This is a genomic window from Parapedobacter defluvii (assembly GCF_014642075.1).
GTDB classification, from domain to species: Bacteria; Bacteroidota; Bacteroidia; order Sphingobacteriales; family Sphingobacteriaceae; genus Parapedobacter; species Parapedobacter defluvii.
On sequence record NZ_BMIK01000024.1, the window covers coordinates 1 to 57671 of the forward strand.

The following is a 57671-nucleotide window of genomic DNA, read 5'->3' on the forward strand; positions in this document are numbered from 1 at the left end:
TTCCCACATTCCAACAGGATAGCAATAGCAAATCTGATTGGAATTCTTTAGTTTTGAATGTAGCTAGCTAAGGGAAGATTACAATTATAATTCATCACAATATTTCTGATTTTCCAAACAACAAAATAATACTTAACACATTATAATAAATGAAAACACATCTCGAAAAATTGAACGAAGTATATGACAGATTCTTTGATGAGTTGTCAATCGATAAATCAACAGGTATTCTAGCTGACCAGAATAAAAGATTTGCGACCAAAATTGCAGTTGGAGATAACTATCTGAGTTGTAAAAGGAAAATTCTATTTGTTAGTTTGGATATAGGTAAAGACGAAAAATTTGTCGACTCTGGCTTCAAAATTAATTCTTATCAAGATTTTGAAGAAAGAAAAAACAGTGTCTGCTACCAAACTCCCATGGAGATGAATGCACATATCGCAGGAACTTATGGGACGACTTTATATTTTTTGAAGGATGATTATAATTGGGAACAAGAATGGAAAATTCTAGAAGAGTCCAGCCAGTTCTTCCGGGGAGCAATAAAGAAAAACTGGACCATTTTGCCGAACACCCTCTTGTCAAACATCGCATTGGTAAACTTTTACAATTTTGTGGAAATAGGGAGAGAGTCAAGAACTGGGGCGAGTGACCGTGAACTAATACATCGTAATAGAGAAATATCGCTGCTAATTGAAATAATAAATATTATTAAGCCAAATGTAATTATTTTACAAGGCAAAAGTCTTAGAGGCTATTTCACGAACGAAATCAAATCTAAAATAAATACCGCAACCGAAATATTTGGCGGATATCATCCATCCATATTCGGAAGAAGGATTAAATACCAAAATCCAAAACTGTATATCGAAAATCTCTTACTTAACAGGATATAACCATTTATCGTACTACTCGTATCTACAAGGCTTTTGAATCGCTAATAAATGATCTTCCTCGACGACATCCACCATCCGAAAGACGTATTACTGTACACTACCTCAACTGAAAACAGTGTATACGCCAGCGACGGATGGCGGGTGGTGAGGGATTTTAACCAATTCGTTAACTACATCACCGAAAATGGCCTGCCCGATTTGATTTCATTCGATCATGATTTGGGCGTGGATGAAAACGGTGAAACAAAACTTTCCGGCTACGACTGCGCCAAATGGTTAGTTGATTACGTCATGGATCATCAGGTGCCGCTACCCCGCGTCCTGTGCCATTCGCAAAACCCAGTGGGAAAGGAAAACATCCTAAAGCTGTTTGAAAATTATAAAAACAGTTGCTTAGTTGATTATACCCTATAAAACTGTTATTTTTGTTAAAAATAACACCATGGGAGCCAAGACACTTTCGGATTCATCGTTGGCAACTACCCAAGATAAACTTAATATCGTAGCGCAAAAGCTTCATCAAAAGCAGTTTGAAGCTGGTGTACTTAAGGTATATAGGGATGAGCGATGTGAGGGCACAAATGAATTCATACATCAATATCCGGATGGCCACGAAGAACTTGTTGCCGTAGATGCTAACCTGAAGTTTATAAAGCTTAGAGACCTATATTGACAACACCCAGCTTCTATTTCATCGTTGGACCAAACGGCGCAGGAAAAAGTACGTTCAGCGAAGCGATGGTGCCACCCCATACTGTAGTAATAAACGGAGATGAAATAAAGGAACTGTTTCCCCATCTTGCCCAAGCTGCTAAATATTACGATGAGTTGATTTCATAAGCACAAGACAAGCAAGCATAAAAAATAAATTTTCCAACGACCTCCCTTGTCGCCATCAGCCATCATCTTTGTCCGCATAATGATAAACAATCCATATCGGACATATAAATGATGGAACAATGAAAAACACTTACCTTTTCTTATTAGCTGTACTTTTAAACGCAGGCTGCGGCAAGCAAATTCCCGGCCCCGAAGGACCGAAGGGACCCCAGGGGCCGAAAGGAATAACCGGCAAGGATGGTGCAACCATCCTAAGCGGGGCGACTACACCCTCATCCAACATCGGAAAGACCGGAGATTTTTATCTTGACCTATCTTCGGGAGTACTCTATGGCCCCAAAACAGAAGAAGGTTGGGGTAAGCCGATCAGCCTAAAAGGGGAGCAGGGTTCTCCCGGCAATGACGGAGCATCATTCATCGGTGGAGACGGCGTACCCTCAGAAAGCACCGGTAAATTAGGAGACTATTATTTTGACAAAACGAATCTCGCCATATTCGGACCGAAGACACAAAACGGCTGGGGTAGCCCCATCAGTTTGAAAACACCCGAGCAAAACGGCGTGAAGGTTTTTTTTAAGGACAATGTTCAATTTGAAAACCTCGTCAAAGAACCCAATTTTATTGATTATAACGGAGATGTCGTGCCTTCAAATACATTCAATTCCGAAATCACTTTTAAAATCGACGGGTTAGCGGACTATGTAGAAAAAGGGCTGGTTTTTGTATATATCAAAAGACAAGATACTTATTATTGGAGTGATCGCGGGGACAGTGTTAATCCCGAATGGTGGTGGAGCCACTCCTTATTTGACGACTATGCAGAATTTGGCATTTCCATTGAGAAACCGGAAATTAAACCATCGGGAATTACACTACGTTGCTCCATTTCCGAATGGAACCGCACGAATCCGGATTCATATCGGGATATCAATACAGCGGCAGATAGGAAATTACTTAGCGAATCGTTCGTGTTTGATATCAAGATTGTTTTGATACCCGCTTCGTCGGTAGAATACCTCTCGTCGGTTAAGCCAAGCATACCCTATTCACAACAAATTGCTACATTTCTTGGATTATAGCGACATATTTTGTCGCCATCTAACTTTACCTTTGCAGAAACAACAAAAGTCATGTCATTACGAGAGACCTTAATCCGACACCAATTAGTTATCAATAAGCTCCGTGTCCGACCTTACACCTGGAAAGAAATCGATCAGTTCCTTCGGCAAGAATCCGAAATACAGCAATACAGATTGTATGTAGGCCAACGGCAATTTCAACGGGATAAGGATGACATCTTTTCCCTCTACGGAATCGAAATCGAAAACAATCGGTCTACAAAAAAATACTGGATAGGCACATCGGAAGAAACGGACGCGCGTCATCTCGAAGCTTTTGATGTCTTCAATCTGTTAAAAGTGGGTGGCAACAAAACCGGAGAGGTTAGCTTTGAACGACGCAGACCTCAAGGCACTGAAAATATGTATGGATTGCTACATGCGATACAGAACAAGTTAACCATCACTTTCCAATACCATAAGTTCTATGAATCCAGCGGCGAAACCCGCAAGGTAGAGCCTTATGCGCTCAAAGAAGCCAAACATCGATGGTATCTCCTATGCCGCGATATAGATAAACAGGAACTGCGGCTGTTTGGGCTTGATCGCATATCTGGAATAGAGTTTACTAAAAAGAAATTCACAAAGTCCAACGAAATAAACATAGAAAATATATTCCGTTCATCCTTTGGTATTATCCTACCAGAAGAGGGACAGCAAGTAGAAGAGGTAGAACTTTCATTTACACCTTTCCAAGGGAAATATATCAAATCATTACCACTACATGAAAGTCAGGAAATCATCCATGACAACGAACAGGAGCTACGTGTTAAGCTACGCATTTACATCACACATGACTTTATCATGGAGCTACTTTCGTATGGCAAAGAGGTAAAAGTGCTGCATCCGGCGACATTGGCAGATGACTTAAAACAACAGCATTACCAAGCAGCGAGGCAATATTGAGTGATCTTACACACTTTTCAGATTTTTTCTTACGTTTGCCTTATGTCAGTAAACAAAGAAATCAAGCGTATCACCACCCACACCATCCGCACGATGAAGGATAGCGGCGAAAAGATCGCTGTATTGACCGGCTATGATTATTCGATGGCTAAAGTGCTGGACGACGCGGGGATCGACATCATATTGGTCGGTGATTCGGCAGCGAACGTAATGGCAGGTTATGAAACGACAGTGCCTATTACCTTAGAAGAGATGATGATCCATGCTTCTGCGGTAGTCCGCGCCGCCAAACGCGCATTGGTTATCGTAGATCTGCCCTTTGGCACCTATCAGGGAGACAGCAGTGATGCATTAAAGGCCGCCGTACGTGTCATGAAAGAAACCGGTGCACACGGCCTTAAAGTGGAAGGAGGCATCGAAATCGAGGAAACGGTAAGACACATTGTCAATGCCGGCATTCCGGTGATGGGACACCTCGGCCTCACCCCTCAATCGATATACAAATTCGGCACCTATACGGTCCGGGCTAAAGAAGAAGCCGAAGCCAATAAATTAAAAACGGATGCGAAATGCCTGGAAGAAGCCGGATGTTTTGCCGTGGTGCTGGAGAAAATCCCTGCTGAACTGGCGGCAGAAGTAACCGGGAGCCTTCACATCCCCACAATCGGCATTGGTGCAGGGGCCAAATGCGATGGACAAGTGTTGGTGGTACACGATATGCTCGGGCTAAATAAAGGGTTTAAACCTAAATTCCTACGGCAGTATCTCAATTTATATGAGGAAATTAATGAGGCTGTCGGTCAATATATACGCGACGTAAAGGCATCCGAATTCCCGAACGAAAATGAGCAGTATTGAACCGGAAATCCTGCCATCAACCGTTGATTGCCTGCCAGATCTTATCTTTTAACTGTTGGATGTTTTTGTTTGAAACGGATGAGATGAAAAGATAAGGAATTCCATCCGGCACTTCCGTCGCCATTTCCTGCTGGAGTTCATCGTCCAGTAAATCCGATTTCGTAATCGCCAAAATACGCGGTTTATCTTTCAGTTCCGGATTAAACGCGATCAATTCATTCAAGAGTATCCGGTATTCCTCGGCGATCGTTCGGGTTGTGTCGGCGGGGATCATAAACAATAACACCGAGTTGCGTTCGATGTGGCGCAGAAAACGATGCCCCAACCCTTTTCCTTCCGAAGCGCCCTCAATGATTCCGGGGATATCAGCCATGACAAACGACCGATTGTCGCGATATGAAACAATACCCAAATTAGGCACCAGCGTTGTAAAGGGGTAATCGGCAATTTCGGGTTTTGCTGCCGACAGGACAGACAATAACGTCGACTTTCCGGCATTCGGAAACCCTACCAGCCCTACATCCGCTAACACCTTCAGTTCAAGCACAATCCACTCTTCCTTTCCGGGTTCACCCGGTTGTGCAAATCGGGGTGTTTGCTGGGTTGGGCTTTTAAAATGCCAGTTACCAAGACCTCCCCGCCCGCCGGCGGTCAGCACCTTGGTTTCCCCGTCTTCGGTAATATCAAAAAGCACGTCGTTGGTATCCGCATGGCGTGCTACGGTACCTAAAGGCACTTCCAGCACCTCATCCTTTCCATTGGCTCCATGCTTCAATGCACTGCCGCCCGGTTGGCCGTCTTCTGCAATAATGTGCTTCCGGTATTTCAGGTGCAGTAAGGTCCAGAGTTGTGCATTCCCTTTTAGTAAAATATGTCCGCCTCTGCCGCCATCGCCGCCATCGGGACCTCCCTTTGCCGTGAATTTATCGCGATGTAGATGTGCAGAGCCTGCCCCGCCCCGCCCGGAGCGGCAGCAAACCTTTACATAATCGACAAAATTTGATCCTTGGGCCACTTTTTATAGTTAATAGCTGACAATGGATAATTGACAGTTGATCGTTACCAAATCAACGAACCATCAAATCAACAGGCCATCTACCACACCCTTGATTTCCTCGAAAATGGCATCAATATCACCAATACCGTTGACCTTGGTGAGCTTGCCCTGTTGCTCGTAATATGGGAGTACGTGAATGGTTTTATTGAAATATTCTTCAATCCGCTTTTTAAGCTTCTCGCTGTCGTCATCCGCACGGTTGCTTATTGCCTTCCGTTTGGCAATCCGGGCCGTAAGTTCTTCCTCGGTTACGTCCAGTGCGACCACGCCGGTAATGGCCGTTCCCTTGGATTCCAGAAAACGATCCAGGGCTTCAGCTTGGGCGACGGTGCGCGGAAATCCATCAAAAATAAATCCCTTTGCTTCGGGATTCTTAACGATTTCTTCTTCCAGCATCGCAATGGTGATGGAATCAGGCACCAATTCACCGTCGGCAATCAGCTTGCTTACCTGCTGCCCCAGTGCTGTCTGGTTGCTGATATGTGCCCGAAAAAGATCGCCTGTTGAAATGTGCACCAACTGATAGCGGTCGATTAGCTTCTGCGATTGGGTACCCTTCCCTGCTCCCGGAGGGCCAAATAAAACAAGGTTTAGCATAATATACGCGTGAAAAATAATAGCCTAACCAACATCATGATTAGGCTATGTAAGTGAAACATGTGCGCTTGAAGGGAGTCGAACCCCTAACCTCCTGATCCGTAGTCAGGTGCTCTATCCAGTTAAGCTACAAGCGCATTCCCGAATCGGTTTGCAAAGATAGAAATCTCAACGATACCAACGAAATATTTTTAGAAAAAATGAGCCTAACAAGAACTGTCTTGGATTAGTTCCCTGATTTTATTACTTTTAAAAGCGAAACATATCGTTGTTTTTAATTGTTAAGCCCAAATATGGAATATAAAAAAAGCCTGATTAAACGAAAACGAATCCGACTTGGCGACATCAGCATAAGCTATTTATTAAAGGAGTCTCCCGCTCCAGAACATACCTTGGTATTCATCCATGGATTTCCATTCAATAAAAATATGTGGCTTCCGCAGTTGGAGTCGCTGCCACCCGGTGTGACCGGTATTGCGCTGGATGTGCGGGGTCACGGCAACAGCACCATAGGACATGGCTTCTTCAGCGTAGATGTTTTTGCCAAAGATCTGCTGGCATTCCTCAAAAAACTATCCATTGAAAAGTCCATTCTCTGCGGGGTATCGATGGGTGGTTACATTGCGCTACGGGCCTACCAGATTCAGCCGGGGGCTTTTTCGGGCATGATACTCAGTGACACGCATTCACTGGCAGATGACAATGCGGCCAAATTGAAACGTTTTGACAGCATTCAGTCCGTACTCAAAAACGGACGCAGGCCTTTTTCCATCGGTTTTGTCAACAACGTATTCTCCCAAAAAAGTTTGTTGGAAAACCGTGATGCGGTCGATCTGATCAAGAGCAGTATCCGAAGGAACACCGAAAGCAGCATTTGCGCCACTTTACTCGCATTGGCTTCCCGTACAGATACCACCGATAGCCTGAAAGACATCGCCGTTCCCGTACTCGTTGTCCGCGGTGCGGAAGATAAGATCACCACCCGGGAACAAGCGGGGATTCTCGTGTCTGGGATCTCGAATGCAGTTTACGTGGAAATTGCCGAATGCGGCCACCTGCCTAATCTTGAAAATCCAGAAACATTCAATCACGAGATTGACACCTTTTTATCCCGCATTTAGTTGGGTAAACGATCTCCATGCCGTCAGCCGATTGTAAAAAATCACCTGACGGATTGGATTATTGAGCCGGGCACAATTAATTTGCCGAGATTTCCAGGCCAAAAGCATGAAGAAAATCTTCAAACGAATGTTTCTATACTTCCTTCTTATCTGTGCGGTTTTGGTGCTCGCAGTCATTATTTTCCTTCAACAGCCCCAATTTGGCAAAGCGCCGACCGGTGCAAGATTGGAACGGATCAAAAGTTCTCCCAACTACAAAAACGGGAGTTTCCAAAACCTGGAGAATACGCCTGATTTAGCCGAAGGTGTTAACATGCTTTCGGTTATCTGGGGTTTCCTGTTCAACAAGACGCCGAGACAGGTTCCCGTTGATAGCATCCCGCATGTCCGAACGAATATCCATGCGTTGGACTCCCAAGCAGACGCTTTGATCTGGTTTGGTCACTCTTCCTATTATATTCAGACAGGAGGCAAACGTCTGCTGGTAGATCCCGTATTCAACGGCCACGCATCTCCGGTCTCTTTTACTACCAAGAGCTTTCCCGGCACAACAGACTACCACGTCGAGGATATTCCGCCCATCGATTTTTTGATCATCACCCACGATCATTGGGATCACCTCGACTACCCTACCGTTAAGAAAATAGCGCCACAGGTGAAACAGGTCATTTGTCCATTAGGTGTGGGCGCCCATCTCGAATATTGGGGCTATGCGCCGTCAAAAATTACGGAGCTTGACTGGCATGAAATAGCCGATTTGGAAGATGGCTTTACCATACGGGCCGCGCCTGCCCGGCATTTTTCGGGTCGCGGTTTTAAGCGAAACGGCACGCTGTGGACATCGTTCGTTCTGAATACGCCTTCACAACGAATCTTCATCGGCGGGGATAGCGGGTACGGCAAGCATTTTGCGGACATCGGTAAGCAATACGGGCCGTTTGACCTGGCGATCCTCGAAGACGGGCAATACAACACTGCATGGATATACATCCACATGTTGCCCGAACAAGTCCTGCAAGCAGCACAGGACTTACATGCGCAATCGGTTTTTCCCGTACATAATTCGAAATTTTCATTGGCCATGCACACCTGGGATGATCCGCTGATCCAAATCACGGAAGCCAATAAAAAGGTGCAGCTACCGCTTTTGACACCCAAAATCGGCGAAACAGTATTTCTTAACGATTCTGCGCACGTATTCACACATTGGTGGAAAAGCGTACGTTAACCGCCGCCCGATCAAACAGTTGGATGATATCCCTAAAAACAGCTATTTTTCTTTTCATCAACTGCGAATGAGGAAATTAGCCTAAAAAATGGTTACTTTCGCTTCCACAAACTCCTATAAAGATGAACAACGCCAATTCGATGCCACGCATGTCCTTTTCCTGGATTGTCTTAGCAATTGTCGTAGCGCTGACCTGGCAATGCCGCGGTCCTGCGGAAACCAACGCTGGCAACACTGCTTTCGCTAAATATGTGGAAGGTTATACTACGGGCGTGATATCGCGCGAAAGTACCATACGCCTCCGCCTGGCATCGCAGGTGAACACTTTTCAGGAGACCAATGTGGAGGAAACACGGAAGCTTTTTACCATCCATCCGGCAGTAAAAGGAAAAACACGTTGGATAGATGCCCGCACAGTGGAGTTTATTCCCGAAAAGCAGTTTGATCCTTCCAAAGAATACCAGGTAACGTTTGATCTCGGGAAAGTCATTGAAGTACCGGATGACCTCAAAAACTTCATCTTCGACTTCAAAATCATCGATCCCTCCTTTAGCATCGAATTAGATGGTCTGAAATCCCAAACCAGTTCCGCTCCCGATCTGATGAAATTAACCGGAACCCTATCGTTTGCGGATATTGAAACACCGGAAAACATTGAAAAAATCCTGGAAGCGACCGCCGGAAGTAACCGGTTGACCATCAAATGGCAACACAACGCGCAGACACGTACTTCCTCCTTTACCATCGATTCGCTCGAAAAGCGCAAAGAAGCGTATGGAATATCCTTAAAATGGGATGGCTCGCCCATAAAATCTAAAAGAAGCGATCAAAAAAACATTGAAGTGCCAGCTAAGGGTGTGTTTAAAGTACTGGACATCCGTGCCGTGCATGAACCCGAGCAATTTGTGCTGGTTCAGTTTTCAGACCCCATCCTGGTGGCCCAACAGCTCGATGGTCTCATCGGAATCAGCGGTGTGAGCGATGCCCGGTACACCATCGACGGCAGTGAGGTAAAGGTATATGCACCCGATCGGCTTGAAGGTGATTATGCAATTGCGGTAAACGAGGGTATCGAAAATATCAGCGGCAAAAAAATCACCGCTGCCTATTCCGCCAATGTCAATTTCGAAAACCGCCTACCGTCGGTGAGTATTCCGGGAAAAGGCACCATCCTGCCCGGATCCGGCAGGTTGACCATGCCTTTTGAAGCAGTGAACCTAAGGGCCGTAGACGTAACCATCGTAAAAATCTATGAAAATAACGTCCCTCAGTATTTTCAAAACACGTATGACAGCAAATACGAACTGCGCCGTGTCGCCAAGCCGGTAGTCCAGAAAACCATCGCACTGGATGCAGATAAAAGTGTGAACTTACGCAAGAAAAACCGCTTTTCGCTGGATATTGACAATTTATTGAAAACCGAACCCGGTGCGATTTACCGTGTTTTGATCGGTTTCCGCCACAGCTATTCAGTTTATCCCTGTGGGGATGCAGATTCAGCGGAAATCGAAGATGCCGAAAACGAACAAAGCAGCTACTATTATTCGGATGATATCGACGAAGACGATGAGTTCTGGTCGCGCTACAATAGCTACTATCCGTATGATTACGACTGGAACGAACGCGACAATCCGTGCCATAGCGCTTATTACACAACCGAACGCTGGGCTAGCCGTGATATGCTGGCGTCTAATATCGGCCTCATCGCCAAGCGGGGCAATGACAACAGTGTAACCGTCGTCGCCACCGATATCCTCACTACGCAGCCCCTGCAGGGTGTAGAAGTGAAGTTGCTGGATTACCAGCAACAGGTTATCCAGACTGCCACTACCGATAACGAAGGGTTTGCCCGTATTGAAGCCACCCGGAAGCCGTTTATGCTCATTGCATCAAAAAACGATGAACGGGGTTACCTTAAATTGGACGACGGCTCTACCCTACCCTTAAGCCGGTTTGACGTGGGAGGGGACGTAGTACAAAAAGGTATTAAAGGGTTTATTTATGGTGAACGCGGCGTCTGGCGCCCCGGCGACTCGCTTTACCTCAGCTTCATCATGGAAAACCAGTCGGCCAACCTCCCGGCGGAGCATCCGGTCACTTTCGAGTTGTATAACCCGAAGGGCCAACTGACCAAGCGGATGGTCGAATCCAAGCAAACCAATGGCTTTTATACCTTCAAAACCAAAACGGAAACCACAGCGCCTACGGGCAATTGGTTGGCGAAGGTAAGCGTGGGCGGCGCAACCTTTCAGAAAACGTTGAAAATAGAAACCGTAATGCCCAACCGCCTGCGCATTACGTTGGATTTTGGCAATCGCAAGGTTTTGAACAAGAACAGCAACACACCTGTAGCGCTTTCGGCAAAGTGGCTCTTCGGTGCGGATGTGCAAAACCTCAAGGCGCGCGTAGAAGCCGTGGTAACACCGGTCAAAACAACATTTCCCGATTACAAACCCTATACCTTTGACGATCCGACACGTACGTTTACTTCGGAAAGCCAGGTGCTATTTGACGGCACCCTGAACCAACAGGGCAATGCCGCTTTTCCCGCCGACATTACGGCCACCAACGGGGCTCCGGGGATGCTGCGTGCCAGTTTCACCACCCGTGTGTTTGAACCCGGCGGCAACTTCAGTATCGATAACATCAGCATGCCTTACAGCCCTTACGCCAGTTATGTAGGGCTGCGTACTCCTGAAGGCGATCGCCTTTCGGGCATGCTGCTCACGGATCAGGACCACTCCGTGGATATCGTAGATGTAGACGCAACTGGAAAAAAAATATCCGGAACCCGCCGTGTACAGGTAGAATTCTATAAAATTCGTTGGCAATGGTGGTGGAACCAGGAGGAAGAATACCTTGGCAACTTTACGCAGGACCAATACAATCAATTGCTCAAAAAAGAAACCATCACCCTCAACAACGGCAGTGGAAAATGGAACATCCGCGTAAACTATCCCGACTGGGGCCGCTATTTGGTGCGGGTGGTCGATCTGGAAAGTGGCCACGCCACTGGAAAAACGTTGTACATAGACTGGCCGGGTTGGGCCCAACGCGAGCAGCAAAGCAATCCGACGGAAGCATCCATGCTGTCGTTTACGTCTGATAAAGAAACCTATCAGGCGGGTGAGGAAGTGACCTTAACCATTCCCTCTTCGGAAGGTGGCCGCGGCCTTATCAGCATTGAAAACGGTAGCCGGGTACTGCAAAGCTGGTGGATCAAAACCCAACAGGGACAGACGGTTTATAAATTCAAGGTGACCGAAGAGATGGCACCCAATGTATTTGTAAACGTTACCCTGCTACAACCCCACGAGCAGACCGCCAATGACCTCCCCATCCGGATGTACGGCGTAATTCCGCTGCTGGTCGAAAATCCCAAGACCGTCTTAAATCCCCAGATCAGCATGGCAGACGTACTGCGTCCGGAAACCAAATCGAGCATCACCGTATCCGAATCCAATGGGAAAGCGATGGCGTATACCATTGCCCTGGTAGACGAAGGGCTGCTCGACCTCACGCGGTTTAAAACACCGGATCCGCATGCCAGTTTCTACGCACGTGAAGCACTTGGCGTCAAATCATGGGATCTATTTGATCAGGTGCTGGGCGCATGGGGAGGTGATCTGGAACGCATTTTAAGCATTGGTGGCGACGGGGAAATCGACCGGAATGTAAACCCGGCGAAAGCCAACCGCTTCCAGCCCGTGGTCAAATTCCTGGGGCCTTTCACCCTCCGCAAGGGCGGAAAAAACAAACATGACTTCACCCTGCCCCAATACATTGGTTCGGTACGTGCCATGGTAGTGGCCGGACAGGATGGTGCTTATGGCTTTGCGGAAAAAGCGGTTGCCGTGAAGAAGCCGCTTATGCTGCTGGCTACCCTACCCCGTGTAATCGGCCCCGACGAAACATTCAGGCTGCCGCTCACTGTGTTTGCCATGGAAAACAACATCAAACAGGTAAGTCTCGAAGTGACTGCCACCGATGGACTAATCGTGCAAAACGGCAAGCAGACCCTGACCTTCACGCAGCAGGGCGAACAAATGGCCTATGCCTCCATAAAAACCGGCAACAATACGGGTGTTGGCAAATTGCGCGCGGTTGCAAAAAGCGGAAATGAGACGGCGGTGTACGAAGTTGAAATCGACATCCGTAACCCGAATCCGTTCATTACCTCGGTTGAAAAGGCCGAAATCAATGGTAACTCAGCGTGGCAGCGGGACATCGCACCACTGGGTCCCGGCAACGGCAATACCGCCATGGTGGAAATCTCGTCATTGCCGCCGATTAACCTCAGCAAACGGCTCAATTTCCTGATCCGATATCCGTATGGCTGCGTGGAGCAGGTGACATCCAGTGTATTTCCGCAGCTCATGCTCGATCGGTTGGTCGAACTGAAAGAGCAGGAAAAAGCGGCCGTAGACAGAAACATCAAGGCCGGTATCAACCGACTGCGGAATTACCAATTGGCTAACGGAGGTCTTGGTTATTGGCCGGGTGCAAACGAAGCCAATGAATGGGGCACCAACTATGCCGGGCACTTCCTACTGGAAGCGCAGGCCAAGGGATATACGTTACCGGCTGGATTCCTGGAAGCATGGCTGCGCTATCAGCGGAATACGGCTCAAAATTGGGCGCCCGACCAATATAACTGGCGAGGCGGGGATCTGGTACAAGCCTACCGGCTTTACCTGCTTGCGCTCGCAAAGGCACCCGAACTGGGGGCAATGAACCGACTCAAGGAATTCCCTTATCTATCGGATGAGGCAGCCTGGCGACTCGCCGCAGCCTATCAGCTTGCCGGACAGGGCATTGTAGCCAACCAACTGGTTAAAAACCGTCCCACCGAAGGCAAACCCTATGAAAATGCCGGATATACTTTTGGATCGGCACTGCGTGACCGTGCCATGATCCTGGAGACCCTGGATTTAATCGGGCGTCGGCAAGAGGCCGAAAAAGTATTGTTTGCCGTAGCCGCCGGATTGGATAATGACAGTTGGTATAGCACGCAGACTACGGCGTATGCCTTGTTAGCCATCGGCAAATTCGGTGGCCAGAGCGCAGGCAAGAATAACTTCACCTATACGCTTAATGGTAAGTCAAACACCATTTCAGCAACTACGTATGTATATCGCATTCCGATTGACTTCAGCAATAAAAGCAATCAGATACAGGTGCAGAACTCAGGTAACAACAAGCTGTACGTGCGCGTTGTGCGCGAAGGCCAGCTTCCTGCCGGGGAAAATCCACCCCTAAACAACAACCCCGAATTGCTAACCATGAACGTACGGTATACCGACCGGGAAGGAGAAGAAATCAACCCCGGGGCGTTGACACAGGGTACCGATTTCATTGCGGAGGTTACATTGAAGAATACCGGAAGTATGGGGATGTATGAACACATGGCACTTGCCCAGATATTCCCTTCCGGTTGGGAAATTATCAACACCCGGCTCAATGACAATGAATCGGCTCTTCGCTCGTCGCCGGCTACCTATCAGGATATCCGTGACGATCGTGTACTTACCCATTTCAATATCCGGCAGCAGGAGACGCTTACCTACCGCGTATTGCTCAATGCATCGTATGTAGGACGTTATTTCCTGCCCGCAGTAAGTGTAGAAGCGATGTACGATAACCGGATTCAGGCCCTCACGCCAGGGCAATGGGTGGAAGTGGTGGAATAGTGGTCAGTGGTGGAATAGTGGTCAGTGGTCGGTGGTCGGTGGTCGGTGGTGAGGGGTCACCGACCACCGATCAACGCCTGTTCAATCAGCTCGCCGTAAAATGCGGTCTCGGTCATGCCCGCGGCCCGCACTTGCTGGGGAATGAAACTTTGGGCAGTCTGTCCGGGCACGGTATTTATTTCGATGAAATAGAAGTGGTCCGTCTCCCGCTCCAGGAAATAATCGATGCGTACCATACCCTTACAGTTCAAGCGGACGTAAATCGCTTTTACCAATCGTTCCACACGCTCCCGTTGTTCGGATGTCAGGTCTGCAGGTGTTATTTCTTGGGTCAGACCGGGCACATACTTGGCTTCAAAATCGAAAAATTCGCGTTCGGTAATGACTTCTGTTGCCGGTAATACGACAATTTCGCCCGATCGGCGATATACCCCTACTGAAAATTCACGCCCTTTTACAAATTCTTCAACGATCACCTGTTTGCCGGTATTTTCTGCGTTGAATGCCTTCTCAATGGCATCGGCCAATCCATCTTCGGCATTAACCTTGGTCATCCCGATGCTGCTTCCACCGGCGTTGGGTTTGACAAAGTAAGGAAGTGATAGTTCACGGCGTACCAGATCTATGGCATCTGCACGTTCAGCATCAAACAACTGGACGGATTTTGCCAAATACAGTTCGGGAATGCCCGCCAACACCGCCTTGGTATATGCCTTGTTCATGGTCAATGCTGAGGTAAGCGCATCGCAGGAGGTATACGGTAGTCTTACCATATCAAAATAGCCCTGGAGACGTCCGTCCTCTCCGGGCGAACCGTGCACCATAATGAACGCCAGATCAAAACGGATAACCTGGCCATCCATGGGCAATGTAAAATGATCCCGATTGATTACATATTTGACGCCATTATCGCCCACGTGGAACCAGCTATCTGTCGTGATGGTGATTTTATAAATATCGTATTTGGATTGATCCAATTGCCCGTACACAAATTCCGCACTCTTAAAAGAAACTTCGGATTCTCCGGTATATCCGCCGGTTATCAAGGCTATTTTTGTCTTCATGATTCCGCAAACATAGACAACCCACTGTATAAATACAATACCCGCTAGCATTGCTTGTCGCTATTCTTTCGCTACCCTTAATTTACTCCTTATTTACCTTTTATTTACCCCTTTGGTAAAGAACTGGTAAGGGATTGGTAAAGAATTGGTAAGGAAATGGTATAGCGGAGGTAAGGAATTGGTAAAGAAATGGTAAGATCAAGGTAGTGGATTGGTAGCCGAATAGTAAGCAAGAATTAAGGCAGTACTAAGCAAAAGGTAAGCAACAGGTAACAAACAGGTAACCGAAAGGTAAGCCATCGTACACGACACGCAAACTTGCATATCAAAGCAAGTTTATCTAAGTTTGTCGCCTTATCTCCTGTTAATTTGGGGAGGTATAAAACTATGGCGCTAATATTGCTAAACAACAGCTGAATTGCATGTATCCGCCAATTTGATAAGATGAATATGGTAAAATTCTTCCAGTATCTACGAACAGAAACTTTCCGAAGAAATCTCATTGGAGCGTTGATTGGGCTGACCGTTCTTTTTCTAATCATTGTATTCGGCCTTCGTCAATACACCCGACATAGTGAATCTGTCCCCGTACCTGAACTCAAGGGGCTTCTGATTGAGGAAGCCTTAAAAAAACTGGAAGCCCTGGGGTTTGAGTATGATTTAGATTCCATCTATCAGGTGGATGCGAAACCCGGTCTGGTAATCGAGCAGGATCCGGATCCGAATACCAAAGTTAAAAAAAACCGAACCCTGTACCTTACGATCATTACACGTACAGCCCCCGAGGTTGCATTCCCCGAATTATTAGAAAAAACATTTGTAGAGGCCCGTGCGATATTAAACAGCTATGGCCTTAAATTGGGCGATACCACCTACATTCCAGATATTGCGAGGGATGTGGTGCTCGATGTAAAATTCGGTGGGGAACGACTTAATGCCGGACGTCCAATCCCAAAAGGATCAACTGTAGACCTGGTGCTAGGCAATGGGAAAGGAGCCAGTGAAGTTCAGGTACCTGATTTAATCGGACTTACCCTGGAACAGGCCCGTTTTGCGCTGCAAGGCAATTCACTGACCTTGGGTACCGTCAATTACATGGGGTTGATTGCCGACAGCTTGAGCGCAACGGTTATCTCCCAAACTCCAACCCCCGAAGATCCGGCAGTTAGCATCGGTACTCCGATTAATATTGCGCTTGCAAATCAGTGATTGGTGGTGAGTGGTCGGTGGTGAGTGGTCAGCGAACAATTGTGAGAAAAACATGAACAAGAAGAAATTACGATTAACGTTGCTCGCGATCGCCTTTGCGGCGATCATAGTAGGTGGATTGGTTGCCTACAAATACTACAAAGGTTTTTTTGCGCCCAACGTTACCGACAATACGGAGTATCTCTATATCTACTCACACTGGGATTTTGAAGACGTGATGCAAAGCATCGGTGAACTGCAAGCCGTAGATGACACGGCTTCCTTCCGCTGGGCGGCGGGCAAGATGGAATATCCAGAACGTGTGAAACCGGGAAAATACAAATTAGAACCCGGCATGAACAACCGTACGTTAATCAACAAGCTAGGCGGCGGATTTCAGGAACCGGTGAAACTCCGTTTTGAAAATGTCCGGCTTAAGGAAAATCTCGCTGCTGTATTGGCAAACCAACTGGAACCAGATTCCATTGCATTCATCAACCTGTTAAACAACGATAGTTTGGCCTCCAGCTATGGATTTGACACCGAGAATTTTTTCGGTATGTTCATTCCAAACACATACGAGTTCTATTGGAATACCTCCACCGACGCTTTTGCCAAGCGGATGCACGAAGAATACAAAAAATTCTGGAATGACGAACGGAAGGAAAAAGCGGCCGCTCTTAAACTGACCCCGCAACAGGTGAGCGTATTGGCTTCCATCGTAAAAGGAGAGGCACTGCATACGGATGAGATGCCTACCATTGCTGGATTGTACCTCAACAGATTGAACAAAGGAATGCTATTGCAGGCCGACCCTACCGTCATTTTCGCCAATAACGACTTCACCATCAGACGTGTACTTTATCGGCACCTGCGTATGGATTCACCCTACAACACCTATTTGTATCGTGGGCTTCCACCGGGACCCATCATGATGCCAAGCATTGCGTCAATCGACGCGGTACTTAACTATCGGCAACACGACTACCTGTATATGTGCGCAAAGGAAGATTTTTCAGGCTATCATAATTTTGCGGTAACACAGGCCGAACACAACGTCAACGCGCGGAAATTCCAGCAGGCGTTGAATGAACGAAATATCAAGCGCTGATGTATACGTTTGAAACCAAAGTACGGGTCAGGTATGCAGAGACCGACCAAATGGGCTACGTCTATTATGGCAATTATGCTGCATTTTATGAAGTTGGCCGTGTTGAGTTATTCCGTAGCTTGGGATTCTCTTACAAGGCTTTGGAAGACAGTGGTATCATGCTTCCGGTACTCGAATTGCAGTCGAGGTTTCTAAAGCCCGCAAAATATGACGAGGAAATAACCGTAAAAGCATTTTTAAAAGAAAAGCCATCAGTCAAAATCCGATTTGACTATGAATTGTTTAACAAAGGTGGGGAATTACTAAATACGGGCAATACCACCTTGGTTTTTGTTGACATGAAACGCAACAAACCCTGCATGGCCCCTGCTGATTTCCTAGCCAGGCTGCAAGGGTATTTTGATTAACAATGAACTGGGCACATCGAACGTTATTGAAATTTAAACCTTATTTCCAATTCATCGAATGGACTAAGGTCGTCGTACTTCCCGGATTCGGCTCGTTGCCCCTATACACCGTTGCTACGTTCTTTTTCCAGGAAATTGCCAGGGAATCTATCCTCAACAAGGCATCTTCCCTCGCATATAATTTCATGTTGGCCATTTTCCCGGGTATCATTTTCCTGTTTACACTGATTCCCTATATACCAATTGATAATTTCCAGGAACAGTTGCTCGATTTTATGGAAGTAGTTATGCCCGAAAATGCATTCCTTACCGTTGAGTCAACGCTGGAAGATATCGTAAAAAACCAAAATAGCGGATTGCTATCCATCGGTTTCATACTGGCTACCTTCTTTGCTACCAATGGTGTCAGCTCATTGATGCTCGCCTTCAACAAGGCGTCGTTGATTATTGAAAGCCGCAGTTGGGGGCATCAACGCTTGGTAGCCATAGGCTTGACGTTAATGATTATCATCGCCCTCGCAGTTGGGATGACCATTTTTACGGCCGCAGGCTACGTCATCCGATATTTGCAAGATAACATCGAAATCAATGCGGCGTTCTGGGGGTTTATCATTACAGCATCCCGTTGGCTTATTTTATTTGGCATTTACTTCTTTACGGTCAGCATTCTTTACAAATTCGGTCCGGCTTCCTCTAGAAAATGGAAGCTGTTCAGTCCGGGAGCTATGCTGGCTACGATATTGGCTATCCTGACATTTTCCGGATTTGCGTTTTATATCAATAACTTCAATGCATATAACAAATTGTATGGATCAATAGGCACGTTGATTGTAATCATGATTTGGTTATACCTCAACTCACTGATCCTGCTGGTGGGTTTTGAACTAAACGCCAGTATTGCACTTTCCAAACAGAGTATTAAGATCGTAAGACCACGTAAGTTCAACACTTTCAAATCTGATACAGCCTCAGAAAGCACCCCGGCAAACCATTCCAGGCACTTCAATTAATTTTTCGTTGCAAATAAATTTTTTGCCTTACTTTTGCTTGCTTAAAAGCACCATGAAACGTCGCTGTTATGACCGTATCTCGGCACATCAGCCATTTTAACCATGAAAAAAAACACGAAGAAGACTCCTAAGATAAGAATTATATTGCTATGTGGTTTTGTAATCTCATTTTTATTCATTGGAACCGTTTTCGTATACCAATATGGCCAATACCGTGCACTTGAAAAACGGCTCAGCGACGCGTACAAAATTCAGCAAGTTGGCTCCGAAGGCCTGAATTATCTGTTTTCGACCTATAGTGAGGCTGAGAATACGTTCAGATTATACACCCTGGAATTCAGCGACAGCAGTTATCACGCATACCTCAATAAACTCAATCTGCTAAAAAGCTTTGTCGATTCATTGCAGTCGTTTCCTTTTGCCCGCAACCCACTCAACAATCCTGCACTCAAAGTGGCAGACCAACAAAAAATTGCCCTGGAATTTGCGTCGCTCAAAAAACGGCTGGATCATCTGGTACTGCATACCAGTGATTCGCTGAGTCTGCTAACTCACGCCATTTCGCTGAGACCCATTCCCAAGCGTGAAATTGAATCGGTAGTTGACCATGTGTTAACAGATACCACGCGGAAAGTTTCTGTCGATACCATCGTCAGAAAACGCCCCAATTTATTTAAGCGGATTTTCAACTCGAAAGACGACACCATTGTACTCACCCGTGAGCACAATGAATTTGATGTAGAACGGGTAACTGTACTCAAGAAAAATCTTTCTTCCGCTCAACATGAGATTGAGCAATCCTATGTAAATACCATTGATGAACTACGAAGCACATTTTTGAAACTACAAGGCAAAGAAAGGCAACTTGTCACAACTAACTTCGATTTATTAAATGAGCTTAAGGAGAGCATGGAAATCATTAAAACACTTGATGTCTATGCGTTACGTCAAGCGGAGGAAAATAATTTTTCGCTTTACCGCAAGAATGTAGACCTGTTTGGCAAGCAGTTGATATTTGCCTTGATACTTATGCTGGCTATGATTATTGCGCTGGTGTATTACCAACTTTATTCAACTTCCTACGAGCGTAGGCTCCGTGTGGAAAAAGACTATGCGGCAAAGCTTGCAGAAGAAAAAACGAGTGTTCTCGCAAACATAAGCCATGAAATACGTACTCCACTCAATTCGTTGCTGGGCGTTGTGGATTTATTAAAAAACCGTGCAAAGTCGGATACCATCGATGGGAAACTCATTGATTCTGCATACTACAGCATCAACATCATCAGCAATAACATTACAGATATACTAAGCCTAAGTAAACTGGAAGCATCCAACAAAGGCAACATTGTGCTGGAGTATTTTTCTCCGAACCGCATCTTCCAGGAATTGATAACCCTGCACGAAAACCAGGCAGAATTGAAGGGTCTTCAACTGGCAACCGAGATCAATGTGGATCCGACGCTCAGCATATTAAGCAACGAATTCAGGGTAAAACAGGTCGCGTCCAATTTTTTGAGCAACGCTATCAAATATACGCAGAAAGGCAAAATTACGTTCCGCGCTTCGCTATCCGTAACAAGCAACGGCCAACGCCTACACTTGGAGGTAGAAGATACAGGCATCGGAATCAGCGAACAGGACCGGCGTCAGGTATTCCGGAAATACTTCACGACCAATCCGAATGCCGGTGGCATTGGCTTAGGGCTGTATATAACGAAAATCATGGTCGAAGAATTAGGGGGCAACATCGGCGTGAAAAGTAAATCGACCCCGGGATCCATATTCTTCGCGGAGATTCCCTATTCTGATAGCCGGATGGAGGCTCATGCACAACGCAAGGCAACCTTACCGGATCTGCCACCGGGTCTCCGTTTGCTCGTTGTGGACGACAACCCGATAAACATATTGCTGATGAAACAATTCTTCAAAGGAGTCGGAAACGTCCACACGGTCAATAACGGGGAAGACGCGTTGACTCTAATGAACGATCAGCCGTTCGATCTGGTCATTACCGATATCCATATGCCCGGAATGAGCGGAATAGAGCTGCTTGAAAAAATAAGGAGCGATAAACGTTTCAACACCATGAAGGTACTGGCTATTTCCGCGGATATGTCTACGTTGAAATACGCTGAGGAAACCCAGGCCGAGGCCTTTTTTGATGGCTTTATCGAAAAACCGTTTACCGAATCTGAGATTGTGAAAACGATTCTAAAAGCACTTTCCTGATTGCACCGAATCGGTATATCGGCATAAAAAATCCCCGGTTCATCCAACCGGGGATTTTAGTGACAAATTTGTCTGGTCTTTATTGCTGTATAGGTGCCACGATGGTGGTATCGCCCGATCGATCTCCCGTATCCGTAACCGGACCGTTTTCGGGCGCTTTGTCAATCAGCTCCATGAATTGGTCAAGCTTGGGTGTAATGATAATTTGGGTACGACGGTTCCGTGTTTTTCCACTTTCGGTATCGTTGCTTGCAATGGGATTGTATTCACCCCGTCCTGCAGCGGTGAGGCGCTTGGGATCTACTCCATAATCGTTTTGTAACGCCTGAACGACCGATGAGCCACGCAACACACTTAAATCCCAATTATTACGGATGTTAGGCTGTGAAATGGGTACATTGTCGGTATTACCTTCCACCAGTACGTCATAATCTCTGTAATCCATGATAATCTTCGCAATCTTGCTGAGTGTCTCGCCTGCCCGGTCTGATATTTCATAACTTCCGGATTTATACAACATGTTATCTGACAACGAAATATAAACTACCCCTTTCAGCACCTGCACGTCTACATCCTGCATTTCTTCCCGGCTCAACGAGCGGGTCAGCCGATTGGTAAGCACTAGGTTCAGTGAATCGCTTTTATTCTTGGTATTCACCAAATGTTGGATATACCGGTTGGAAGCGTTTATCTCATCTACCAATTTGGAGATATTCACATTTCCTTGATTAGAGGAAGTAAGACACTGATTGAGTGCTTCCTGCAGCGATTTCACATTAGCCCGTTCCGACGCAATCTGATCTTCTATACTGGTTAGGCGTGTATTTGCGGATGATAATTGCTGTTGGCTCTCCTGATACTTTTGATTTAACGCTTGTTCCTTTGTACGCATTTCGTCGTAACTTGCCTGCAACGACCGAAATTTCTTGTTGCTTACACATCCCGACAAAAGCAATGTCACCCCCATAAAGGCGATACTTGCGTATATTGACAATCGTTTCATAAAATCTCCTTTTTTAATGATCTAATATGATCTATGCCAACTTGATGCCAAAAATGTTTTTAAAATAATAACTCCCTATAAATAAAAGTTTTTCGTACCTTTGCAATCCCGATAAAAATCGGGAAAAAGGAGAAAAATGAATTAATGGCAAAAAAACAAGAAGCAGAAAAGGAATTAGCAGCAAAAAAAGCTGAACTTCAAGACGCCGAGGACACCTTGGTGAAGGAGAAGGAGGACATTGAGTCGGAAGCCGATTCGAAGTTCATCGACGAAATCAAATCAACCACCTGGAACACGCCCGACGACGATTTTGATTGGGACAAGGATGAAAAGGGATTTGGCAATTACAGCGACGAAGAGCGGGCCAAATTGGAAAACCTCTATGCAGGTACCTTCAATTCTGTGAACAAAGGTGAAATTGTACAGGGCACCGTTGTATCCATCAACAATAAGGATGTGGTACTTAACATCGGTTTCAAGTCGGATGGTTTGGTATCCCTTTCTGAATTCCGCGACACACCGGATTTGAAAGTAGGCGATGTGGTTGACGTATTCGTTGAGTCACAGGAGGATGCTAACGGACAATTGGTGCTTTCGCGTAAACGTGCTAAGACCCAAAAATCTTGGGAAGAGATCAACGAAGCCCTGGAAAATGACACCATCATCGATGGCTTTGTAAAAAGCCGGACCAAAGGTGGTCTTATTGTAGACATCAAGGGTGTGGAAGCCTTCTTGCCCGGGTCTCAAATTGATATTAAACCAATCCGCGACTACGACATCTATGTGGGCAAAACCATGGAATTCAAGGTAGTTAAAATCAACCATGAATTCAAGAATGTGGTCGTTTCGCACAAAGTCCTTATCGAGGACGATTTGGAAAATCAAAAGACCGAAATCGTTTCCAAACTCGAAAAAGGACAAGTATTGGAAGGTACCGTCAAGAACATTACCGATTTCGGCGTATTCATCGATTTGGGTGGCGTAGATGGTCTGCTGCACATTACCGATATTTCCTGGGGCCGCATCGAGCATCCGAAGGAAGTACTGCAGCTTGATCAGACCGTCAATGTCGTTGTGCTCGACTTTGACGACGAAAAGAAACGTATCGCTCTTGGCTTAAAGCAATTGACCGAACACCCTTGGGAATCCTTGGATCCGTCATTGGAAGTAGGCTCAAAGGTAAAAGGCAAAATTGTGACCGTAGCCGATTACGGTGCTTTCCTCGAAATCACACCAGGTGTAGAAGGATTGATCCACGTATCGGAAATGTCCTGGTCTCAAAATCTGCGTAGTCCGTCGGAGTTCCTGAAGGTGGGCGACGAAATAGAAGCTCAAATTCTCACACTGGACCGCGACGAACGCAAAATGAGCCTGGGCATCAAACAATTGACGCCCGATCCGTGGAAAAATATTGCTGAACGCTACCCCATAGGCTCTAAGCAAAAGGCCGTGGTGAAAAACATGACGAACTTCGGTGTGTTTGTAGAATTGGAAGAAGGAATTGATGGATTGGTTCACATATCCGACCTCTCCTGGTCTAAGAAAATCAATCACCCGAATGAGTTCACCAAAGTAGGTGAAGAATTAGAAGTGGTTGTCTTGGAACTTGATGAAGAAAACCGGAAGCTGAGCCTCGGCCACAAGCAGTTGGAAGAGAATCCATGGGATACTTTTGAAACTGTTTTCACCTTGGATTCCATTCATCAAGGAACGGTAATCAAAGTAGGCGAAAAAGGAAACATTGTATCTTTGCCGTATGGTGTTGAAGGGTTCTGCCCCGCTAAACACAGCGTAAAGGAAGATGGAAGCGTCTTGAAGTTGGACGAAACAGCCGACTTCAAAATCATCGAATTCAATAAGGACAACAAACGGGTAGTAATTTCACACTCCCGCATTTGGGAAGACCAACGGGCAGAAGCACGTATGGAAGAATTCAATAACCGCAAGAAAGAAGCCAAAGCTGCTTCATCTGCCGTGCGGAAAGTGAAAGATTCTGTGGAGAAATCTACGTTGGGAGATCTCGATGTTCTTGCACAACTGAAAGAACAGTTGGAAGACGAAGAAAGCGCTAAAAAAGCAAAAAAATAATCGTCATAACGTGACCATTATACTCCCCACTCCCGAAAAAGGAGTGGGGATTTTTTTTGCATAGTCGAAATTAATCTGTAATTTGGTTCAAGGAGATTACCTAATAAGTACAATCCCAAAAGTACCGCATGGCCCAGGCAAAAAACAAAACGGTTGAAACTACCGATAGCGTAGTTGAATTTCTCGATTCTGTCGTGGATGAAACCAAACGGAAAGATAGTTTGCGTCTCGTTGAAATCATAAAAACCGAAACCGGCTTCGAACCCCGTATGTGGGGAGCCAGTATCATTGGGTTCGGAAGTTACCATTACCGCTACGAGAGCGGACGAGAGGGAGAGGCACCCTTGGTAGGCTTCTCTCCCCGAAAGAATGAACTAGCGCTTTACCTTGCGCATAATTTTGACGGAAGGGAAGAATTACTTCGCAAGTTTGGTAAACACAAAGGCGGAAAAGCCTGCATCTATGTAAAGAAATTGACAGATATTGATGAAGGTATACTGAGACAAATGATCACAGCCTCAGTAAGTTGGACACGGAAAAAATATCCGGCCAGCTAGCCGCTATGCAAACAAAACCGTAGGTACTGGGGGCGTCTCCACCCCCAGTCTAACGTTATCCGATAATTGCATTAAGTGTTGCACTCGGCCGCATAGCCCTGACAGCCAACTGGTCATCGGGAGAATAGTATCCGCCGATATCCTGTGGCTTGCCCTGTGCACCGATCAATTCTTCATTGATTTTGCTTTCATTTGCTTTCAATTTTTCCGCAATCGGTGTAAACTGAGCCTTCAGTTCCGCATCCCGATCCTGTGAAGCCAGCGCCTCCGCCCAGTAGCATGCCAGGTAAAAATGCGATCCCCGGTTATCCAATTGACCCACTTTCCGGGCTGGCGATTTATCATTTTCCAAAAACTTCTCGGTAGCCTTATCCAGTGCCTCAGCCAGCACCAGTGCTTTGGTGTTGCCCTGAGTTTGCCCCACATGTTCCAATGACACAGCCAACGCAAGAAACTCACCCAACGAATCCCAACGCAGGTACCCCTCCTGAAGAAATTGCTCCACATGTTTAGGGGCAGATCCACCGGCTCCGGTTTCGAACAAACCACCGCCATTCATCAAGGGAACAATAGACAACATCTTGGCGGAAGTACCCAATTCCAGAATCGGGAATAAATCGGTCAGGTAATCCCGCAGTACATTGCCCGTCACGGAAATGGTATCCTCTCCCCTACGAATGCGTTCCAATGAGAATTGGGTAGCCGCTATGGGATTCAAAATACGAATATCCAATCCATTCAAATCGTATTCTTTCAAATAGGTATTAACCTTTTCTATAATTTGGCGATCGTGTGCACGATTTTCATCCAGCCAGAATACGGCCGGTGTATTGGATAACCGCGCGCGGTTCACCGCAAGCTTTACCCAATCACGGATCGGCGCATCCTTCGTTTGGCACATCCTGAAAATATCACCGGTTTCCACCTGTTGGGCCATCAATACATTGCCATCCGCATCGATCACCCGGATGGTTCCCTTACCCGTGGCCTGGAATGTCTTATCGTGCGAACCATACTCTTCGGCCTTCTGAGCCATAAGTCCCACATTGGACACCGACCCCATGGTTGACGGATTGAACGCACCATGTATTTTACAGTCCTCAATAGTTGCTACGTATACACCGGCATACGAGCGGTCCGGAATAAGCGCGAGGGTATCTTGCAATTCCCCTTTTTTATTCCACATCTTTCCGGAACTGCGTATCATGGCCGGCATGGATGCATCGACGATCACATCCGAAGGTACATGCAGGTTGGTGATACCTTTATCCGAATTAACCATCGCTAAGTCCGGCCCGTTTTCAATCGCTTCAGCCAACGCTGCTTTCACCTCCTCTTCTTGTGCATGGCCGGAAATTTTTGCATAAACATCTCCCAACCCATTCCGCGTATCCACACCGAGTCGAGCAAACAGGTCAGCATATGCAGCAAACACATCGCTAAAATATACCTCGACAATGGCACCGAAAATAATCGGATCGGATACCTTCATCATGGTTGCCTTGAGGTGGGCAGATAACAATACCCCTGCTTCTTTAGCTGCCTTAATTTCCGTGGCCACAAAGTTTTTCAATGCGCGGATGCTCATCCGCGACGAATCGATTACCTCCCCTTCCAATAACTTCGCAGGTGCTTTTAAGGACGTTACAGCACCATCTTCCCCAACAAATTCAATCGCAAAAGTTGTTTCCTGTGGTACAGTGACCGACTGTTCACTTCCGTAAAAATCACCATCGGACATCGAGGCTACCTGAGTTTTGGAATCAGCCGTCCAAGCACCCATGGAGTGCGGATGTTGCTTAGCATAATTTTTAACGGCACGCGGTGCGCGGCGGTCGGAATTTCCCTCCCTCAATACCGGATTGACCGCAGATCCCAATACTTTGGCATATTGTGTTTTGATTGCCTTCTCTTCTTCATTCTTTGGCTCTTCGGGATAACTCGGCACCGCAAACCCCTTTGCCTGCAGCTCGGCAATTGCCGCTTTCAACTGCGGTATAGAAGCTGAGATATTGGGCAATTTAATGATGTTTGCCTCGGGTGTGGTGGCTAATTGACCCAGTTCAGCCAACGCATCTCCCGATTTTTGACTAGCTGTCAAATACTCGGGAAAGTTGGCAAGAATCCGTCCTGCCAATGAAATATCTTTTTCAACGACCGCTATGCCAGCCGGAGCCGTGAAAGCTTTGACGATAGGCAAAAATGAATACGTGGCCAACAAGGGGGCCTCATCTGTTTTGGTGTAATGAATTTTGGCGTTTTCAGACATAGTCTCTGTATAACAATATTAAGGGTTTGATGCTTTATGCCATTGAGCGGCCACAAACTTAGCTAAAATGCGTTGCATTCACGAATGCGTAGTTAAAAAAACAATGACAATTCATCCCCTATCAGGGAATCTGTCGATAGAAGAGATTTTAGCTCAAATAATATTTATCACCATTCACCTTCAGCTTTCCTTCGTCAAGACGCTTTCGGACAAATGCCAAACGGGTTTCCTCATCACCGGAAAGCATACGCGTAACAAGCTTATCGATCGTCGCGGGGCCTTCGGCCAATATTTCGACCAGTTCGCCCATTAATTTATCCTCCAGACCTTCGGTCTTCTCCGCTTTCAGGCAAAGGTCGCAAATCCGGCAGTGCTCGGGTTTATATTCACCAAAATAAGCTAATAGAAATCTACTGCGGCATTTCCGGTCGTCCACATAGTTAAGAACCGCGTCCATCTGCTCCCGTTTCATTTCTTTCCGTTCGCGGATGTATTGGCTATCAATATGTAGCCGCTTGCTGTCTGCCCGGGGCCTCAAATACTGGATTTGCGGACTATCTGTTTGCGGAAGATAACTGATCACCTCACTTTTTTTTAGGTATTCGAGCATTTCAGCAATCACTGACACGGGCTTGCCCAACCGCCTTGCTATCTCCGATTCGCGGACGGGAACGAAATGATCAAATGCACCGCCGTGACTCCGAAGAATAGCCTTTATCAATCCGTCGTAGGCCGCATTTTCAACTTGGTACCGATACAAGTCCGGCTGACTGACTTCAAATTTAATGCGTGACGGCAAATATACGGCCTCACTTACACTGATCCATCCATCCCGTTCAAGGAATTTCAATGCGCTCAATGTCATTAGAGCATCCAGCTTATAACGGCTGCAAAAATCGGCCACATCAAAATCAATCGTTAGTCCCTCTCCCGCTTCATAGGCCAATTGATAGTAATTGGCCAACTGCTGATATACTTGCCGGATGTAGTCTATCGATGGAAAGCTCAGTTGGTATTTTTTCTGCAATTGGTCGCGGTCGCTTTGGTGATAAAGCAGTACGGCATACGCTTTCTTTCCATCACGTCCTGCGCGGCCCGCTTCCTGATAATAGGCTTCCAGCGATTCCGGCAGGTCTAAATGTATGACGAAACGGACATCAGGTTTGTCAATGCCCATACCAAAAGCATTTGTCGCTACAATTACCCGTATGTCGTTGTTTTTCCATGCTTCCTGTTTACGTGCCCGGTTCGGAGTTTCCAGACCTGCGTGGTAGAAGTCTGCAGAAATTCCTTCGTTCAACAGAATCCGGGTTACTTCCTGTGTCTCCCGGCGGTTGCGCACATAAATGATGCCGCTTCCGCCCAGTTTTCGGATGATACGCAGCATACGGCTTGTCTTATTCTCTTCATCAAAAGCCATATAAGCCAGATTCTCCCGAAAAAAACTCTTTTTCAGCACATTGTATTCCCTGAAAGAAAGCTTTTGTTGGATATCATCGACCACTTTAGCCGTTGCAGTCGCGGTAAGTGCTAAAAAAGGAACGCTGGGATGCAAGGAACGTAATACAGCAACATCCAGGTAAGAAGGTCTGAAATCATACCCCCACTGCGAAATACAATGGGCCTCATCCACCGCAAATAGGTTGACATTCATATACCGGATTCGCTCGCGTACGACGTCGCTCTTCAGTCGCTCGGGTGAGAGATACAGGAATTTAACAGGTCCATAGACACAATTGTCAAGTGCGATATCTACTTCCCGTTTCGTCATCCCCGAAAAAATCGCCACCGCCTCGATGCCCTTAGCTTTCAGATTTTCAACTTGGTCTTTCATCAACGCGATGAGTGGGGTTATGACGATGCAGATTCCTTCTTTCGCTAATGCGGGCACCTGAAAGCAAACAGACTTCCCTCCTCCCGTAGGCATCAACGCCAGGGTATCACGCTCGTCAAGTACCGACTGAATGATCTCTTCCTGCAACGGGCGGAACGATTCATGATGCCAGTACTTGCGAAGAATTTCAACGGTGTTCATGATGACGGGCTTATCTGCAGTCCAAAAATACACAAAATTTCTTTGCCCCGATTCAGTCAGGCAATGTAAGGGTCCAAGCAAAATTGTCTTTCAATACGTAAATGGGAATATCATTGGCTTCGGCTTCTTGTACCAAACGATCAACCGTAAAGCGGTGATTGGAGCCATCAACCACCAATTGCTTACAACGGATGTTTTTAATAAGTCTTTCCAATGAAACCCGGGGATTGTTTCTAATCAACAATATATCTACTTCGAGTTGTGCACCGTAGGTTTTATCCTCATCGTATACCATAAGCCGGGTATCACCGAATTGTATAACCCGGTCTTTTACATAGACGCTTTCGGTACGATAGCTGCTATCTTGCTGGACCAAATGAATGCGATCGGTTGACACCCGGCGTTCCAACCCAGGCAGTACCCTGTACTGGATGGTCCGGTTGTCCAACGATCCCAAATTACTATATATCCATGCATCTCCATTGCCGATCAGTCCGACGGCGATATCCCGCTTCACATTGAAGACAATGATTTCACGTTGACTCTGTCGTTGAAAACCGGTGATTGTGGATGTGCACACCATTAGGGCAATCGCAATCAAAGTACCATAGAACCACGATTTGCTCCGATTTACCATCATGAGGGTAATCGAAAAAAACAGCAAGTAAATCAATAGGCTATCCCACACACCGATCCAAATACCCCTGACGGTTGCCATAGGCAATTGTTCGATGCGGTATAACACGGCATTGACAAATAAAATTGTCTTTTCTAACAACACCCCCACCCAAGTAGCCCATATACCCGCCGGCAAAATCAGCAGGACAAACCCCAGATACATAATAGCGCTTGCAGGCAACGCGATAAATAGGTTAGCCACTAAAAAATACATTGGAAATTGATGGAAATAATAGGTAGCCAGCGGCCCGGCACCCGCTTGGGCCGACACAGACATGCCGATATAATTACCAAGTGGTCTCACCAGGCGATGGTTGGATGCCAAAATTGCCTGCCACAGAGGAGCCATAAAAATAATACCTAATACCGCGAGATAAGACAACTGAAATCCGATATCTGCAATAAACTTGGGCTCATACAGCAATAAGAAAAATGCCGATGCAGAAATGCTGTTATAAATTCTGTTTTCTTGGTTAAACGCCGACGCAGCCATCACAAAACTGATCATCATAGCAGCACGCAATACCGAGGGTGAAAATCCGGTAAGCGCCGCATAGCTCCAAACGGCTATAAGTAAAATGATAAACTTCACCAATCGCAGCTTCCTTTTGCCATCCATCCATCCCATCAACTTGGAAAACAACCAAAACACGATCACGACATGCATGCCCGATACACTCAGCACATGAATGGTTCCGGTGTTGGAAAATGCTTGGAGCAGCTCCTCACTTAAATCGGCCCGGTAACCCAAAATCAATGTGGATGCCACAGAAAGCGCATCTTTGTCAGGCAGATACCGTTCAAACTTAGTAACGAGGCTCTTTCGCCATTTGAGTGCCGTTGCTACAAGTGGATTGCCTTTCCCTGCGCCCAGTTTCCGTACTTCAGTGGATGAGAGATACCCTTGGTGCCATATATCTTTATTTGCTAGGTAACGACGGTAATCCAACTGCCCGGGGTTATAGGGTGGCGGCACCTCCTGATACCGGGCAGGAATGAGAAGTTCATCGCCGTAGGCAACGGTGGGTGTTGATAAACTATCAGGCGAGGCGAGCGTGATCATCAATTTGCCGGTTACATTTGTGACGCCTTCTCTGCCATATGCCTGTATAACTTCCAATGGGAACCGCAAATAACCGTTGTTGACTGCTGGTTCATCCACTACCCTTCCAATCAAGGCACGATATTCGCCACGACTGAAATGTAAGCGGTCGATTTCGGGATGCGTCTGCCAGGCCGACCGGCATCCCCAGGTAAAAAAGATCAACAGGATTAAAAACCCCATGAAGCCATAATAGCGTTGCCGCCGTAACCATGTGTATAAAACCATGTACACAAAGGTGGCTATGGCACCTACCTGTACTCCATTTATTACTGCATATGTATTCCAGTGTGGCTCACATAGATAGCTTGCCGTTATCCCCGCGCCGAGGGCCATCAGGAAACGGGCAAAAGGAACATGACCTTTTTCGATAGGAATGGGTTGTTTCATTTGAAAAAGCCAATTTAAGAAATTCGGTTTAATTTTTGCTTTTTCCTAATTCGGAAAGTTTTAGGCATCTTCGCTAAACCTTTTGAGAGGCACTATGTTTATCGTACTAAAGGGAAGCTTAAATTACTTAAATAGACATTGAATAAAATAGGCAGGATAGCAATTAAAACACTCCTCTGGATTATCGGAGGAGTCATCGGTCTTATATTGCTTGTTTTTATACTCATCCGCATTCCCGCCATCCAAAACTACATGGTCCAGAAAGTCACGTCGTACCTGGAAAGCAAAATCAAGACCCCCGTCCGGATCGCCCAGGTAAGCCTGGATCTTCCCAAAATGCTGGTTCTCGAAGGGGTTTATTTCGAAGATCAGTCAAAAGATACGCTGCTGGCAGGCGAAAAGCTGAGGGTAGACATCAGTATGCTGAAGCTATTGAAAAATACCGTCGAAATCAGTCAGATCGATCTGCAGGGCATTACAGCCAAAATAAACCGGACGTTACCCGACAGTTCGTTTAATTTCGATTACATCATCCGGGCTTTTGTCAGCGAACAGGATGAACCGGCATCTCCGGATAGTTCCGCCCCGATGAAATTTGACATCGACAGGGTAAACCTCAACCGTATCCGTTTCCTGTACCGGGATGAAGTGATCGGCATGGCCGCAGAAGTCAATCTCAATCACTTAGATACCCGCATTGAAACGTTTGATCTGGAAGACAACATGCATTTCGGCATACCCCGAATCAATATAAATGGACTGCAGGGTTCGGTCAGGCAATGGGCGGTCGCCGCGTCCGAAGAAACGCCGGATGCCGATGACTTTGGCCTACCCGATACCACTGAATCGGCTTTGCTACCCGATTTGGACTTCGAAACGTTTAACCTATCTGAGATAGACTTCGCGTACGCAGACGAAGCCAGTGCTCTAGATACCCGATTCAAGATCAATAAACTATTGGCACGGCTAAACAGACTGGATCTCAATAAAGAAATCGTGGATATCCGTGAAATCGATTTGGATGGATCGGACTCGCGCATTTTCTTTGGGCAGGTGGCGCGTCCCACTGCTCCCGCTGCTGCTGACTCATCTGCCGGTGCACCCATTAATTGGCGGGTAAACGCAACGTCGATCCGGATTGCCAACACCGATTTTTCGTTTGAAGATGCAAACCAACCTCGTATACCCAACGGATTTGATTACGGTAACATCGGGATTACGGGCCTTGAAGGGGAATTGACCGATCTCTTTTATTCGGCCGATACCATCCGCGGACAGGTATCCGGATTGAAAGCCGAAGACCACAGTGGATTCGTACTGAACCGGCTACAAACGGATTTTATTTATACAAACCAAGGTGCAGAACTAGACGACCTGTATGCAGAAACACCTCATACACTGATCCGCGATTACCTAAAGGTTCGTTATCCTTCACTGGAAACCATCACCGAACGACTGGGTGAAATTGAGCTGACAGCCGATATCAAAGAGAGTCACCTGGGTATGGAAGATGTGTTGTTTTTCGTACCCGATCTCGATACCATGGAGGTGATGAAACCACTTTGGGCACATACGTTTTATATCAATACCGAGATCAACGGACGACTGGACGACCTTCATATTCCAAACCTGGAAATTACAGCGCTCGACAAGACGCGCATTGCTGCTGAAGCAACCATCAAAGGCTTGCCGGATGTTGATCAGTTTACCATCGATCTCAACCTACATGAATTGACTACTGGAAAAGGTGATCTGGACCGCTTGATTGCAAAAAGTATGCTGCCGGACAGCATCAATTTCCCGCAAGATATTCAGCTTGTCGGAACCTTTAACGGCGGACTGAACAGCTTCCAAACCGACATGCAGCTCCGCACGACAATGGGTAATGCCAGTGTGGACGCAGACTACCAAGCCAATGCTCAAACGCGCGATACTACATACAATGCGCAGCTAAGTATCCAGGACATTGATATCGGAAAGCTGATGAAAATGGATTCGGTATTGGGTAAAATATCGTTTGCCGCCCATGCCAAAGGTTCAGGATTGGATCCGGCCACGGCCGTAGCGGATATACAGGGAAAACTGATCAGCCTGGAGGCGATGGGATACGAATATACGGACATTGGCATCAATGCAACCGCAAAAAGTGGCGACATCACGGCAGCCGTCACCAGTGATGACCCGAATATTAATTTTGACCTGGATGCACATGCAGATATGCGCGACCGGTATCCAAAAGTAGCTATCAACATGATGGTAGACAGTATCAACCTTAAGAATCTCCACCTGATGGACGACGAACTCCGTTATCATGGCCGCTTGGTTGCCGATTTTGAAACTGCGGATATAGACTATCTGAACGGGACCGTTGACATCGTCAACTCTTCCATTGCCTACAACGACGAACGTTATACACTGGACACCGTAAGGCTGCGGGCGGTGGCACAAGACAGTTCAAACTTGCTGCAACTGCACTCTGAATTCTTAAATGCCCACATGGTCGGCAATTACAAACTAAGTGAATTAAGTTCTTCCATACAGGACATTATCGCCGTTTATTATCAACCGGATTCCATCGCTCCCGTACATGAGTATGCGCCCCAGCAATTTGATTTCAGTGCGCAGTTCACCCGTTCACGGTTTATACGGGGCTTGGTACCCGATCTTACCGAAATGGATGATGTGACGTTGGATGGATCGTTTAACAGTGCAGATAAGTTGCTGCTCGTCAAAGCGGTTGCTCCTCATATTGTGTATGCGGGTACAACCGTCGATGATGTCGGGTTTGACATCAATACCTATGACAGCACCCTTTATTATAACGCCTTGATCAACCGGATTGGTGTTGGGAACATCGAGCTCACCAACACCCTGCTCAGTGGAACTGTGCAACACAACGAATTGGATTTTGGCCTATGGATCAAAGACAACGCGGATAAGGAACGCTACCATTTGGGAATGGGACTTAAAGTGGACGCCGGCAATTTTCTGTTCAATCTGAAGGAGGATGGCCTCATGCTTAACTATGACCGGTGGCAGGTTGATCCCGAAAATGCAATCACCTTTGGGAATGATGGGCTTCGTGTACACCAGTTCATCCTGAGTAACAGCGGACAGGAAATGACCCTGCAATCTAAGGACTCGACGCTGAATGCACCTTTGGACCTGGTTTTCAAAAATTTCCGGATCGAAACTTTCAGTAAAATGCTGGAAAGCGACGTACTTGACATGGGAGGTGGCATCAACGGGACGGCAACCGTATCACGGCTCGAAACCTCGCCGGTATTTGTGTCAGACATCACGATCGACCGGTTTTACTTTGGATCTGATACGGTAGGTGATATCAACCTTAAGGTAAACAATGAACGTGAAAATGTGTTCGCCGCCGATATCAGTATCACCGGCAATGGAAACGATGTCAAGCTCACGGGCGACTTTATCAGCCCCCCTGGCGGAACCTCTCAACTGGACTTCGTATTAAACGTCAACCCCCTATCCATGCATACGCTGGAGGCTTTCAGCCTGGGTTACCTACGCAATACTTCCGGTGCCATTAACGGCAAACTCAACATCACGGGCGCGCCGGATCAGCCCCGTATCAACGGTGCACTCAACTTTGATAAGGCGAGTCTCAACGTGGCCATGCTGAATGCAACTTTCGACTTAGATGGTCAGCGTATTAATTTCAACGATAACGGACTGCGTTTTAATCGGTTCCAGCTCAAAGACAGCAAAGGCAATACAGCTGTGCTGGACGGAACGGTCAATACAAAGACCTATACGGATTATGCATTTGGACTGACACTTAAGGCTAATGATTTTCAGGTATTGAATTCTACCCAGCAGGATAATGACATGTATTATGGCCTCCTGTTCATATCTACTAACCTGAATATAACAGGCAATATGGAAAGTCCGTCAGTAAGCGGCACATTGCGCGTAGAAGACAAAACTGATGTGACTTTTGTTTTGCCTAATGATGATCCCGGGATGGTGGACAGGCAGGGCATTGTACGTTTTGTGGATAGAGGAGATACCACACAGACAAACGTATTCGCGGGAGTCGATTCACTTACACATACCGAATTGAGCGGCATCAACCTCTCCGTCAACATCGCTACGGATAAGAATGCGGCGTTTACCGTGGTAATTGACCCGGGAAGCCAGGATGCTTTGAAGATTCAGGGTACAGCCGAGCTGAATGCAGGAATGGCCCCAAGTGGGGATATTCGGCTCACAGGTACGTATACGGTTGAATCCGGCAACTATTCGTTCTCTTTCGGACCGGTGAAGCGGCTTTTTGAATTTCAAAAAGGCAGCACGCTCACCTGGTCGGGCGATCCGATGGACGCGCGTCTGAATATTACCGCGGTTTACAAACTGAAAGCCCCTACACTGGAACTCGTACAGGCGCAAATCGGAAACCAACAGTCTGGTCTCTATAAACAGCGGATACCGTTTGATGTAAAACTGCAAATTACGGAACAACTCTTTCAGCCTCAACTGAAATTTGACATTGATTTGGATGAAAACAATGCCGTGGCTTCCCAGGACGTGGTAAGCCGAGTCAATACCGGATTAACGCAGCTACGTGAAAATGAGTCTGAAATGAACAAGCAGGTCTTCTCACTCATTGTATTGGGGCGCTTCATGGCTGCGAACCCATTTGAAAGTCTCTCCGGAGGTGGAGGTGCCGAAGCCATCGCACGCAGTACCGTAAGTTCCTTTTTAAGTAGCCAGCTTAATCGGTTGGCGGGCGACCTGATACAAGGAGTTGAATTCGACTTCAACCTGCAATCCGAAGAGGATTATTCCATGGGAACCGGACAGAATCGGACCGACCTGAACGTTGGTGTATCCAAAATGTTGTTCAATGACCGTATGAAAGTGACCGTGGGATCCAATTTTGAATTGGAGGGAAATGCCCGCCCCGGCGAGCAGACCACTAACATAGCAGGGGATATCTCCGTAGATTACCAATTGACAGACGATGGACGTTACCTGGTCCGTGCTTACCGAAAAAACCAATACCAGGTGACCCTACAGGGGCAATTCGTGGAAACGGGTCTCGGTTTTATTCTAAACATGGACTACGATAAGTTTAGGGAAATATTCAATCGGCGCAACAGACAGGCCCAGGAATTCAATACAGACTCCCGACGGTTTAGGAGACGGTGGGATGCGGAACGGATCGAGACGGATTCGGCTTATCGGGATAGCGTACGAAAGGTAATACTTGACAGCCTGCAAAAAAATGATCCCGAGTTCAGAGAGCGAATGGAACAGCGGCAGCGCGAACGGGAAAATCAGAAAAATGAATCTTCGAATACCCAATCGCGGAATAATGACATCGTAGCTTGGCGTGACGAGCAAAATGAAAATGTATCGTTAGAGAAAGGGAGGACAAATGAGTAAGACATTTGTAAGGCTAAGTCATCTGCTGCCAGCCGCCCTGTTTTTCATCGGCTGTAGCAATATCAAGTACCTGCCAGAAGGAGAAAATCTGTATGTGAAGGGCGAAGTAGAAATCGAAACCGACACCATACCCGACCGGTATATCGCTCCGCTGACGGCGAGTCTGGAAGACCTGCTTCGGCCCAAACCAAATACCACGATTTTAGGGATGCGCCCGCAGCTATACCTTTATAACATTGCCGGAGAACCACAAAGTGACCGGGGATTCCGCAATTGGTTAAAAAACAAAGTGGGGCAAGCACCGGTATTGCTCAGTGACGTCAACCGCGAATACAATGAAAATGTACTCCGTAACCGATTGGAAAATATCGGCTTCTTCAATGCCGAAGTTGCATCGGACACTACGATTAAAAACCGTAAAGCGACTGTGACATACACGGCTAAACCTCACGTCATTTATCGGATCAATTCGGTTACGTTCGAAGTGGATAGCAGCGAACTGGGCAAGGCGATTAAAGCTACCGAACCCGAATCGCTCCTGCAGCCGGGACGTCCCTACAACTTGGACAATATCATAGCCGAACGTGAACGCATCGATTGGGCCATCAAGAATGCAGGTTATTATTATTTCAGTCCGGACCACCTGATTGTGGAAGTAGACAGTACCGGCAGAGATCACCACGTAGACCTCTATGTAAAGGTCAAAGAGGAAACTCCGGCAAAAGCGAAACAGCCTTATTACATCAACAACATTTATATTTATCCCAACTACAAGCTTACCGAGGGCGGATACCAACGTGCAGATTCCACTCAAGCCGAACGCTATCACGGCTTATACTTCATCGACCCCGAACACACATACCGGCGGTTTGCATTGGCCAATGCCATCATTTTCTACCCCGGTGAGCTCTATACCCGTGGCGATCAATCCCGAACCCTCCGGCAACTGGTGGGAATGGGAAGTTTCAGTTTTGTACGCAATGAATTTGTAGACGTTGATTCGGGCAAGACGAATCGGCTGGATGCTTACTATTACCTCACACCTATGCCCAAGCACGGTCTCCGCACCGAGCTGTTAGGTAAAACTGCGGCGGTATACAACGGTTCGGAAATCAATGTAGCCTGGCAGCATCGCAATGCATTCAAAAGCGCTGAACTGCTAACATTTACCGTGTTTGGTGGATTTGAAACCCAAACCGGCGGGAACGTCAACCTTAACTCCAGCTTCTACCGCTACGGGGCAGAAGTCAGTCTTTCCTTTCCGCGCATGATCGCTCCGTTTAACTGGCAGCCCACACGGAAGTATGTGCCACGTTCCATCTTTCAAGTAGGCTACGAGTACCTCAATCGCCGTACCGCCTATAGCCTCAATTCCATGCGTTTTTCCTTCGGATACCAGTGGCAGGAAAATCCAGAGAAAACGCACGACTTGAAAGTACTCGAAGTGGCGTATGTGCAACCGAGAAATATCACCGAGTCCTATCAGGCCATGCTGGATACAGTTCCGCCGCTCCGCCACGCCATTGAACCGATGTTCACCTTTGGTCCCATTTACAATTACACCCGCACGAACACCATGAATGCGGACCTCAAGCACACGTATTACTTCAAGGGCGGGTTGGATTTATCTGCCAATCTTTACGGAATTATCCGTGGTGCGAATGTCCAAAAAGGCAGACAATATCAGATTTTAAACGCCAACTTTTCGCAATATATCAAAATGGAAGCCGATTTCCGGCATTACATGAAACTCGGGGCAAATGCTACTTGGGCCTCCCGCGCAATGGCCGGTTTTGGATATTCCTACGGAAATTCCACACAGCTCCCCTACGTTAAGCAATTCTTTATGGGTGGCCCCAATGGATTGCGTGCGTTCCGTGCCCGTGCGCTGGGACCGGGCTCTTATACGCCGGAATTCTACGGCGAAGACAATTTCTTTGCCGACCAAACCGGTGACATTAAGTTTGAGCTGAACACAGAGTACCGGGCCAAACTTGTAAGCATCCTCCATTGGGCAGCATTTATAGATGCAGGTAATATTTGGCTTCAACGTTCCGACCCCGAAAAACCGGGAGCTGCATTCAGCCGCCATTTCATCAACGAAATGGCAGTCGGTGCAGGCTTGGGACTTCGCTTTGATCTGAGTTTCTTGATACTTCGAACCGATTTAGCTATGCCGTTGCGTATTCCTTACCGGCCCAAAGGCGAACGTTGGGTATTTGACGAGATCAATTTCCGCAACAGCAACTGGCGGCGGAGCAATCTCGTATTTAACCTCGCCATCGGATATCCTTTTTAGATAATGGATAATGGATAATGGATAATGGATAATGGATAGTGGATAGTGGATAATGGATAGTGGATAATGGATAGTGGATAATGGATAGTGAACTATCAACTGTCAATTATCAATTATCAACTATAATAATTATCTTAGCTACCGTTCCTTGGATACGAATGATAACCAACTAAAAAATAGCTTATGAAGATAACTGTTGTAGGTGCCGGTGCTGTAGGTGCCACTACTGCTGATAACATCGTCCGCAGTGAATTAGCCGAAGAAGTGGTATTATTAGACATTAAAGAAGGGTTTGCCGAAGGCAAAGCGCAGGATATGTCACAAACTGCGGCATTGTTGGGATTTGACTCCAAAATAATTGGTGTGACCAACGATTACAGCCAGACGGCCGGTTCCACAGTTGCAGTCATCACTTCGGGTATTCCGCGTAAACCGGGAATGACCCGCGAAGAACTGATCGGCACCAATGCCAACATTGTGCGGGACGTAGCGGAAAACCTGTTGAAACATTCACCGGATATCATTCTCGTGGTGGTGTCAAACCCAATGGACACCATGACTTATCTGGCCCTCAAAGCCACGGGATTGCCCAAAAACCGGATTATCGGCATGGGCGGCACATTGGACTCCTCCCGTTTCCGGTATCAACTCAGCTTGCGGCTCGGGGCTTCCCCTGCCGATCTGAATGCGATCGTCATTGGCGGCCATGGCGATACCACCATGATTCCGCTCATTAAGCATGCCACCTGGAACAGCTTGCCCGTAACCCAGTTTCTGTCTGACGAAGAACAACAGCAAATTATCGCAGATACAATGGTCGGTGGGGCGACTCTTACCAAGCTGATCGGCACTTCGGCATGGTACGCTCCGGGGGCTTCCAGTGCTGCAGTGGTAGCGAGTATTGTCCGCGACCAAAAGAAACTGTTTACGGCTTCGGTATATCTAGAAGGCGAGTATGGTCAGGAGGACATCAACCTGGGTGTTCCTGTAATCCTCGGTAAAAATGGTTGGGAGCGTATCCTTGAACTTCCGCTTGATGAAGACGAAAAAGCCTCCTTTGCAAAGAGTGCCGAAGCGGTACGTAACATGAATAACGTATTAAAAGAAATAGGGGCCCTGTAATCCATGGTTTACATTCCCCTGACCTTGCTTAACTTACAGGACGATGGCTTCCACCTTTTGTTGGAAGTCATTGTTTTTGGGAGGCATTTTAAAGCGGTTCTGGATACCGGTGCTTCCAAAACCGTATTTGACAAAGCAACCGTGGAAAACCACCTTCACCTCCATCCAAACAGCGTACTTCGGCATACCGACATGGTATCAACCGGTTTAGGCACCACTTCCATGCCCAGTTTTGTCTTAAATGTACCTGATCTGCAAATCGGCGGCTTACACCTTCGAAACTATGAAGTAGCGATACTCGATCTATCTTCCATCAATTTTGCATATGAACAATTGGAGGTGGAACCGGTTATCGGTGTGATCGGTGGTGACATCCTAGCACGTTACGGTGGCGTCATCGACTACCGGAAAAATATACTCAAGCTTAGGCAGCGCGCCATTCACGGCGCAATCCGCTCAAAGTAAAACACCCCCTTTTTATTGGCAATAGCGATGTCGGGTAAACCGTCGCCATTCATATCCTGCACAACGTTATTCAACCCCACACCGGAGTCGTTGTCAATCACATGCAGGGTCCACGTTGGCTTCTCTCCCGCTTCAAACTCCAGCCAGAAAATTGTGGGGTCGTTGGATTCGCCGGGGTCATGACCCTGATGGGCAAAATAACGCATACCACTTACCAGATCCAGGTCACCATCGCCATCCAGATCAACCAAAGATAAGGCATGGGTCTGTGAGTAATCGCTATTGATTTCATGAAGTTTCCACGTCGTCTTCCCGCCCGCATCGCGTCCTTGCTCATACCACCACATTCCGAACCGATGGGCCGACGAACTGATGACATCCGGATAACCGTCGCCATTTACGTCCATCACGTACATCTGAGCAGCGTTTAATCCCAATTCAGCCGGATGGAAAGCCCAGCCCGGTTGGGTAGGATCCATAGGTGCTTCCCACCACCCTTCTTTGATAATGACATCACTTCGTCCATCTCCATTGAGATCCCCAAAACCAAGTCCATGGGAAAAAATCTCCGTACCCGGCATCTTCGGCTCACTGATGGTGTGGCGGGTCCAAGTCGTATCGCCCTGGGTAGAAGGACATCGGAACCAAACCATCTCCCCTGTATGCGGATCGCCACATAAAATATCGGTACGGCCATCGCCATCCATGTCAACAAATGCCGGTGATTCATTGGATGCGGTTTTTGCCAAGGTGTGCTGTTTCCAAAATCCACCCCCTGTACCTGGATTTTGATACCACCATACCTCCTTACCCGGAAAGTCCACCCGTATATAGTCAACCCAACCATCCTGATCGACATCAATTGTAAAGTTCAACATGGAATTGCTGTATCCCGTCGTACCGTCGAACACCTGATCTTCGGGATAGATGTCATGTACTTTCTTCCAGTCGGGACCTTCAAACCATTTGGCACCGGCAATGATATCCACGGTCCCATCCCGGTTAACATCCGCCGCGGCCACCCCCTCTGAAATAAACGCGGTGGTCAATACATGTTTTTTAAAGGTTACGGTATTTCCGTTACCCTTTCCCTGGCTCACTGCATCCTGACATACCAGCGTCAAAACCAGAGATGCCATGGAAAGCCTGATCAATTTATTTTTTTCCATCCGCGATACGTCTTGAAACAAATTCCTGCAAATTCGGCAATTTCGAGTTTTTAACCAATTCGGTAGCACGTTCTGCATCCATCCCAACCAGCGGCTCCAACGCATACCAAACCATCAGGGGAATATTCTGGTCTGCCGCATCCTCCTCGTGTGCAGCGAGGTTTTTAACGATCTCCCACCGCTGATTCAAGGCCATCCGCTGAAGTGCCGATGTGAGGTACAAACGTACCAGTGCAGATGTATCTCGCTTTGCCATCGATTCAAATCTCCGCTGCGCACCGGTAGGCACCTTTTTGGTTTCCGCAATCAGTTGAATGGCCCAGGAGCGTACATATTCGTCGGCATGATCCAACAGCTCTTCGGCCTGTTTTTCGTTTATTCCTCCGGTAACATGCAGTGCCCACAACGCCCGGAGTTTGCGGGTAACGTCGGGATTTTCATGAAAGATCTTCCACAAATCGGCGTGAACTTCGGCATTACCTCCCCGCTCCTGCAACAAACGCCGGCTGTGTACCACATAAAACTCATTCTCATCAAGTTGGTAAGCGACCAGCTCTTTATCCGTTTTCTTACGTAAATCCACGGTCACCCATTGATCCTGTTCGTGGCTGATTTTGAAGATACGTCCCAAGGTCTTGTCATGCACATCGGGATTGGGACTATGGCATTGGTTTTTATCGTACCAGTCGATGACAAATACCGATCCGCTGGGCGTGATCCTGAAATTAAGCCACTGCGACCAAAAGTCGTTTGTATTAATGAAATCAGTTCCATGGCTTGCCGTATATCCCGATCCCGCACGTTTCGTGATATCCATATTTACACGGAATCCATTGATGTTGTTCATGAAAATGGCATTACGATCGATATCCCAATGCTTGTTACCCAGGTAAAACATAGCACCCGCATGCGCATGACCACCGCCGGCTGCAGCCGAACGGAAGTTACCCGCATGCGGTCCCTGATCGCCCAGCCAATGTACATGGTCTGCGATGGTTTTGATATCCTCATAGGTATACGGATTGAAATGTTCGCCACCCTGACGATGGTACCTCCCGCCCTGAATCATATGAAACAGATGCGGAATCACACATACCGTGGTAAATGCGTGGCCATAGTCGTTAAAATCAATTCCCCATGGATTACTGGTACCATTTGCAAACACCTCAAACTCGTGCCGTTTAGGGTGATAACGCCACACCCCTGCATTAATCGGTGTCCGTTCCTGATCTGATGCGCCAGGTTTACCCACGTTTGAATGCGTAAACACTCCATGATTGCCATATAACCAACCATCAGGCCCCCATTTAAACGTATTGAGTGTTTCGTGGGTATCCTCATAGCCCCAGCCATCCAGCAAGATCTTTGGCTCGCCGGCAGGTAGATCCTTGCTCTCGTCAATCGGGATATATAGGAGGTACGGTGCGGCACCAACCCATACGCCACCAAATCCGATTTCGATGCCACTCACCATGTTAAGCCCCTCCATAAATACCTTGCGGCTATCCAATGTCCCGTCTCCATTTGTATCTTCAAAAATCAGGATGCGGTCTTTTCCCTGTCCCTCGGGTGCACGTACGGGATAGGTATGGGCCTCGACCACCCACAATCGGCCGCGGTCGTCCTGCGTAAAAGCGATCGGACGGACAATATCAGGTTCGGAGGCGGCAAGTGTCACCTTAAAGCCTTTCGGAACATCCATTACTTTGGCAGCTTCCGCACCGGAAAGCCCGGCATTCGGTACCAGGTCACGTGGAGGCAAAATGACCACGTCATCCGGCCTTAGCTCATTGGCATACGTGGGTCTTTCTTCGTGGAAACGGAAGTCATCAAACGAAATATGTGCCCAGGGATTGTCACCGATATACGCAATTTCAGGCACAGTTCCCGTTTCTTCGTCCACCAAACGGACAAAGATTTCCTTACCCTGGTACCGACTCAGGTCGACCACCACGGGACGGAACGCAGCATGTGCCGGATCGCTCGGTTTGCTTTCGTTGATGTATCCCGACATCTTGAAGATCACCGTATCGGCCACTGCATCTACCAATTCGGCCCGTAATCCCGCCAATGCTCCACCGGTAATTTTAAAAGATGCCCAGGGATGTGTCACTTCAAATGATGTGGAAGTAAGTGTTCCCGTGGCTTGGTAGTTCAACGTGCCACCGCTGCTTACGTAATAGTCGCCGGATTGCTTCAGCACGACGCTATCGGGATACCACGGAGCCGGATCAAAAGTAACGGACCGTGGCCCAAAGGCATCACCCGTAGCCTTCCAGTCCTGCAAACTGCCCCGCTCAAAACCGAGATTCAGTGGGCGGCCATTTTTCCGGGGCGATACCCCCCAGTTGTCGCTCACAACCGCCGCCTCAAAATTCTCTACGATTTTAAACTGTCCCCGCATGACCTGTTGGTGACCGGGGAGGCTGCAAAAATACGTATCATCCTCGGTCGCCTTAAAGACAATGCTTGTCGTATCCCCTGCTTCCAGCATCGTTTCACTTTTTATTCCTAATTTCTCCAATGTGATATCGTGCGCCATCAGTTCGCCGTTTATCAGCGAAATTTTGACACGCTCACCCTTTTTTGCGCGCAGCACGGGATTACGGCGACCGTCAATATCCCCGCCGACCCCGGTATAGCCGATCATTTTGGCATCCAACACATACTCCCGGTCAATCTCTTGGGAATCGGTCGAACGGCGGTCACCCGTACAGGATACCACACATACTAGGCCAAATAAGAATAGAAAATTAAAGCAAAATAGACGTGATTGCATCGTTTATAAACTGGTTAATACATGATTCATTTGTGGATTTATCAACGGGTTCAGAACCAACCGTTGTTCAGTCAAAGGTTGTGATCGTCACATCCCTTATTTCAATTTTTGCGGCACCCCCTCCATGGAGCTGGAACGCGATAACGCCTTTAACGGGGACGGTCATATCCGTTTCCACATAGTCGCATGTTTTGACGCCGTTGATGTAAAGCTCGTGCCGGTTTCCCTGTACCCGAACAATATAGCTGTTCCAGCCACCTCTTTTCAATATACGCCATGCAATGCGCAGGTCCCCCGGCAGCAATAACCCGCGCCGATGCTCATCATAGATGTCGCCCCAATGCCCGTCGCCTATATCCGCCTGATACCCCACTATGTCATTCCCCGCTACCTTGGAACGGTATTGAATACCGCTGTTAATAAACCCTGTAGCGGCATCGCCGGAAAGACGAAACAGGCACCTGAATTCAAAATCGCCGTATTCATCGGTTGTTTGCAAGTACGTATTTTGAGGCACATTACTGATCCCATCTCCTCCAATAATCAAACTGTCTTTTGCCTGCCAATACTTCGCATCAGCTGGATTTAGCGGTTTCCAGCCATTCAATGTCTTTCCATCAAATAAGGTGATTGTCTTTTCCGATTCCTTAAGTTGCTGGGCATATACCGGCTTGAAACCCATACATACCATCCACAGGGAAGATAACAAAAGTACTCGCATTTCTCTTTTCGCTAAGTGAGGTATAATTGTTAATAGCAAAAATAGAGATAGGGAGTACGCCAAGCCACCCATTTGCTATCCTATCCTAACTGTTTTTTATCCTCATTTATTATTTTATGGAAAAGAAAAGATCAGTTATAACTTACCGTATTGTGCAAGGTACCGATGGAGTCGATGGTAATATCGACCTCATCACCGGGAGCTAGCGTAAAATCATGGGCAGGCACCAGGCAGGTACCTGTCATCAAATAACTTCCATATATGAATCGACATTCACGGTACAGATAAGCAGCTAACTCTTCTAACGGACGTTTTATCCGATTGATTTGCACCGAGTCGCTGAACATCACTTTTCCCGCCCTTGATATCTGCATCGCAATGGTTGTTTCAGGATCGATCGGCAGTTCAGGCACATACAGACAGGGACCTAACGCGGCGCTTCGATCGTATACTTTTGCCTGCGGAAGATACAGCGCATTTTCCCCTTCGATGCTTCGGGAGCTCATATCATTTCCCACGGTATACCCCTGGATACTTCCCGACGAATTGATGAAAAGTGTCAGTTCTGGCTCAGGCACATCCCAAGCGGAGTCCTTGCGGATACTTACCGTCTGACCGTGACCCGCTACTCGGTGCGGCAACGCCTTGAAAAATAGTTCCGGTCTCTCAGCGTGATAAACTTTATCGTATAAGTCGGCGCCGCCGGATTCTTTTGCCTCTTCCATCCGCGCTTCCATGCTTCGGAAATACGTTACCCCTGCTGCCCACACCTCCTGATTGCCAATTGGCGGCAACAGTTTGTTAGCGATCCATGCCTTGGCTTCCCTCTCATCTACCGAGCGAGCCGATTTCGACCGATTATCAAGATAATCGTAAAGTCGATCGCGGTTAATCAGTTCATCCCAATCTTGGTCAATTTGATAATAACCATCTACTGCTTGGAGCAAGGTACCCAGTGTAGTTTTGTATAGCTTCATAATTTGTTTTCTTAACACGAAATCTTCATCGTATCCCTTAGCGCTTGTAATCACCTGTTTTCTTAGCGTGACTTCCGGGTCAGTTCACCGTCTACTTTCCGCCAGATGCCTGCCTCGTTGCCGTTCCGCAGTTCCGCGGGCAGTAACCGATCGGGATAATTCTGGTAACTCACAGGTCGCGTAAAACGGTAGATTGCCTGGGTCCCCACCGATGTGCTCCGGGTATCTGTCGTGGCCGGGAAAGGCCCCCCATGCACCATCGCATGGCATACTTCAACACCCGTCGGAGCACCATTGATAATCAACCTCCCTGCTTTTTGTTCCAATCGCTGAAATAGCGGTCCGAATGAGTCAATGTCTGTATCGGTGCACCAAACTCCGCATGTCAGCTGTCCATCCAATGCTTCCGCTATTTCGAGCAACTGCGCCCGGTCTTCTGCGACGACATGTATGGACGCGGGGCCAAAATATTCTTCCTGCAAGGCGCTATTTCCAAGAAAATCGCTCCCACTGACGCGGAAGGCTACCGGAACGGCGGCATTGGCTGATTCCATTTTCTTTCCTTCACCCAATGTGCTGAGTTCGACCATGGATTTCAAACGTTCTACCCCCGCCGAGTAGGCCCTGTGGATGCCCGGTGTCAACATAGCATGGCAGGTCTGTTCGGCCAACTGCTTCCCATACATGGACAGGAAATGTTCCGTGTCGGGCGACTGCAACAGCACCATCAATCCCGGATTGGTGCAAAACTGTCCGGCGCCTAAGGTATTAGAGGCCACCAGCGCGGCGGCCGTTGCCTCGGCATGGAGCTTCAATCGATCAGGCAACAAAAAAACCGGGTTGATGCTTCCCATTTCAGCATATACCGGAATCGGTACCGGTCTCTTCGCCGCTGCGTCATACAACGCCTTACCCCCCAAGAAAGAGCCTGTAAAGGCAACTGCCGTGACCGACGGATGGGTAACCACCTGTACGCCCACATCCCTTGCCACCATCAGTGAAGCGAATACACCATCGGGCATACCTGTTTGGCGAGCGGCCCTTTCGATGCAGCCGCCTACCAGCAAGGACGTCTGTGGATGCCCTTCATGCACTTTATACAATACGGGACACCCTGCAGACAAAGCCGATATTGTATCACCCCCGGCCACCGAAAACGCAAAGGGAAAATTACTTGCCCCGTACACGCACACCGGTCCAAGAGGCCGCTGCATTTGCCGGATATCCGGTTTCGGAACCGGCGCACGTTGCGGATCGGCCGTATCAATAATCGCATTTACCCACGATCCTTCCTCCAACACCCCGGCAAACAAATGGATTTGGTTAATCGTCCGGTCGATCTCTCCACTGAGACGCCCCTCGGGAAGGTGTGTCTCCCCGTGGCTGGTTTCAATAAGATCGGTCCGGATGGCGCTAATTTCATGGGCGATCTGGCGTAAAAAACCAATGCGCTGCTGCACTGAAGATTGCCTATACGGTTCAAACGCATCTTTTGCACGTTTTATATATTTCTCAACTTCCGCCCATTCCAATAAGGTAGGAGATTCACTCTCATGTTTGTCTGCCATCGTTGTCATCAGTTCTTGGTTAACCAATCGGATTTATATATTCGCAAAAAACTAAGACAAAATAAGCCAACAATTTGCTGGTTTTCCAACAAATTGTTAGCTTATTTTAATACAATATTGGCTTAGTACGGTTACCTGCCGGAAATGGTGCTATGGTAGTTTATCCCATCCACCGGCATATTACCATACACTACATAGTTACCCGCCCATACCCGATAACCATCCCGGGGATTGGTGACCACGACTTTCACGGTGTGCTTGCCTTCCCGTAGTTGGTACTTCCAGAAAATCTCGTGGCGCCGTTTGGTATAATCGGTAGACATGGAAAATGTCTCTATTTTTTTGCCATCGATATGCAATTCCAATGAAAAAACATGGTTTGGCAATTCGTCTCGGTCTTTATGTGCGGATCCCAACAGTACGATACCTGTCCCTTCGAAGTCAAATGCGTATTCAGCTGTAATCGTTTGATTTACCGAAACCCGCTCAACCGGATATAGGCCCTCGAAACTTTTCTCATACTGCACCGATGTAGGACGCTGCAAGGCAATCGTTGCCGTATTTTCGTCGATTGTGCCTCCATTGCGCCGGATCATTTCAAGCGCATGCCGATACCCGATGTCATAAACCTTGTTCAAGGACATTGTCGTATACTTAAACTCCATGTCTTCAACATCGGCCAGTCCCATTTTCCAATGGGCGGGAATTTTATTATACCCCATCATGGTTCCCAAAATACCTCCAGCGCTTGAAGGGTTGCAATCGGAGTCCTGCCCTGCGCGCGTAGCGATTTCCAGTGTTCTTGTATAGTCACCGTTGCCATAAAGTAAGCCCAGTACAATATAAGCTGCATTGATTTTTGCATCGATATCGAACGGGGCAAACACGCCGTCCGGGCATCCCACTTCTTCAGACCATTTCCTTTGTATTTCAAACCAGGTCTGTTTCCAGTCATCGGGATACCGTTCATACCAAGTTATCACGTCGGAAATACATTTGTAAAAATCGCTCTCAGCAGGAACGGTACGAAGCGCTTCCTTCACTACATAGTGAATGTCATCCGATACAAACGCCAATGAGTACATTGCTCCTACATATACACCGCCATACCAGCCATCACCGTAGTTCATAATATGCCCGATTTTATCGCTGATTTCCGAGGCTGAGTTGGGCATTCCCGGATTCATCAGTCCGGCGAAATCTGATTCGATTTGATAATCAATATCATCCGCATGTGGATTATTCATCCAATGGCCCGATTCCGGTGCCTTGATTCCGTTGAGGATGTTATAACGTGCAGCTTGGTTAGCATGCCAAAGGGTGTACCCTGCATTGGCAAAAGCATTCGCAAATGAGTCCACGGGCGCATCCATTCCCAAGCGTTCAAAAACATCTACAAAAGTCAGGTCCATATAGATATCGTCATACAACCCCGGAACATCCTCCATCCACTTCTTCAGGTAACCATCGTACCACGGAATTGTCTGATAATCCTGTATAAACGTACCGTTGTAATGAAATTCCGTAGGTCCGCCAAACGTAACACCGATTGTCTGGCCCGCCCAGCCTCCCCTGATTTTGTCTTGTAGTTCAGCGAGGGAAATAACCTTTGTTCTTTGTGGTTCCTCCGGGTGCTGTGCCTGTCCAAAACACAGTAACCAACACATAGAAAAACTTCCGATTGACAGTGTAAATTTTTTCATTGCTTTCATTACATCTCCGTTTAACTGTGATTCACTACTGCCGGCGTGATACTCCCTGCAATAGTAATCCATCGATGACATCCGCGACGTGATTATATGGATATTTATGGCTCAGGAAATAGTGACCCCCATCGGTTGTCGGGTCCCACGTATTTGATCCATCTTCACGGACGATAAATTTCCCCGGTCCATTTACATAAAAGTAATCCGCTGGATTCCGGACCGCAACCAACACCGCTGTCAGATCCCATGAATTGCGGTTAGACTCTCCTTCCTTGGTATAGGTTTTTAGGTTATACGCATACCCTTTACTCACCGGATTATCCCCTCCTTGCGCGGCTACTTTACCGCCCGTAAAAATCTTGAAACCGATCTCGAAACCACTGAATAAGATAGGTTTGGGCCACTTGTTCATGGCATTCACCGCAGCCGAAGCATGTTCGTTGACGTTAAATTCAACACCCTCCGGAAATGCACCTGCCATTGCCACCAATTGTTTCACCTTTGTCTTGACAAGATCGATACCGTTTAACGGCGAATATTCGTCGGGCTGTGAATCTAACAGCGCACTGATGTTCGAAAAGAATCCCACCGTTACAATCGTCACGCTATTATCAGGTTGACTGGCCAGCATACGGCGGTACACACTCACTGCGTCGGGATAACTTTTTATACGCACATCGGGGGCAAAAATATTGATCAAGGTATCGTTCCATCCGTTTTGGGCGGTGAAGTCGGGCGCACCTTGAACCGCAGCGCCAACAGGCAGACTGTCACGGCCGAAATAACGGTTGAATACCTCGATCGTCGGTGCAATGGATGGATGTGCATCGCTGGCTACCGTAGCCAGTATTTCGCATTCACCACTGTCGGCCAACGCATGCAACACCGCTATCGCTCCGATGTCATCGTAGTCTGGGCCCATATCGGTGTCGAAAATGATGCTGGGAATGACTTTATCAGGATCATTTTTTTTATTTACTCCCGTTGTGGAACAGGCGGTAACCAAAAACAACGAAAGGCCGCCAATTACTAATCTGCTTTTTGTCATATCTAATTTCTAATTTAGTGTAAAACTGTTAGTCATCTATACTTCAACGTGGATTTTCAGCCATCAAGGTTTCTATCGTATCTTCCAGCGTATCTTTCGGAATACGGGGGACAACTTTAAAACGCTTCGTTAAATCTGGGTCAATAGCTGTCGTCCAAAAAGTCTCCATGTTGTCATTTTGCCTTAGGCAACCCGGTTCAATATTAAAATATTCCGGTCTTACGGCAAACAGCACGGCGATCTGATCCCAACTGGATCTGCCGTTTTTTAATGCATTACCCGGCCAGAATTCGTATGCCGCCTTTACCGGATTCCGATCTCCGGTGTTCGGAAGCTTCCGGTTGCCGGTAATGATATCCTCACCGGCTCCACTAAAATAAGCATCGGTTGGCCATCTTTTCAACAGTTCCTTTATATATTTATCAGTACCATTTCTACCGAAATTCCAATCATTTTGAGGGATGCGATCTGTATGGGTCATTGCCACCCATTTGGTTACTTTTCTCTTGACAAGATCCATTCCCTGTGGATCCCGGATCAGATGAAATAACGCTACCGGATGCCCCACCGATACCAGGGTAACGCTGCTATCGGTTTGGTCCGCCAACAGTTTCTTGTACAAGGATACGATTTCTGTGGTGGAATCAACCAACGAATGACCGTATTTATCCGTTGCACGGGCAATCAGGGCCGAATAAGAATCATTGGGGTCTCCAATTTCATCTTCGCCCATGTATTGACCTATGGGAATGTCAGGCCTTCCATAGTAGGTATTAATCGCGTGGCAAGCACCAACGCCATATCGATTGGCATTTGAACTGAACATCACCCCGATGATGTTGACCTCACCCCGGTCTGCCAGCTTATGCAAAACAGCCATCGCACCGGCATCATCGCAGTCACTACCGATATCGGTATCAAAAATCACGTTGATCTGCGCTGACATCCCTAACGGAATGACAATCCACGCGATCATCAGGAAGATCATTTTACAGGTATTTTTCTTCGGTTTCATCATTGTTTGATTACCTCTCCTCTCCAGATATGATAGGTCCATTCGGCATGGGATGTGGCGGAAGGTGTTACATCCGGTGCCTCCTTGCTTACCGTGTAATAAACAACAGGAGCTTTCCAGTTTTCCAACACCCCATACGGATCCCGTTCCAGTCCCGCATTATGATTTCTTGCAAAGCCTGTCAGGTAAGGAGCGATCCGCACCATCACTTCCCATTTCCCGGAACTGCTCAGGAAATCATCCAGGGGCATGTAGTTTACTTCCAGGCTTTGATTCAGGTACGCCGGATATGTGGTCGGATGGGGCTGCACGGGCCTGACCATGACGATGACATTTTCCTCAGGATCTATTGCAAAATCCGAATTGCAGGTATAATCCCTACCTGTATAATCGATGTTAACTAAACCATTATCTACCATCCGGGTGGAAGGTATAGGCTCATAGGTATCCATATCGGTTAAATTCAATCTTACCCATTCGATCCGCGTCCCATTTTTATCCCCGACCGTATACGTTAGCAGCACCTCGCCCTTCTGATCCAATGAAACCGCCGACGGCTGTCCTACCCCCCAAGATTTCCCTCCGTTTGGGAGTTGCTCATCTCCCTCATGCGCCCATGTTTTCTTTAGTAACTGCTGCGGATATTTCACCCATTGTCCAGCGCTCAGGTCGTTGCTGAATGCTACACCTACCTCGTTGTAATAAACATCATATTGGTTGGTTAAGTAAAACATCGCGTACTTGTAGGTATTTCCGCCCATGCGAAAACTACCTCCGATGACCGAAGGATCACAGATGTGGTGATCATCCCAAGAACCGGAAGGCCCCGGTTGTACGACGCTTTCCGGCAGGGTCTGCGTACCGTCGGGATGGATCTGTATGTGATAGATATGATCCACCATCACCAATTGCTCCGGGTTTCCACAAAAAAATAGATGCACGTTTCCATCCAGCTCTTTCACCAGACTTGGGCAATAAGAATAACGGCTTTGGTTGTAAAAACCGAACACTTCTTCCTGATTTATAAAATCATACCGGGACTCATCGGTCGGGTCAGGCAGCAAGGGTTTCTCGGGTGTATTTTCCTTGGTACAGGAAAACAGGCTGATCAACATCATCCATCCGAAAACACCTGAATTTAGCTGTATGTTTGGCATCTTTACTCCTGTTTTCTGCATTTAAAAATCAATCCGGCACTACGGTTCGAACGATTCAAAAAGTTTTGGAATCACCGCATTCAGGGCTTTTTCGTTCTCTTCGGTATCGGACCGATGGTATATATAAATAGGGGAATCGCCCGCAGTGTATTCAAACTGAAAACGCCCGTCATCTCTAATTTCCGTCAGCCTACAGGGCCGTAAACCGTTTTCTATCACCCGGTCCGTATCTTCAAGCTGCTCCTTTTTTACCAGCCTGTACTTTCCATCTTCACTTTTAGCGATGATCCGATCCGTTGCATTTAACCAGATTGCAGACTCCCACACGTGAAACGTGTCGAACTGTGGCTTTTTCCCCGCTGTATACGGTGCCCCGGCGTCCATGGACCGGAGGAAATCGTACCTCAGGGTTTTATCAAATGCATAGTCCAGGTAACATTGCAGTTTCGGATGCATGCTGCTCAAAAAAGACATGTCGTACAGTGTGTAATAACTAGTGTTGATGTCTTTGACAAAACCACCGTCTTTCCCTGCACAGGGATACAGTGCCAGGGGTAAGCCCGACTTCAATATCCGCGTAAAGGCATACACATCCAACGCTACATTCCATTCTCCGCCGGGAATCATATTGGCCCCCTCATCTTTACCCAATGCATAATTCTTACTGGCGGTGCCCGCACTCAAATGAATGCGTTTGATCTTCTTTTTCAGCAACTCAGGCTCCCGGTTGAAAGCCACAGCCAACGCCCTTGCGCTGCCAAATGACAATACCTCAATCGGTTCCGGGCTCTTCCTGAGAACATCCAGTAACAGCTTTATGCCTTCCTGCTCAAATCCGGGCGAATCCCGCATTTCGTCCATTTCCGTTTTCATAAGGGTCATCGGACCAACGGCAAAAGGCACATTGCGGTTAAAGATGTAATTAAGCTGCTGTACCGGAATAATCCCCGCTTCCCTTGGACCCCTGGGATCTTTCCATAAAGTGGGATGATCGGCCGTATCTTTCCGGAACGCATCGGTGATATCCAGTACAATACCCAACAGCTCCACGTCACGGAGCGCAAATCCCTGTATCAGATCAAGATTGTCTCCCGGATCCTGATAAGGATGATAACAATCCGTAATGACCAAAATAGGCTTACGGGCTTGAAATCCAAAGCTCATCCCTTGAAAACCGAAGAGGAGCATGAGTCCTATCGCTATTTGTTTCATCTCACTTGCTAAAAAACTCTTTCAGGTTAAACCTGGCAGAATACATATCATAAGACCATAACCAATTTGAGCCCGTCACTGCGGGGGTAAAATACATGATTAATTCGTCATCGTTCAGCATGTATCCCCTTTCATCCGTCAAGATTCCGGGGTTATGGTTACGTGGAAACCCCGATTCGTTGGGTGTAACCGCTCCTATTTTGATCCATTTATCACCGCTTTTGGTCAGATCCTGGTCCAGCGGAATGTAGGTGAGCTCAGCCACGTTGCCGACCCATGTGGGAATCTGTGTGTCCATGTTCACCCTTCTCTCCGAAACCATGTAACAGTTTTTTTCCGAAAAGGCCGGATAGTTATTGCTCCCCATTCCGGCTATTCTCTTTTCTTCTCCCAACCGTATATGATTCAGATCATTCAAGATCACATCCCTGTAGGTAAAGCCGCCGCTAGAATTGGAATAGAAAAGGCGTATAGTAGAGTCATTTAAGACGATGGACGTACTTTGACCTACGCCCCACTTCGTGCGGTCGTCGGATGGCACAATCGGATTTTTATCGAACTTAATATATGGTCCTTCAATGTTCTTGGAAATAGCCAAACCGATCTGATTGTGTTTATTATCCCATTGGTCGGTTCCCAGGTAGGTCATGATGTAATCGTAGGTTTCACCCTGGTAAGTTGTCTTAAATGCCCTCACATCGGGATCGCATATGTGATTGATATCCCATCCGATATCAGAAGGTTCCACCAGCCGGGTTCCCGGTTGCCATTTATAGCCGTCTTTTGTGGGGATGCCTTTATACAGATAAATATAGTCCACAATTTTGAAAGGTTCGAGATTTTGACATACAAACGCATACCGAATGCCATATTGATCCTGAATAACACTCGGCGCATAGTTATAATGCCCCGCCCCGCCGCTGAATTCGTAATTTACCTCCGGGACAATGGTCCGGCTTTCATCGTCCGTAAATGCGTACACAAGAAAGCACAAAACGGTTAAGGGTAAGAATCGAAGGAATCCACTATTTTTCATGTCTGAAATCTGATTAAACGTGGTCTTCATCAGCCTGATTGCTATGGCAATCGGGCTGGTGAATCCGGATCAATAGTTTGGATTTTGTGTAAGATTCGGATTGTTATCCACCTCGCTTTGCGGGATGGGCATGCGCGACGATTTTCCGATGATAAAGTTATTGAAATCGCTATCCCTGCTTTTCAACTCGTTAATCGTAGCCTGATCATCCAGTCCCCATCTTTTCAAATCGATCCACCGAACGCATTCCAGGCTAAGCTCCAATGCCCGTTCAATCTTCAGATGCTCCTTAAATGCGGCTTTATCGCTAACGATTTGTGCCCCGTCGTAATACGTACTGTTCTGGATCGCCGGCAGTTTTACCCGCTGTCTTACCCGGTTCAGGCATTCGATGGCTTTGGGCGTAGGACCGTTTAACTCATTTAAGGCCTCGGCATACAATAAGAGGATATCCGCATACCGTAACGAGCGGAAATTGTTATCATTCCAGTAATAGATGGGGTTTTCATCGGTACTGTATTTCTTAATGAATACGCGTTTTCCCCAATCCGCTCTCCAATTGTTTCCGTAAATCAAGGTATCGGGCCGTTCGGGAAAATCCTTTCCTGCGTCGTCATACCACACACTGTAAAACAGGCGCATGTCATTTTTCCCATCCGTGGTTTGCTCACGTTTATAGTAATCCACTAACCACCGCCGGGCCTCCACATTATTCCATCCGATTCCCACCGGCGCCTGGTTCATTTCGATCTGGGTACCCAATTGAGCGTTTGGATCCAAATGGTTGTCTGTTTGATCGAAACCTACGCGGTTTATCAGCGAAAACTGGATCTCATATAACGACTCTCTATTGTTCTCGGTCGTATTGCGGAAGTTGTCCCCGTAATCGGTCGTCAGATCGTAGTAATTTTTACCCTCTCCGTCTACCAGCCATTCCAGGCACTGAACGGCCTCTTGCCATTTATGGTCCTGCATGTACACTTTTGCCAATAGTGCATAAGCAGCCCCCTTGGTAGGACGACCGTAATCGGATTCCGGCCGGGTAGCCGGCAGTTTTGAGACCGCATCGTTTAGATCCTCTTCAAGCTGCGCGAAAACTTCTGCCGGCGTTTTCTGTTCCGGTGCATCAGACGCCGAAGAGGTTTTTAACACGAAAGGGATATTCTCCCAGAGTGTGGTCAGGTAGAAATAGTAAAAGGAACGCAAAAATTTAACCTGCCCGATCAGATCCTGCCGGTGCTGTTCATTGCTGAATGGTATATCATCGATGTGATCCAGTACCTGATTTGCCCGAAAGACCGCGATATAATGCTCTCGCCATATTTTTGTGTTTACTTCGCCAAAATTATAGTTGGTAAATATAAACTTTGCGTATTCGTTCAGTTCGGTCCATCCCGCCAAACTGACACCATCGTCAGCCATCCCCTGCATCTGGGTGTATATATTCCGGGTCCAGGTGCCTTGCCGGTAAAACATGTTATATACGGCTACCACACCATGTTCAATATCGGCTTCTGTCTTCCAAAAGTTGCCTGTTGATATGGTATTCTCATTATTGATATCCAATTTTGATTCATCACATGAAATAACGATCAGTGAGAATACACCTGTCAAATAAACGATATATCTTTTCATGTCTGAATTGATTTAAAATGTAAACGATAATGAAAACATAACGGACCGCGGATTGGGGAACGAGGTATTATCGGCTCCGATGGTGAATATTCCCGAATCCCGGAACTCCGGATCCAACCCCGTGTAACGGGTAAAAGTGACCAGATTTTGCAACGTAACACCCGTGCGGATCCGCTCCAGTCCGATACCTCTTGAAAGCCGTTCCGGCACGGTATAACCCAGCGCGATCTGACTCAGCCGGAAAAACGAACCGTTTTCCAACCACCTGCTTTGGTCGCCCCGGCTGTTGCGTGTATCTCCAAAAACGATTCTTGGACGGTCATTCACCGGATTTTCAGGTGTCCAAGGAACGATACCATTAAAGTTGTTCTGGTTATTTGCGAAATCGGCCGCAGCCGCAGCTGCTCCATTCCAGACATCCTGGCCGAAACGTCCGTATCCGTTAATTCCGATGTCAAAGCCTTTGTATGCCGCACCCAGGGAAAGTCCCATTTCGAATTTCGGCCACGGATTACCGACCAGTTGCCTGTCTTCCGAGGATATAATCCCATCGTTATTGTAATCATCGTATTTGATATCTCCCGGCAATGCATCCGGTTGGATAACCATTCCTTGTGAGTTCTTGTGATTTTCCACATCCTGGGCAGATTGGAAGACTCCCAACATCCGGTACAGATAAAATGCACCCAACGGCTGACCGATGGCTGCTTTGGATAAAAATTCATAGTACTCAACCCTCCCATAACCTAAATCCAGCACTTTATTTCGTACCCTGGATAGATTCAAGGAAGCTGAATACGAAAACTCGCTGCCTATTTTGTCCTTCCATCCCGTCTCAATTTCGAAACCCCTGTTTGCCAAACTGCCGGCATTGACGGCGGGATTTCCACCTTCGTTGCCCGAAG

General features: G+C 47.2%; 41 protein-coding genes and 1 tRNA gene (1 of these 42 running past the window's edge). 21 read left to right on the forward strand and 21 right to left on the reverse strand.

Features of this window, described 5'->3' with window-relative positions; translation table 11 throughout:
* Positions 1-149: 149 nt before the first annotated feature.
* The 7 genes from IEX60_RS21845 (at position 150) to panB (ending at position 4618) form a co-directional block, all read left to right on the forward strand.
* Positions 150-896 (forward strand): hypothetical protein, encoded by a 747-nt coding sequence (locus IEX60_RS21845; protein ID WP_188753529.1) that lies wholly within the window; start codon positions 150-152, stop codon positions 894-896.
* 48 nt (positions 897-944) lie between these two features.
* A complete protein-coding gene (locus tag IEX60_RS21850) occupies positions 945-1310 on the forward strand; it encodes a cyclic-phosphate processing receiver domain-containing protein (protein WP_229717704.1) in 366 nt (121 codons plus the stop codon).
* A 28-nt stretch (positions 1311-1338) separates the two neighbouring features.
* Positions 1339-1569: a hypothetical protein gene (locus IEX60_RS21855; protein ID WP_188753530.1), complete on the forward strand. Its 231-nt coding sequence runs from the start codon at positions 1339-1341 to the stop codon at positions 1567-1569.
* Positions 1566-1736 carry a zeta toxin family protein gene (locus tag IEX60_RS21860; RefSeq protein ID WP_188753531.1) on the forward strand — a complete coding sequence of 57 codons (171 nt, stop codon included), beginning with the start codon at positions 1566-1568 and terminating at the stop codon, positions 1734-1736. Before IEX60_RS21855 ends, IEX60_RS21860 begins: the two co-directional genes overlap by 4 nt.
* Positions 1737-1855: 119 nt before the next feature.
* Positions 1856-2815, forward strand: coding sequence for a collagen-like domain-containing protein (locus tag IEX60_RS21865; RefSeq protein WP_188753532.1), 960 nt, complete (start codon positions 1856-1858; stop codon positions 2813-2815).
* A gap of 51 nt (positions 2816-2866) precedes the next feature.
* Positions 2867-3760, forward strand: coding sequence for a helix-turn-helix transcriptional regulator (locus IEX60_RS21870; protein ID WP_188753533.1), 894 nt, complete (start codon positions 2867-2869; stop codon positions 3758-3760).
* A 42-nt stretch (positions 3761-3802) separates the two neighbouring features.
* Positions 3803-4618 carry a 3-methyl-2-oxobutanoate hydroxymethyltransferase gene (gene panB / locus IEX60_RS21875; RefSeq protein WP_188753534.1) on the forward strand — a complete coding sequence of 272 codons (816 nt, stop codon included), beginning with the start codon at positions 3803-3805 and terminating at the stop codon, positions 4616-4618.
* Positions 4619-4634: 16 nt separating this feature from the next.
* Here the strand turns inward: panB and obgE are convergent, their stop codons facing one another.
* From obgE to IEX60_RS21890, 3 genes are all read right to left on the reverse strand, one after another.
* Positions 4635-5633, reverse strand: coding sequence for a GTPase ObgE (gene obgE / locus IEX60_RS21880; RefSeq protein WP_188753535.1), 999 nt, complete (start codon positions 5631-5633; stop codon positions 4635-4637).
* Positions 5634-5696: 63 nt separating this feature from the next.
* Positions 5697-6272, reverse strand: coding sequence for an adenylate kinase (locus IEX60_RS21885; RefSeq protein ID WP_188753536.1), 576 nt, complete (start codon positions 6270-6272; stop codon positions 5697-5699).
* Positions 6273-6335: 63 nt separating this feature from the next.
* A tRNA-Arg gene (locus tag IEX60_RS21890) sits at positions 6336-6409 on the reverse strand.
* A 156-nt stretch (positions 6410-6565) separates the two neighbouring features.
* On the opposite strand from IEX60_RS21890, the gene IEX60_RS21895 reads away from it, so the two are divergent.
* The 3 genes from IEX60_RS21895 (at position 6566) to IEX60_RS21905 (ending at position 14311) form a co-directional block, all read left to right on the forward strand.
* Positions 6566-7393 carry an alpha/beta fold hydrolase gene (locus IEX60_RS21895; protein ID WP_188753537.1) on the forward strand — a complete coding sequence of 276 codons (828 nt, stop codon included), beginning with the start codon at positions 6566-6568 and terminating at the stop codon, positions 7391-7393.
* A 106-nt stretch (positions 7394-7499) separates the two neighbouring features.
* Positions 7500-8621: an MBL fold metallo-hydrolase gene (locus IEX60_RS21900; protein WP_229717705.1), complete on the forward strand. Its 1122-nt coding sequence runs from the start codon at positions 7500-7502 to the stop codon at positions 8619-8621.
* Positions 8622-8743: 122 nt separating this feature from the next.
* The gene (locus IEX60_RS21905; RefSeq protein WP_188753538.1) at positions 8744-14311 is read left to right on the forward strand and encodes an alpha-2-macroglobulin family protein; all 5568 of its coding nucleotides are present in this window, start codon (positions 8744-8746) and stop codon (positions 14309-14311) included.
* 56 nt (positions 14312-14367) lie between these two features.
* Here IEX60_RS21905 and IEX60_RS21910 read toward each other — a convergent pair whose 3' ends face one another.
* Positions 14368-15375, reverse strand: coding sequence for a D-alanine--D-alanine ligase (locus IEX60_RS21910; protein WP_188753539.1), 1008 nt, complete (start codon positions 15373-15375; stop codon positions 14368-14370).
* A 444-nt stretch (positions 15376-15819) separates the two neighbouring features.
* Here IEX60_RS21910 and IEX60_RS21915 point away from each other — a divergent pair, with 444 nt between their 5' ends.
* The 5 genes from IEX60_RS21915 to IEX60_RS21935 all read left to right on the forward strand — a co-directional run bounded on the left by IEX60_RS21915 (position 15820) and on the right by IEX60_RS21935 (position 21320).
* The gene (locus IEX60_RS21915; protein ID WP_308420774.1) at positions 15820-16584 is read left to right on the forward strand and encodes a PASTA domain-containing protein; all 765 of its coding nucleotides are present in this window, start codon (positions 15820-15822) and stop codon (positions 16582-16584) included.
* 52 nt (positions 16585-16636) lie between these two features.
* Positions 16637-17674, forward strand: a complete 1038-nt coding sequence (gene mltG / locus IEX60_RS21920) for an endolytic transglycosylase MltG (protein WP_188753540.1) — start codon at positions 16637-16639, stop codon at positions 17672-17674.
* Positions 17674-18081, forward strand: coding sequence for an acyl-CoA thioesterase (locus tag IEX60_RS21925; RefSeq protein WP_188753541.1), 408 nt, complete (start codon positions 17674-17676; stop codon positions 18079-18081). Before mltG ends, IEX60_RS21925 begins: the two co-directional genes overlap by 1 nt.
* A 2-nt stretch (positions 18082-18083) precedes the next feature.
* Positions 18084-19091, forward strand: a complete 1008-nt coding sequence (locus IEX60_RS21930; protein ID WP_188753542.1) for a YihY/virulence factor BrkB family protein — start codon at positions 18084-18086, stop codon at positions 19089-19091.
* A 102-nt stretch (positions 19092-19193) separates the two neighbouring features.
* The gene (locus IEX60_RS21935; protein ID WP_188753543.1) at positions 19194-21320 is read left to right on the forward strand and encodes a response regulator; all 2127 of its coding nucleotides are present in this window, start codon (positions 19194-19196) and stop codon (positions 21318-21320) included.
* A gap of 79 nt (positions 21321-21399) precedes the next feature.
* Here IEX60_RS21935 and IEX60_RS21940 read toward each other — a convergent pair whose 3' ends face one another.
* Entirely contained in the window at positions 21400-22323 is a 924-nt protein-coding gene (locus IEX60_RS21940) for an OmpA family protein (RefSeq protein WP_188753544.1), read from the reverse strand.
* Between the two features lie 144 nt (positions 22324-22467).
* On the opposite strand from IEX60_RS21940, the gene rpsA reads away from it, so the two are divergent.
* Both rpsA and IEX60_RS21950 read left to right on the forward strand, forming a co-directional pair.
* Positions 22468-24411 carry a 30S ribosomal protein S1 gene (rpsA, locus tag IEX60_RS21945; protein ID WP_188753545.1) on the forward strand — a complete coding sequence of 648 codons (1944 nt, stop codon included), beginning with the start codon at positions 22468-22470 and terminating at the stop codon, positions 24409-24411.
* 128 nt (positions 24412-24539) lie between these two features.
* Positions 24540-24968, forward strand: coding sequence for a DUF1801 domain-containing protein (locus IEX60_RS21950; RefSeq protein WP_188753546.1), 429 nt, complete (start codon positions 24540-24542; stop codon positions 24966-24968).
* A gap of 55 nt (positions 24969-25023) precedes the next feature.
* Here the strand turns inward: IEX60_RS21950 and IEX60_RS21955 are convergent, their stop codons facing one another.
* From IEX60_RS21955 to IEX60_RS21965, 3 genes are all read right to left on the reverse strand, one after another.
* Entirely contained in the window at positions 25024-27237 is a 2214-nt protein-coding gene (locus IEX60_RS21955; RefSeq protein WP_188753547.1) for an NADP-dependent isocitrate dehydrogenase, read from the reverse strand.
* A gap of 148 nt (positions 27238-27385) precedes the next feature.
* Positions 27386-29272: a RecQ family ATP-dependent DNA helicase gene (locus tag IEX60_RS21960; protein WP_188753548.1), complete on the reverse strand. Its 1887-nt coding sequence runs from the start codon at positions 29270-29272 to the stop codon at positions 27386-27388.
* Positions 29273-29324: 52 nt separating this feature from the next.
* Complete coding sequence (locus tag IEX60_RS21965) at positions 29325-31442, reverse strand: ComEC/Rec2 family competence protein (protein WP_188753549.1); 2118 nt, start codon at positions 31440-31442, stop codon at positions 29325-29327.
* A 138-nt stretch (positions 31443-31580) separates the two neighbouring features.
* Between IEX60_RS21965 and IEX60_RS21970 the strand changes: the two genes are divergently transcribed.
* From IEX60_RS21970 to IEX60_RS21985, 4 genes are all read left to right on the forward strand, one after another.
* Positions 31581-36857 (forward strand): translocation/assembly module TamB domain-containing protein, encoded by a 5277-nt coding sequence (locus IEX60_RS21970; RefSeq protein ID WP_188753550.1) that lies wholly within the window; start codon positions 31581-31583, stop codon positions 36855-36857.
* Positions 36850-39156: a translocation and assembly module lipoprotein TamL gene (gene tamL / locus IEX60_RS21975; RefSeq protein ID WP_188753551.1), complete on the forward strand. Its 2307-nt coding sequence runs from the start codon at positions 36850-36852 to the stop codon at positions 39154-39156. The genes IEX60_RS21970 and tamL overlap by 8 nt, the downstream gene beginning before the upstream one ends.
* Positions 39157-39339: 183 nt before the next feature.
* Positions 39340-40278, forward strand: a complete 939-nt coding sequence (locus tag IEX60_RS21980; RefSeq protein ID WP_188753552.1) for a malate dehydrogenase — start codon at positions 39340-39342, stop codon at positions 40276-40278.
* Between the two features lie 3 nt (positions 40279-40281).
* Positions 40282-40743, forward strand: a complete 462-nt coding sequence (locus tag IEX60_RS21985; RefSeq protein ID WP_188753553.1) for a retropepsin-like aspartic protease — start codon at positions 40282-40284, stop codon at positions 40741-40743.
* On the opposite strand, the gene IEX60_RS21990 is transcribed toward IEX60_RS21985, so the two are convergent.
* The 13 genes from IEX60_RS21990 to IEX60_RS22050 all read right to left on the reverse strand — a co-directional run.
* On the reverse strand, positions 40719-41912 hold the full coding sequence (locus IEX60_RS21990; protein ID WP_188753554.1) for an FG-GAP repeat domain-containing protein: 1194 nt from the start codon (positions 41910-41912) through the stop codon (positions 40719-40721). The two genes, IEX60_RS21985 and IEX60_RS21990, sit on opposite strands and share 25 nt — an antisense overlap.
* The gene (locus tag IEX60_RS21995) at positions 41899-44691 is read right to left on the reverse strand and encodes a PVC-type heme-binding CxxCH protein (protein ID WP_188753555.1); all 2793 of its coding nucleotides are present in this window, start codon (positions 44689-44691) and stop codon (positions 41899-41901) included. Before IEX60_RS21995 ends, IEX60_RS21990 begins: the two co-directional genes overlap by 14 nt.
* Positions 44692-44758: 67 nt before the next feature.
* On the reverse strand, positions 44759-45412 hold the full coding sequence (locus IEX60_RS22000; RefSeq protein ID WP_188753556.1) for a 3-keto-disaccharide hydrolase: 654 nt from the start codon (positions 45410-45412) through the stop codon (positions 44759-44761).
* A 131-nt stretch (positions 45413-45543) separates the two neighbouring features.
* The gene (locus tag IEX60_RS22005) at positions 45544-46389 is read right to left on the reverse strand and encodes a fumarylacetoacetate hydrolase family protein (protein WP_188753557.1); all 846 of its coding nucleotides are present in this window, start codon (positions 46387-46389) and stop codon (positions 45544-45546) included.
* A gap of 62 nt (positions 46390-46451) precedes the next feature.
* A complete protein-coding gene (locus tag IEX60_RS22010; RefSeq protein WP_188753558.1) occupies positions 46452-47966 on the reverse strand; it encodes an aldehyde dehydrogenase (NADP(+)) in 1515 nt (504 codons plus the stop codon).
* A gap of 122 nt (positions 47967-48088) precedes the next feature.
* A complete protein-coding gene (locus IEX60_RS22015; RefSeq protein ID WP_188753559.1) occupies positions 48089-49669 on the reverse strand; it encodes an ADP-ribosylglycohydrolase family protein in 1581 nt (526 codons plus the stop codon).
* 25 nt (positions 49670-49694) lie between these two features.
* Complete coding sequence (locus tag IEX60_RS22020; RefSeq protein WP_188753560.1) at positions 49695-50711, reverse strand: nucleoside hydrolase; 1017 nt, start codon at positions 50709-50711, stop codon at positions 49695-49697.
* Between the two features lie 43 nt (positions 50712-50754).
* Positions 50755-51729, reverse strand: a complete 975-nt coding sequence (locus IEX60_RS22025) for a nucleoside hydrolase (RefSeq protein WP_188753561.1) — start codon at positions 51727-51729, stop codon at positions 50755-50757.
* Positions 51726-52883 (reverse strand): glycoside hydrolase family protein, encoded by a 1158-nt coding sequence (locus IEX60_RS22030; protein WP_188753562.1) that lies wholly within the window; start codon positions 52881-52883, stop codon positions 51726-51728. The genes IEX60_RS22025 and IEX60_RS22030 overlap by 4 nt, the downstream gene beginning before the upstream one ends.
* A gap of 39 nt (positions 52884-52922) precedes the next feature.
* Complete coding sequence (locus IEX60_RS22035; protein ID WP_229717706.1) at positions 52923-54095, reverse strand: nucleoside hydrolase; 1173 nt, start codon at positions 54093-54095, stop codon at positions 52923-52925.
* Position 54096: 1 nt separating this feature from the next.
* The gene (locus tag IEX60_RS22040) at positions 54097-55161 is read right to left on the reverse strand and encodes a glycoside hydrolase family protein (RefSeq protein WP_229717708.1); all 1065 of its coding nucleotides are present in this window, start codon (positions 55159-55161) and stop codon (positions 54097-54099) included.
* Between the two features lie 39 nt (positions 55162-55200).
* Entirely contained in the window at positions 55201-56766 is a 1566-nt protein-coding gene (locus tag IEX60_RS22045) for a RagB/SusD family nutrient uptake outer membrane protein (RefSeq protein WP_188753563.1), read from the reverse strand.
* A gap of 12 nt (positions 56767-56778) precedes the next feature.
* Positions 56779-57671 carry the 3' portion of a SusC/RagA family TonB-linked outer membrane protein gene (locus IEX60_RS22050; RefSeq protein WP_188753564.1) on the reverse strand. It continues 2119 nt past the right edge of the window, so 893 of the gene's 3012 nt are visible here — the last part of the coding sequence; the start codon falls outside the window, past its right edge; the stop codon is at positions 56779-56781.

Coding starts and splice junctions, on each gene's coding strand:
- IEX60_RS21845 (WP_188753529.1), top strand. CDS start 150: ATGAAAACACATCTCGAAAAATTGAACGAAGTATATGACAGATTCTTT.
- IEX60_RS21850 (WP_229717704.1), top strand. CDS start 945: ATGATCTTCCTCGACGACATCCACCATCCGAAAGACGTATTACTGTAC.
- IEX60_RS21855 (WP_188753530.1), top strand. CDS start 1,339: ATGGGAGCCAAGACACTTTCGGATTCATCGTTGGCAACTACCCAAGAT.
- IEX60_RS21865 (WP_188753532.1), top strand. CDS start 1,856: ATGAAAAACACTTACCTTTTCTTATTAGCTGTACTTTTAAACGCAGGC.
- IEX60_RS21870 (WP_188753533.1), top strand. CDS start 2,867: ATGTCATTACGAGAGACCTTAATCCGACACCAATTAGTTATCAATAAG.
- panB (WP_188753534.1), top strand. CDS start 3,803: ATGTCAGTAAACAAAGAAATCAAGCGTATCACCACCCACACCATCCGC.
- IEX60_RS21885 (WP_188753536.1), bottom strand. CDS start 6,272: ATGCTAAACCTTGTTTTATTTGGCCCTCCGGGAGCAGGGAAGGGTACC.
- IEX60_RS21895 (WP_188753537.1), top strand. CDS start 6,566: ATGGAATATAAAAAAAGCCTGATTAAACGAAAACGAATCCGACTTGGC.
- IEX60_RS21900 (WP_229717705.1), top strand. CDS start 7,500: ATGAAGAAAATCTTCAAACGAATGTTTCTATACTTCCTTCTTATCTGT.
- IEX60_RS21905 (WP_188753538.1), top strand. CDS start 8,744: ATGAACAACGCCAATTCGATGCCACGCATGTCCTTTTCCTGGATTGTC.
- IEX60_RS21910 (WP_188753539.1), bottom strand. CDS start 15,375: ATGAAGACAAAAATAGCCTTGATAACCGGCGGATATACCGGAGAATCC.
- IEX60_RS21915 (WP_308420774.1), top strand. CDS start 15,820: ATGAATATGGTAAAATTCTTCCAGTATCTACGAACAGAAACTTTCCGA.
- mltG (WP_188753540.1), top strand. CDS start 16,637: ATGAACAAGAAGAAATTACGATTAACGTTGCTCGCGATCGCCTTTGCG.
- IEX60_RS21925 (WP_188753541.1), top strand. CDS start 17,674: ATGTATACGTTTGAAACCAAAGTACGGGTCAGGTATGCAGAGACCGAC.
- IEX60_RS21930 (WP_188753542.1), top strand. CDS start 18,084: ATGAACTGGGCACATCGAACGTTATTGAAATTTAAACCTTATTTCCAA.
- IEX60_RS21935 (WP_188753543.1), top strand. CDS start 19,194: ATGAAAAAAAACACGAAGAAGACTCCTAAGATAAGAATTATATTGCTA.
- IEX60_RS21940 (WP_188753544.1), bottom strand. CDS start 22,323: ATGAAACGATTGTCAATATACGCAAGTATCGCCTTTATGGGGGTGACA.
- rpsA (WP_188753545.1), top strand. CDS start 22,468: ATGGCAAAAAAACAAGAAGCAGAAAAGGAATTAGCAGCAAAAAAAGCT.
- IEX60_RS21950 (WP_188753546.1), top strand. CDS start 24,540: ATGGCCCAGGCAAAAAACAAAACGGTTGAAACTACCGATAGCGTAGTT.
- IEX60_RS21955 (WP_188753547.1), bottom strand. CDS start 27,237: ATGTCTGAAAACGCCAAAATTCATTACACCAAAACAGATGAGGCCCCC.
- IEX60_RS21960 (WP_188753548.1), bottom strand. CDS start 29,272: ATGAACACCGTTGAAATTCTTCGCAAGTACTGGCATCATGAATCGTTC.
- IEX60_RS21965 (WP_188753549.1), bottom strand. CDS start 31,442: ATGAAACAACCCATTCCTATCGAAAAAGGTCATGTTCCTTTTGCCCGT.
- tamL (WP_188753551.1), top strand. CDS start 36,850: ATGAGTAAGACATTTGTAAGGCTAAGTCATCTGCTGCCAGCCGCCCTG.
- IEX60_RS21980 (WP_188753552.1), top strand. CDS start 39,340: ATGAAGATAACTGTTGTAGGTGCCGGTGCTGTAGGTGCCACTACTGCT.
- IEX60_RS21985 (WP_188753553.1), top strand. CDS start 40,282: ATGGTTTACATTCCCCTGACCTTGCTTAACTTACAGGACGATGGCTTC.
- IEX60_RS21990 (WP_188753554.1), bottom strand. CDS start 41,912: ATGGAAAAAAATAAATTGATCAGGCTTTCCATGGCATCTCTGGTTTTG.
- IEX60_RS21995 (WP_188753555.1), bottom strand. CDS start 44,691: ATGCAATCACGTCTATTTTGCTTTAATTTTCTATTCTTATTTGGCCTA.
- IEX60_RS22000 (WP_188753556.1), bottom strand. CDS start 45,412: ATGCGAGTACTTTTGTTATCTTCCCTGTGGATGGTATGTATGGGTTTC.
- IEX60_RS22005 (WP_188753557.1), bottom strand. CDS start 46,389: ATGAAGCTATACAAAACTACACTGGGTACCTTGCTCCAAGCAGTAGAT.
- IEX60_RS22010 (WP_188753558.1), bottom strand. CDS start 47,966: ATGACAACGATGGCAGACAAACATGAGAGTGAATCTCCTACCTTATTG.
- IEX60_RS22015 (WP_188753559.1), bottom strand. CDS start 49,669: ATGAAAGCAATGAAAAAATTTACACTGTCAATCGGAAGTTTTTCTATG.
- IEX60_RS22020 (WP_188753560.1), bottom strand. CDS start 50,711: ATGACAAAAAGCAGATTAGTAATTGGCGGCCTTTCGTTGTTTTTGGTT.
- IEX60_RS22025 (WP_188753561.1), bottom strand. CDS start 51,729: ATGATGAAACCGAAGAAAAATACCTGTAAAATGATCTTCCTGATGATC.
- IEX60_RS22030 (WP_188753562.1), bottom strand. CDS start 52,883: ATGCCAAACATACAGCTAAATTCAGGTGTTTTCGGATGGATGATGTTG.
- IEX60_RS22035 (WP_229717706.1), bottom strand. CDS start 54,095: ATGAAACAAATAGCGATAGGACTCATGCTCCTCTTCGGTTTTCAAGGG.
- IEX60_RS22040 (WP_229717708.1), bottom strand. CDS start 55,161: ATGAAGACCACGTTTAATCAGATTTCAGACATGAAAAATAGTGGATTC.
- IEX60_RS22045 (WP_188753563.1), bottom strand. CDS start 56,766: ATGAAAAGATATATCGTTTATTTGACAGGTGTATTCTCACTGATCGTT.